Consider the following 57671-nt stretch of genomic DNA (forward strand, 5'->3'; position numbering starts at 1 on the left):
CGCGGTTGAGCATGTCGATCATGCGCTTGTGCGCGGCGTCGCGGCCGGTCAGCAGCTTGCCCGAGAGCAGCAGTACCTCGCCGGGCTTCCACGTCTTCACCTCATCGCGCGTCACCGTGTCGAGGTTCACACGGCGTGCCTTGCTGACGTCGTAGGTCAGCTTCGGCCACGCATCGAGCGCAGGCGGCTCCAGCATCACCGGCCCGCTGCCGTCGAGGTGGAAGTGCGCGTGGCGCGTGGCGGCGCAGTTGGGAATCATCGCCACGGGCAAGTTGGCCGCGTGCGTGGGATAGTCAAGAATCTTGATGTCGAGCACAGTCGTCAGCCCGCCCAGGCCCTGCGCGCCGATACCAAGCTGGTTCACCTTGTCGTACAGCTCGATGCGCAGCTCCTCGATCTTGTTCTGCGGCCCGCGCGCCTTCAGCTCCTGCATGTCGATCGGGTCCATCAGCGACTGCTTGGCCAGCAGCATCGCCTTCTCCGCCGTTCCGCCGATGCCGATGCCGAGCATTCCCGGCGGACACCAGCCCGCGCCCATCGTCGGGACGGTCTTGAGCACCCAGTCGACGATGGAGTCCGACGGATTGAGCATGACGAACTTCGACTTGGCCTCAGAGCCGCCGCCCTTGGCCGCGACCGTCACTTCGACCTCGCCGCCGGGCACCATCTCGACCGAGACAACGGCAGGCGTGTTGTCGCCGGTGTTCTTGCGCGTGAATGCGGGGTCGCGCAGGATGCTGGCGCGGAGCTTGTTATCGGGCAGCAGATACGCGCGGCGCACACCCTCGTCCACCATCTGCTGGACAGTCTTGAGCGGCTGGCCGCCGTTGTCCCACTGCGTCTCCATACCGAGCCGGACGAAGGCCGTGACGATGCCGGTGTCCTGGCAGACGGGGCGATGGCCCTCGGCGCACATGCGCGAGTTGATGAGGATCTGCGCCATGGCGTCTTTGGCCGAGGGCGATTGCTCCAGCTCATACGCGCGCGTAAGGTTGGTGATGAAGTCCTCGGGGTGGTAGTAGCTGATGTACTGGAGGGCGTCGGCGACGGACTGGATGAAATCGGATTGCTGGATGGTGGCCATGTCTTTTGATTAATTCTAGCCGTTCACCCACTATTCGGCATCGGCTGCGACCGCCCCTACTTGTCTTTGTAGAGAGCTTCCAATTCGTCCATGTGTTTGCGTGTGATGTCTTGTAAGCAAGCGGTTTCTATTTGACCCTGTATGCTTCCACCCCAATAAGCATCGCTCATAGCGCTACAGGTTGTGTTCCGATATATGATCCACGCCCGCTCAGCTTTTTCAAATTTTGCTCCGCGGTCTGGAGGCATAGGTTCCAGCGGATCGACAATGGGCTGACGTACTCGAAGCAACGCGGCGAGCGCCTTTGCATATACCTCATAGTTGTTCTGTGTGAGAAGAGCCTCGTGTACTAGGCAATCACGCTTCTCAGCTTCGCTCTGCAGATTTAGACATTCGTCCTTCTGCTCTCGTGCATATTCGTTCCTCAGAACATTTTGTGCCCGGGCATGCAAAGCGCTCATCTTAGCGTCATACTCTTTCCATGTAGGGCTATTCAGATCGGTAGGGTCTACCGTCTTAGCCCCTTTATGGGTTTGTGCCATCGAACACGCACATGCTCCGAGTAATCCAAGCAAAAGGGCCAAAACAATTCGCTTCATCATCCCCGCCACACAGATTCCTACTATTATGGCAGTTGAGCCGCGTGCTTATGCCCAACAATCGCTCAGAAACCGACTCTCTTGGTTTGGTGGAAGTTTCCGCCGAGGCTCTTTATGGTGCGCAGACGGCGCGAGCCATCAAGAACTTTCCCATCAGCGGGCTGCGCGCGAATCCAGCGCTCATCCGAGCGCTGGCGATGATCAAGCTGGCCGCGGCGGAGGCGAACCAGTCGCTCGGTCTGATTACGCCGGAGCAGGGAAGCGCAATCCAGCAGGCTGCGTGCGAGATTGTTGATGGTCAGCACCACGAGCACTTCGTGGTGGATGTATTTCAGGCCGGAGCCGGCGTGAGTCTGCACATGAATGCGAACGAGGTCATCGCCAATCGAGCCGGACAGATTCTCGGCGAGCCGTTAGGGACGTACAAGCGCGTGCATCCGAACGACCACGTCAACTACGGCCAGTCCACGAACGATGTCTTTCCGTCGGCGATGCGGCTAAGCGTGCTGCTGGCACTGCGGGAGTTGTACCCTGTGCTGGATGATCTGGCGGGAAGCTTTCACGCAAAGGCCGAGGAGTTCCGCGACGTTCTCAAGGCCGGGCGCACGCACATGCAGGACGCGACGCCGATTACGCTGGGGCAGGAGTTTGCCGCGTATGCCGTCGCGGTGCGCAAGGCGGCGGAGAATATCCGCGCGCAGGCGCAGGGGCTGATGGAGCTAGGGCTCGGCGGTTCCGCAGTCGGGACCGGCCTGAACACGCATCCGGAGTATCGCGCTCGCGCGATTGCGAACCTCGCGCGCATCTCAGGCTTCGATCTGAAGCCCGCTGCTGACATGCGCTGGGTGATGCAGTCGAATGCGCCGATGGCGGACGTTTCAGCGGCGCTGCGCACGCTGGCGCTTGAGATGATCCGCATCTCGAACGACCTGCGGCTGCTTTCGAGCGGGCCGAATACGGGCATGAACGAGATTCACCTGCCAAGCCTGCAACCCGGTTCGAGCATCATGCCGGGCAAGGTGAACCCTGTGCTGGCCGAGTTGACCGCGATGGTGGCATTCCAGGTCATCGGCAACGACACCGCGACGGCCTACGCGGTGCAGGCAGGCCAGCTTGAGCTGAACGTCATGATGCCCGCGATGACCCACAACACGCTCCAGTCGATCACGATCCTGACGAGCACGCTGCGCGAACTGGACCATCGCTGCATCCGTGGCCTGACGGCCAACCGCGATCGCTGCGCCCACTACGCCGCCAGCACGATCGCGCTGGCGACAGCGTTGAATCCCTACATTGGCTATGCGAAGGCCGCGGCGCTGGTGAAGGAATCAGTGGCAACAGGAAAGAGCATCGTTGCACTTGCACGGGAGAACGGATTGCTCACTGAGGAGCAGATTGCGGAGATCCTTGATCCGAAAAATATGACGGAACCTCACGCCAAGCAGCCCTGACAGGTCACCCTGAACGATAAACCCCATTCGTGGGGCATGAATGGGGTTCTCAGCTTATTCAAACTCAATCAGCCGATTCGATTACTTGATTCTGCCGAAGCGATAGACGATGCCGACGTTAAATCCTGCATTGTTCTGAAATGAGCCGTGCGGCTGCGGTGCAGTATCTGCTGGGTCGAGCTGATACGTCGTCCCCACCCACGTCGGCGTGATGCGCAACGCGAGGTTGGGATAGAAGTTGTAGTCGAAATTGGCCCCAATGCTCATGACTGGCCGCATCGCTGACTGCCAGACATGCAGATACTGAGACGGGATGCCTTTGCTGCCACCGTCGAATTTTCCGATCGCAACGCCGCCTTCGCCGGTGAGCGACAAGGCGAATTTCTCCTTTGTCACGAGCCGGTATGCGACACCGCCCATCAGGGGGTACTCGGAGATCTGGGGATTGAAGTTCAGGGTGATCGGCTGGCCAGGAATGCCTGCGCCATTTTGGATTTTGGCGTTGCCGTAGAGGCCGCGCACGTCGGCGAGGACGCCGAGCTTCTCACTGAAGTAGTAGGTGGTCGTTGTCCAGAACGCGACTTCGTTGTTCTTCTGCAGGTACTGGCCGGAGCGGAAACGGAGGTAGCCGCCGCCGCCTGCGACCTCCCAGCGATGGCTGTAGGTTTCCTGGATGGTGTGCTGAATGCGCGCCTCACGGTTCGCGTTCGTCTCGCGCCGGCGGGTGCTTTGCGCCTGGAGGCAGCTTGTTGCGCCGGCGACTGAGAGTGCCAGCAAAAGTACGGCTGTGTTCTTCACACGAATCCTGAAACCAAACATCAAACGATGACTCCTGCAAGCTTGAGCTTTGCTATGGTTGAAACCTGAGATGACAGCAGATTAAGCGGGAGTTAAGCCGCGGCCATCTACTATTAGAACATCTGGCACCCCTTTCTTGGGGTGTTGAAGCAAGGAAAAGGGAGCGATTCGAGCATGGCTAAGAAGGGTGGCAGCGGGTTTGGCAAGTTTGTCCTTGGATTTTTGATCGGCGTGGCGGCGGTTGCGGCGGGCATATTTCTCTACTTCCGCTTCGGTTCGCTGCCGGTGGCCGTGGCGGACAAGCCGTTCCCGTTTGAAAAGCAGATCGTGCATGTGCCGTTGAACGCACGCATTGCCAGCGAAATGAAGACGCCACCCTTCGGCATTAGTGAGGACGTCTTCGAGGGTGGAGCGCATGTTTACATGGAGGACTGTGCCAGTTGCCATGGCACGCCAGGACACGATTTGCCGTATGCGTCGCACATGTATCCGCGTGCACCACAGCTCTGGAAGAAACACAAGGGCGGCAAGGTGGTCGGCGTTAGCGATGATGAGCCAGGCGAAACCTACTGGAAGGTAGCCAACGGTATCCGTCTTACCGGGATGCCTTCTTACGACCACGTCCTGAGCGAGACGCAGATGTGGCAGGTGACGTTGCTATTGAAGAATGCTGATAAGCAACTGCCCGACCCTGTGACCCAAATCCTCAGCGGGACCTCTCGCTGAGGATTGCGAGAGGCCGAGTTATTTAAAGCGGAAGACCAGGCCGGTGCTGATATTGATCATCTTCGAGGTGAGGATATTGCTGCCGCCATTGCCGGTGAAAACGCCGCTGCCAATGGTTTGGGCTGCGTTATAGCCAATCTCGACCATACGGAAATCAACGTGAGGGCTGAACGAATAGTCTGCGCCACCGAGCACGCCGTATTGAAAGGAACTTAGGCCGCGCGGGTTGGTCGCGGCGCGGGAGCGGGCTACGCCGATCAGGCCCTCCACATAGGGCTTAAGCTTTGCCTGTGGCTTGAAGACAAAGCGCGGGCCGACGAGGAAGCTATTCAGGTGTGCGCCATTGCCACGCAGGAAGCTGCCGCGCACATCAACCCCGATATCGCTCGAATGAGAGTGCAGAAAGTCGTCATAGCTGCCAAGATCCCATCCATAAAACATGCGCGAAGTCGTGCCGGGTCCGAGAAACGCGAAGACTCCGGTATCGGCAGGATTGCTGATGCGCGAGAAGACCGGATTCAGATAGATGGCGACCTTGTGCTGGGTCTCGTACTGCGACTGGGTCTCGGGCTGGGCCAGCGGCTGGTTCTGGGCCTGAACGGCGACGGCGGCAAAAGCCAGACCGGCAACAACTGCGAGCAAAGGCAATTTCATGTGTCTCGTGTGTTCCTGACTGTTGGAAAGCTGTTGTTTCAAATGCTTGAAACAAGTCTACCGGAAGCAGGGCCGCAAATGGCCAGTGCGATGTGGTTTTCGTCTGCGAAGGCTTATTTGCGCAGATATCAAGTGGCCCCGCCGGATCATCGACAGGGCCGCTCAGGTTAGGTCTGCCGATCTGCTTATTTGAGCGTGTAACTGACGCCGGTAACGAACTGGAAGCTGTTTTTGTTGTAGCCGACAGCGGGATTATTGAGGTAGTTGTCCTGCATGTTGAGGTTGACGCTCAGGCGTTTATAGGTGGGCAGCACGAGTCCCGCGCCGAAGATCGCCGAGTACGCATTGGTATTGTTCCAGGCAGGAATGAAGCTGCCGTTCTCGGTAAAGACGATCTTGCGAGGCAGACTACGGTGGTAAGTTTCGCCAAAGATCGAACCGATCAGGTTGTCGTTCGGTGTGGGAGCAACGAAGTTCTGCCGCTCGTAGTGCACGTCCATCTTGACGTCAAGCTGCTGCACCGGAGACTGGAGCACGGTGTAGCCGATACCACCGCCATAGATCTGTTGCAGGTTCAGGCCTTGCGAGAAGTTATGATCGAAGGCCGTATTTGCCAAGGCATAGAGCCGCGAGGTGAAGTACTTGTCGTGTTCAGCGTCGGCGTGGAAGATGCTCGTTTTGGTCATCGCCGCAGGTGTTGGCGGAGTCGTCTGGGGGATGACAGGCGAGGTCAGCTTGCCGTAGGTCTCCAGTACATTGACAGTGCTGCGCGTGCGCGGCGGAAGGAAGGAGACAGTTGGGATGGCGCGAATGAGGCCAAGGCCCAACGTAAAAGTTTCGCCGTAGTCAGTGGCGCGAACAAGAGTCGCCCCGCCGGTGATTGCTCCTGCCCAACCCTGGAGTGGCGTTGGATTAGCGAGGACCTCTTTATTGAAGGTGGCGCTGTCGATGGCGTAGGCAAGATTTTTGATCGGGACGGTTTGGGGCGTTGCTCCACTAATGGTGACGTTGTTATCCGCATACTGTAACTTGCCCGAAGACCGCTTGGTGCGCTTCACCATCTCGCCCTTTTCGAGGAGCACAAACTGGCCGTTGGACCGCAACTCTTTGATCTTCGAAGTCGAGACGGTGATTTCGCCAGCCATGTCACTCTTGAAGACGACTGAATCGCCAACCTCACGCTCGAGCGTGCCGGTAAGCTGGTCGCCGTTGGTGAAGACGATGATGTCTGTTTGAGGTTTGGTCTGGGCGTGAGCGGGTGTGGCCAGCAGCACTTGCGCTCCAGTAAACAGGCAAAGTAAAGCCACGTTACGAACAGTTTGCCAATGATTTTGGGTAAGTTGGTTTGAAATGCTCATCCCATAAAAATAGCCCATTATCAAGAAGATGGGATGAGGACACGCAAAAGAATATTGATGATGTCAAAAAGACACTGCGTCAGCAGGATAGCTCACGCCGCGCGACAGTTTCCTGTTCATAATTCGCGTTTCATTGGAGAACAGGCTGGCCGAATCCCGTACATAAGTCCTCAGAAAGCAGTGGATTGGATTCGCTCTAAATCGCAACAAATCGCACATTCCAAAGAGCATCGACAGCTTTTTGAGAGCCCGTGGAGATGGCCTGAATGCGTGGGGGGTTGCCAAGTGTCTTCCAATAGGCATACTATCCGTTTCGGTTTGAGATAGTTGGCTATTTCAGCTCACACAACCCTTAAACCAAATCACTGCGAATGAATCGTTTCCTGACCACTTCCGTATTCAGTACGAGTTAAACACACGACTGCCTGATGGGCGGTAAGACCCATCAGCGCTCTGGAAGGAAAGAAAAATATGGCATGGTACGCCTATTGCATTGCAGAGAGACAGGCCTTTCCGGAACTTTGCCGGCACCGCCGCCCGATGCCCTTGACCGGGGTAACGGGTTTGTTTGGTAATCAAACGTTTCTGTTCCCAGCCAGCGACCTGGCCGTGATCGTCTCCGAGCATACCGCCGAAGACAGCGCACGGATGGATCAGACGGCTGCACGGGACCACGCCCGTGTCGTAGCAGACTGCTTCAAGCTTTCAACTGTCTTACCCTTTCGTTTTGGAACGACGTTTACGGACGACGACGCGCTGCGCCGCTCGGTCCGCTCCAACCAGCGGCACTTTATGGCCAACATCGACCGGTTACGTGGCAAGGCCGAGATGCACCTGAAGGTCGTGGTGGACGACATCTGCCCGAAGACTGTCGCCCGTGCCGTGACGGTCGGTCAGCAGTATCTGGCTGGTCTGCGCGAGAGTGCAACCCGGCAGCGGGAGCGGCAGTCCAAGGCGCGCGCCTTGTCCGTCCAGATGCATCGCATGTTTCTTCCTCTCGCCGAGGAGATTACGTGCAAGCGGATGGATTCAGGCAAGATGCTCCTCGACATCGCCCACCTGATCGACAACAAGACGATCGAGCGTTACCAGAACAAGTACACCTCGGCGTCCCATGAGCTGAAGGAGTGCCAGATGCAGCTCTCCGGGCCCTGGCCGCCGTACCACTTCGTGCACCGCTCGAACGCGCAGCAGCACAACGCCTGACGTCAGTGCGCTCCCTTTTGCCCAGCCGTAGACGCGGCGGGTGAAAGGGAGCGCGCCGCCGCTTGATTTCTCCTTTGCTTTATCTATCTGGCTTGGTGGTTTACCGGGAGTTCATATTTACCGAAGATGCTGGCTCTTGAGAGCTTGCGCTTCGAGGATACTGCTCCATCTTTTCCCGCCATCGAATGCAAAGCCGCCTCATAATAAAGCTCGAAGCGCCAGCGCCTCAGCCAGGCCTGCGCCCCAAGGAGAACGTGGAATGAATCGCACGACGAAGTCTCTGGCAACTGTGGTTCTGACATGCCTTTGCGGAATCCCGGCGGGCACGCTGCTCGCCGCGCAGGAACCCAATCCTACCTCAACGCCGGACCAGTCCCAATCGCAGCAGCCGACCACCCTTCAGAAGGGTGAGAACGGCATCTATCTGTACCGCGTGAAGGTCGTGCAGCGCGATCTCGACGCTGTCAATTATCTGCATCGCAGCGGCACGACAACGATCGGGTTCAAGGGAACAACGCTTCTTCCACTGGCCAAGGGCTCGGCGAGAGTCACCAGCCTGCGCGGTGGCATTCAGGTGCAGGCTAAATTTGATGGGCTTGAACCGCCCACGACCTTCGGGCCTGAGTACCTTACCTACGTGCTGTGGGCGATTACGCCGGATGGCCGACCGAACAACCTCGGTGAGGTCGTCCTAAGCGGCGGCAAGAGCAGCATCGACGTGACGACAGCGCTGCAATCGTTCGGGCTGGTCGTCACCGCCGAACCATATTTCTCCGTTACGCAGCCCAGCGACGTAGTCGTGCTGCAAAACAGGATTCTGAGCGACAAGACCACCGGCGTGATGGAGAAGGTGAACGCGCACTACTCGCTTTTGCCGCGCGGCACCTACACGCAGACCGGATCGTCGTCGACGGTGCCCGCTCCCGATAAGAAAAAGGACAAGACTCCGCTCGAGGTCTACGAGGCATATAACGCAGTGCGCATCGCTACCGACGCAGGCGCCGAAAAGTATGCGGCTGACATTATGGCCGAGGCGAAACAGGACCTGCGCAACGCAGCCGACATCGCCGGCAACAAGAAGGGCAACCCGAAGATGGCGATCACCTTCGCGCGGCAGGCTGTGCAGCGCGCCGAAGATGCCCGCATCGTCACTCTGCGTAAGCAGGCGCAGGAGCGTGAGATGAATGCCGAGCTGGCCAGGCGCGACGCACAAGCCAAAGCCCAGCAGTCACAGCTTGAGGCCCAGCAGGCGCAACTTGCTGCTGAGCAGGCCAAGGCGGCACAGGCGCAAGCCGATGCCGAGCGTGCTCGCGCCGAAGCTCAAGCCGCGCAGGCACAAGCAGCCGCAGCCGAAGCACAGGCCAAGGCAGCCGCGGCGGCGAAGAGTGCCGATGATGCTAATGCCGTCCGCGAAAAACTGCGCTCCCAGCTCAACAGCGTACTGGCCACCAGCGAGACCGCGCGTGGCCTGATCGTCAACATGTCCGACGTGCTCTTCGACACAGGCCGCTACACGCTCAAGCCGAACACACAGCTTGCACTGGCCAAGGTCGCCGGCATCCTCGCGGCCTATCCTGGCCTGAAGCTTCAGGTCGAGGGTTACACAGACAGCGTAGGCGGCGATGACTACAACCAGAAGCTCTCCGAGAACCGCGCCGATGCGGTCCGCAACTTCCTCATCACGCAGGGAGTCACGCAGGACAACATCAGCTCCACCGGCTACGGCAAAGCGAATCCTGTAGCGGATAACACAACAGCCGCGGGCCGCGCGAAGAACCGCCGCGTTCAGCTCGTCGTCTCTGGTAACGCAATTGGGGTGGCCGCCAGCAGTCCGAGCAGTGCACCAGCACAGCAACCCAGCCCGCAATAAGCGCATAGCCAGGACCATCTTCAAAGCAGCCCCGCGGGCCTTCGGATACCGAAGGCCCGTTGCTTTGATGAGAGCAATGCCATGCTTCAAACCAAAGCCAAGTGCGCAATTCCAGGTGCGCAATTTAAGTCTTACACTGAAGACATGTCCGAACTCCCGCGCAAACCCGGCCCCTCGCTTCTCTCCATCGCGCTTATCCTCGGCATCTTCTTCCTACTGGTTTTCGTTGTATCTGTGCTCATCCTGCCCGATCACGGCAAGAGCCTGCTTAAGCTCACGTGTGTCTCCGTTGAACCCCTGCACGCGCTGACCGCGATTGCATTGCTAAACTAAGCACGTATGGCTTTTTCTCTCTTCGGCAAGCGCGACAAAGCAGACCAGCCAGAACCTCAGGAACCAGTCGAGCAAAAACGCGGCTTCTTCGACCGCATGAAGCAGGCGGTCACTCGCACGCGCGAGTCGCTCTCCGAGTCCATCGGCTCCGTCATCGCCCTCACGCGCGAGGTGGACGAGTCCACCTTCACCGGCCTTGAACCCGTCCTGCTCCGCGCGGACCTCGGCGCCCCCACGACCGCCATCGTGCTTGAAAACCTGCGCCAGCGCGCTCTTCGCACCGGCATTCAGGGCGGCGGCGAACTCAAGCAGCTCTTGAAGGCCGAGCTGAAGCAGATTCTTGACGGTGTGCAACGTCCCATCCAGCATCCTGACGGCCCACCCGAGGTCATCATGATGGTCGGTGTCAACGGAACCGGCAAAACGACCACCACGGGCAAGCTCGCCGCCATGTTCACCGCCGAAGGCCGCAGCGTGCTGCTCTGCGCCGCCGATACCTTCCGCGCCGCCGCCATCGAGCAGCTCGAAGTCTGGGCCAACCGCTCTGGCGTGCCCCTCATTAAGACCAAGCAAGGCGGCGATCCCTCTGCCGCGCTCTACGATGCCTGCACGGCAGCAAAGGCCCGCAACACAGACATCCTCATCGCCGACACTGCAGGCCGCCTTCACACTAAAAGCGACCTGATGAAGGAGCTCGACAAGATGCGCCGCACCGCTGAAAAGCTCGTGCCCGGCGCGCCACACCAAACACTGCTCGTCATGGACGCTACAACGGGTCAGAACGGCCTGCAGCAGGCGAGGCTTTTCACAGAGGCAGCGCGAGTCACCGGCATTGTCCTCACCAAGCTCGACGGCACAGCCAAGGGCGGCATCGTGCTCGCCATTGCGACTGAGCTTAAACTGCCCGTCGTCTACGCTGGCGTGGGCGAGAAGATCGACGATATCATCCCATTCGACAGCGCCGCGTTCATCGACTCGTTCATCGACTAGCTGCGCTGCTATCTAAAAAGAAGTTCTTTCGTCCAAGCAGCGAACCGTATATAGTCGCGGAAAGCGGCAACGCAAGTCATGCTTTCGCTCTATCCGAAAACGACGCAACTCCTCGGTGCAACAATATTGCTGCTGGTTTTCTCGCCGGCGTCCAGGGCACAGACTGCGGATGCTCTACCTGACGCGCCAACACCGCAGGTGCAAGCCATCGATCTTGCACAGAACAGTGGAGCGCCTCAGCAGCCCTCGCAGACACAACCGCAGCAGCCATCCTCTTCCAGCACAGAGCCTTCGCTCTCCGATCTTGGCCTCACTACGGCCCAGACACAGGGCAGCGCACAAGCGCAGGCTCTGCTCGACAAGCGGACCCACATGCTCAAGGTTCACCAGAAGCTTGGCCTGTTGACCCTGATTCCGCTCGCGGCAACTGTCATCAGCTCGGCTGGAGCGACCGCAAGCCATCAGCACAACGGCTCAACCGTCGTGACCACCAACACCGGCAACACTACCGGACGCGACCTCCATGCAGCTCTCGGCTCGGTCTCCGTGGGGATGTACGCGGCCACGGCATGGTATGCCATTCGCGCGCCAAAGGTGCCCGGCGTTGAATCGCGCGGAGCCATCCGCGTACACAAAGCGCTTATATGGATACACGCGCCTGGCATGGTGCTGACGCCGGTACTCGGCGCCATCGCGTTCAAGCAACTCAACTCCGGGGAGCGCATCCACGGCGTCGCCTCGGCCCATGCTGCTGTCGCGTGGGTCACGGTCGCGTCCTATAGCGCCTCTATCGTAGCGGTCTCCTGGCCCATTCACCTGAAGTTCTAGGTCACCCATGAAGAAGCTTCTCGTCGCCTGTCTCTTCTTTGCCCTTCCAGTCTTCGCGCAATCCAACAGCCAATGGACTCTCGACAGCTCCACGCTCACCTACCACATCACGCATCCGCTGCATCAGGTGGCCGGCACCAGCCATGCCGCGCGCGGCAAGGGCATCTGCCACGACGGGCAGTGCGATTTCCTGATTGCTGCGCCGGTCAAGAGCTTCGACTCCGGAGACTCGAACCGTGACCTTCACATGATCCAGGTCACACGCGGAGCAGAGTTCCCCATCGTCACCGTGCGGTTTCATCTGCCTGAGTCGGCAACGAATGCCCCAACCATCAGTTGTGATCTCGATATTCAGTTCGCCGGCCAGACTGCACACTACCGGAACATCACCTTCCAGCAGACGATTCAAGGAGCAGAACACCACATCAAGGGAACCATCCCTGCTATCGTGTCGGACTTCAAAATCACACCACCGTCGTTCTTTACTGTACCCATCAAAAACGAGATGCCCATCGATGTAGACCTCACCTGGCACTCTTCATAAAAGCGAAAGCTCAATAAAAAAGCCGCCCAGATATTCTCTGAGGCGGCTTTAGTCTTTGTAGCGAAGTTAGAAGGTGGCCGACGCAGCAGCTTCCTTCGAGATATCGACCGACCCCTTCAGATCAATCGCCGCCGACGAATCACCCACCCCGATGCGGAAGCTGCCCGGATCGATCTTCCAACCCTTAGCTGCCGTGTCGTAGTAGGCAAACGCGCGGCCGTCGAGCCGGACGCTCACATGCTTTGTCTGCCCCGGATCGAGCGCCACTTTATCGAAGCCCTTCAGCTCCTCTTCAGGCCGCGCAATCTTCGCGTGCGAATCGGAGACGTACACCTGCGCCACCTCCTTGCCCGCGCGCGATCCGGTATTGGTAACGTCGAACGACACCGTCGCCCCCGTGCCATCCGGCTGCACCGACAGGTTCGAGAACTTGAAGGTCGTGTAGCTCAGGCCGAAGCCGAAGGGATAGAGCGGCTCAACATGGTCGTGTTGATAACCGCGATAGCCCACAAAGATGCCCTCTTTATAGACCACGCGATTCGTCCCAGCCTCCGGATAGTAGCTGTTATAGGTCGGATTGTCCTCGGCGCGCCGCTCGAAGGTCGCAGGCAGGTGGCCCGACGGATTCACATCGCCGAAGAGCACCTGTGCCAGCGCCGTTCCACCATCTTGTCCTGCATACCAGTTCTCGATGTAGACCGGCACATGGTCGCGCCATGACTCGCTATCGACGTTGCCGCCCGAGGTCACGGAGACAATGGTCTTCTTGTTCAGCGCAGACATCTCGCGGATAAGCTGGTCCTGGCCAAACGGCAGGTCGAACGTGCGGTCGCTGCCCTCCGACTCAGACTCCGCGTCAAACCCTGCGGCGATCACGACGGCGTCGACCTTCGCGGCAAGCTCCTTCGCGCGAGCAGTCACAATCCTGCTCGCATCCGCAATGCCGAAGCGTGTGCGGCCGCCCCAGCGGTTGGAGTGCGCATCCTCAACGACCACCTTATGCGGGCCGGCAGTCAGGTGCACCGTCAGGTCAGGCTGCAGGGCGCGCGTAAGTTTCCAGTTGTCGAAGATCAGTTTGCCGTCGAGATACGCGCGGCTGCTGTTGCCCTCGCCCGATCCCTGCATGGCGATAACATACTCGCCGTCATGTGCGGCAACGTAGTATCCACTCCAACGATGCGAGACCCCATGGCTCGCTACCGGGTTGTCGCCGTCGTTGCGAGGCGCGTTGTCGATGTGCTGGACAACTGAGTCCGTGCTCGTGCCAGTCAGCTCATTGTCAGCGAAGGTCTCGAGTTTGAGCCCAGCCTTGCTGCCGGCCTGATCGACAACGAAATCAGTATCGCGAGCAAGTTCGTTAAGCGTAGGCAGGCCGCGGTCGTAGTACACCGTAGCCCCCGATCCGAGATACGCCGTCAGCCCTTCCAGCGGGCTCACCGCGTGGAACGGCTTCACTCCTGCGCTTCCTCCGCCGACCGGAACACCCGGATACGCATCCGGCCCGACGACAAGAATCGACTTGATCTGCGATTTGTTCAACGGGAGCAGGCTGCCCTCGTTCTTCAGTAGCACCAAGCCCTCCTGCGCCGTCTCCAGGGCAACCGCGTCGTTCTGTGCGTCATTCAGCGAGATCGAGTTGTCCATCTGCGTCCGGTCCAGCCAGCCAAAGCGCGCAGCCGTATCGAGAATGTGGAAGACCTTCTCGTCAATCGTCGACTCCTTGACCTTGCCGCTTTGCACAGCAGGAAGCAGGTTCTTGGGATTCATAAACGCGCCCGTAGGCATCTCGATATCAAGCCCGCCATTGGCCGCACCGACGCCGTCATAGGTCGATCCCCAGTCCGACATCATCACGCCCTTGAACCCCCAGTCCTTGCGGGCAATGTCCGTGTTCAGGTAGCCGTTCTGCGTCGCGTGCGTGCCGTTGATCAGGTTGTAAGAGTCCATGATCGAGCCCACATCGCCCTTGCGCACCGCGGCCTCAAAGCCCGGCAGGTAGATCTCGCGCATCGTGCGCTCGTCGATGATCGAGTCCGAGTCATGGCGCAGATACTCGTTGTTGTTGCCCATGTAGTGCTTCACCGTCGCACTGACGCCCTCACTCTGCATGCCCTTGATGTAGCCTGTGGCAATCTCGCCCGTCAGGTACGGGTCTTCGCCGAAGTACTCAAAGTTGCGCCCATTGCGCGGTGAGCGATAAATATCAATTCCCGGGCCAAGCATGAAGTGGATTCCGCGTGCTCGCGCGTCCCGCCCGATGCCTTCGCCGGCCTTGTACGCGAGGTCGCGGTTCCATGACGCTGCCAGACCGATGCCGATCCCATACGTGGTCGAAGGCAGGCCCACATTGCTGCGCACACCGAACGGCCCATCAGACATCTCCAGCGCAGGCAATCCCAGGCTGGGCATGGCACGAACAGCGAATCCTGTGCCCCCGATGTACTCGAGCTTCTGCTCCAGTGTCATCTTCTGAATAATGGCGTTGACGCGTGCATGAATTGCATCGGAGTCGGGCTGCGGGGCCTGTGCCAGCGCGGCTGAAGTCGTGAACGCTGCTGCGCACAGCAACGCCGCGAGGCTCGTCTTTGTTCTCAGGGGTCTCGGCAACATGTGTAGCATGGTCCTTTCCTTTTTTGCTGGTGACGGTACTTACTGCCTGTCTGCGTGTTGAAGAAATCTCCCGCAAGGGGGAGATTTGCTTCATGAAAAATGAACGTTTGTCTGGAACAACATCAGCCTTCGCAAAAAATAGACAGCATGGCTGAAGGTGGGAAAACACTCCACGGCATAGTAACGCGAGATCGCAGCCGGGGGCTAGGTTCTTGCTGTATAAAACGATTTTGAGGCAATCTCAAGAGGCTCCGATCATCGGATCGGGCTGGCTTGGTCTTGAATGGAAGACGACGCGGTCCCTCCCACCGTTCTTAGCCTGATACAGAGCTTCGTCAGCCGCGCGCACCATGTCTTCGACGGCCATCATATTGTCTTCAAGTGAAGCGGCCCCAAAGCTCGACGTGATGTGAAATGTCTTGCCATCAAACTCAAACGGCTTCGCCGAAACTGCTCGGTGCAGTTGCATCAGGCGCGTCTCCGGCTCTTCCGCAAAGCCTGGCAGAATGATGAGGAACTCCTCGCCGCCGTATCGTCCCATGAAATCGTAGGGGCGGATATTCTCCATCATGCGGTGTGCAGCATCGCGCAGAATTGCGTCGCCGGCCAGGTGCCCATGCGTGTCATTTACCTGCTTGAAGTGGTCCAGATCAGCGAGCACGACCGTCAATTTGGAGCGCTCGCGGCGCGCGCGTGTCATCTCGCGCTCCAGAATCTCAAGAATTGCTGGGCGGTTCCACATCCCTGTCAGAGCATCATGCGACGCCTGATGCTCCAGCGCCTCACGCGCCGCCATCAATTCCAGCTTCTCGGCCTCCAGTTCACTCGTGCGCTGCGCGATTAGCTCCTTCAAGGCCGCCTGCTCCTGCAGCAGACGCCACTCGCGCCATCGCCAGACGGCAAACGAAAGCAACGTCGCCAGCAGCGCGAGAAACAGGTAGAAGTATCGCGTCTTCCACCAGGGCGGACGAACCGTAAACGCCAGCTTCACGGTCTCCGATGCGTTGCGCCGGTTCGGGTCCAGCGCCTGTACCTCGAAGACGTAATCGCCCGGAGGCACAGCCGCATAGTGCAGGCTGCGCATCGTCGTCTTATTCCACGAGGGCTCAAGCCCCATCAGCCGATAGCGGAACTGAAGTGAGCCTTCGCGGTCGTAGTTGGGCGAAGTGAAGCGCAGGTCGAGCGGCGAATTATGCCAGCGCCAGCGATTTCTTCCTCCTACGCTCAAAGGCTTCTCGCCAAGCGTCGCCGAGGTCAGCACTATGCCGAGATCTTCATCGTTGAACAATTGCCTCGGATGCAGCAGATGGATCAACCCGCCGTTGACTCCAATCCACACCGAGCCATCGCCGTCTGCGTAGAATGCGCCTTCGTCAGTGTCGTTTGATATCAGGCCATCACCCGTGGTGAGCAGACGCCAATGCGTCCCGTCGAAGACCTCGACTCCCAGATCCGTTCCCACCCACATCAGCCCGGAGCGGTCATAGCGGACGAATTGAATATCGGTCGAAACCAGCTCTGGCGTCGTCAGCGATGCCAGCACCTTCGCATGATCTCCCTCGACCTGCAGATGGTATAGCCCGGCAAGCCCACCCCCGATCCACAAACTACCATCACGCGCTATAGCCAGCGAGCGGATGCCTCCACGCGTCAGCCCCGCGTCGACTGAGATTTGTGTCCACTCGCCATCTTCCGTATTCGGGCTTTGGCTTGGTGCAAGCCGATAGAGATGATGGTCGGAGACGAACCAGACATTGCCTTTGGCGTCCTCTGCAGCATCGTCAAAGCTGTCCGCCGCCATCCGCTCGTCGGCGACCTTCTCCACCTTCGGATGCGTGAGTGGATGCCGTATCACCAGCAGACCCGAGCGAGTGCAGAACCAGATGCGGCCCCACGAATCCGTGAACATGCGTACAACCTGCGGAACCCGTGCAAACTGGGCGAAGCGTCCATCTCCGGGAGCTGCGCGCATCAGAAACCCCGGCAGGCTCACCGTCCAGATCGCGCCGTCACGCGACTCCGCAAACCCGTCCGGCTCCTGAAAATAGTCCATCGGAAAATTCGGCGCTTTGCGGATGTGGCCGTCTTCCAGCCTGCCAATCTGCACCTGGTCGCCAACCCAAAGGCGTCCCTTGAGATCGCGAAACATCGTCCACACGATGTCATTGCCTAGGCCTTGCGCGACGGTCCAGTTTTCGATTTGCCCATAACCCAGCCACCGCTCCAGTCCGTGGCCGCGTGTTGCGAACCACAGCGAGCCTTGTCGGTCACGAAGAATTGTACTGATGTCGCTGAACGAGATGCCGTTGGACGCATTGAAGACCTGCCAGCCCGCGCCGTTCCATCGCGCAATCCCCGTCGTCGATTGCGTCAGAATATTGCCATACCGGTCTTCGCCAAACGTCAGCACGCCCGAGCCATAGAAGAGCGCTTCAGAGTGCGGCGTGATATCGCGGTCCACAAAATCTGCGGCATTGGCTGCGCGCGCCAGAACGTAATGCGGGCTTCGTGCCCACAGCGTGCCATGGCTGTCGCGATAAAAAGTGAGCCATGCGGCCGGCTGTGGAACACCTTGCCGTTCGCCGAGCACATCAACGCTCTTGCCCCGGACATGGCAGATCGTCGGTCCGCAGCCAAGCCAAAGCGAGCCATCGTGGTCCACGTAGACAGTGTGAAGCTGCGCCAGCTCTGGATGCGCTGCAGTCTGTGCAGCAGTGAAGTATGGTGTGAGCGTCCAGGTGTTGCCTGATGGCTGCGCCACCATCAGCTCGGCTCCATTCACGACCAGGATGTGGCTTGCATCGAGCGAAGTCAGCCGCTGTCCCACGCCGAACCTGCCCGTGCCATCTTTATTGATCGGATGAAAGCGGCCATCTGCAAAATAGTACAGATGATCATTTGAGGCCGCCCATATCCGGCCCGAAGCATCCATGGCGACGTCGATCACCATGCTCTCTTCCAGTCCATCCGCTAAACCAAAGCGATGAAAGCCGGAACCGTCATAGCGGAAGAGACCATTCTCCGTCGCAGCCCACAGAAACCCCGACTGGTCCTGAATCAGCCGGAAGACATCCATGTTCTGAAGGCCGTCGTCCTGAGCGTAGTGGCGGAAGGTAAACTGCTGTGCACCTGCCACAGGCAAAGCAAACAAAATCCCAAGCAACAACAACACGAGAGCGCCGCGACGCGAAGACGCAGGAGACGCACTTGTCCTATAGCCCCTGTGTAGGTAATTCGTCATACGGCTCACCTGTTGAGACGCTTTAACGCATGGAAGGAACGCTCCATCCAGTCACATTGCAAGAGATAGTTGAGGAGTCTGCAAATTCATACGGCTCGAATCGCCTCACCATTGTTTCACAAAGCGCTTCAGGCCCGCGGCTAAATATAGCAGCGTCATCGCTTACGGATGATTTAACCTCGTGTCTTCAATTCCTTCAGATAGTCAATTGACTGTCGAGGAGATCTCCGCAGCCGAAAATGGAACATCGCTCGCGCGCCGGTGCAGCCGGAACGGCTCACCAGCCGGCGGAGCCAGCAGAACAGGAGCGGGCGGAAAGTAAGCATTGCCCAGGTACTGCGCCAGCATCCGGTGCGTGTTGAAGAACGTGCCGTTCATCCCGATGCAGTGCCGTTGCACCCGCGCCCACGCTCTTGGATTGGCGTAGACCGGAGCGATCCGGTTCTCCAGCTTGTCGTAGAGACTCGCCGCCTCCGCCTGCTCTGTCTCGGCGTCGTCGATGGCCCAGCCGGTCACGCCCTCGGCGCATCCCTCAATCCACCACCCATCCAGAATCGAGAGCGATGGCACGCCATTCAGCGCTGCCTTCATGCCCGATGTGCCCGAAGCCTCATACGGCCTCCGCGGCGTATTCACCCACACATCAACGCCTTGGGTCAGCAACGCACCCAGCTCCCAGTCATAGTTCTCGAGGAAGTGAATCCTCAGCAAGCTCGAATTCAGGCGGTCAGCTACTTCATACACTTCGCGGATCAGGCCCTTACCCGGACCATCCGCCGGATGCGCCTTGCCTGCAAACAAAATCTGCAAGCCGCCGATCTTCTCCGCAATCGCCACTAGGCGAGCCGTGTCCTGCAGAAGCAGGCTCGCGCGTTTATACGTCGCCACTCGGCGCGCAAACCCAAGCGTAAGCACAGTTGGATCGAAGTGGTGTCCCGTGCGCTTTGCCACAACGTCGAAGAGCCTCTGCTTGTTCTTGAGATGACAGGCCGAGATCTGTGCCGGATCAATTCCGTAGACCGATCGCAGGTACTGGTTATCCGTGCGCCAGCCCGGAATCTCTGCATCGAACAGCTCCTGGAAGTGGTGCGATACCCACGTTCCTGCATGGACGCCATTCGTAATCGCATGGACCTTGTAGCCCGGAAACATCTTCTGCGATACCTTGCCATGCTGCATGGCTACGCCATTCACGTAGCGTGAGAAGCGCAGCGCGATATAGGTCATGTTCATCAGGCCGTTGTGCAGGCAGCCAGCGCGGTCAATTGCGGTCGCGCGGTCCTGCCCCAGCACCTGGTACATCTGGTCAACTCCAAACTGGTCGTGGCCTGCTGGCACCGGCGTATGGGTCGTAAACACACAGTGCTCCCGCACCGCTTCTATATCCGCGTCCGTTGCATTTGCCAGCGGAGCGCCATCCAGCTGGTCTTCGAGCAGCCCCAGCGCCAGCAGGGCCGCGTGGCCCTCGTTCATGTGGTGGACCTCGGGTTTACATCCAAGCGCATTGAGCAGGGCAACGCCGCCCAGTCCGAGAACCGCCTCCTGGCACAGCCGGTAGTAGCTGTCGCCACCGTAGAGGTGGTCCGTCAACCTGCGGTCCCACGGATCGTTGCCTTCGACATCGGTATCGAGCAGGAACACCGGAATCACGTGCCCGGTGACGCCGATAACGTCATAGCGCCAGGCCCGCACCATCAGCTTCCGCTCATTGAGCGTTAGCGTAACCACCTCACCCGCGCTGGGCAGGCTCTCCGGCTGCCACGGCACGTCCGACTCCGTCTGCTGTCCAATGTCAGAGAGGTGCTGGCGGAAGTACCCCCGCCGGTGCGCCAGAGAGATAGCCACCATCGGCGCCGCCATGTCGGCTGCCGAGCGGAGCGTGTCCCCTGCGAGCATACCCAGACCGCCCGAGTAGGTCGGAAGCTCTGGCGAAAGTGCAATTTCCATCGAGAAGTAAGCGATTGTTCGGCCGGCAAGACTGGGCGCGTGGGTAGACAAGCTCATGCGGTGGTAATTCCTCTTCTCGTCTCCTGCATTGCTCTCATCGGCAATTGCGGGAAGAAAGATCGTTCGGGGCGGGGGAGATGCGCAACTCCGACAAAAAGATGTCCTGAACTAAGGCTCATTCTAGCAAAGCTACCCTCGATGGCCACAGAATCTCGGTCATCCGGGCTGGTTCTATCGGGCCATTGACGGGGTTAACTGTGGAAAGCCTGTAGATAATTCAATCGGTCAAAATATGAGTGTCTTTATGTCAGATAATATGCAACTAATTTACCCAGATGGCATCTTATCTCTATGTCCGGGCCGGGTCCGTAATCCCTCTCATTCGCAGAAGACTGCGGAGCGGCAGAGGGTCGTCCTGACTTGGGCCTTCCTGTTATTTCTCCGGGAAAAGGAGTATCAGCACAAGGTGCCGATTGCTCCACGTGGAACAATTGCGGGTGCCAGGAAGAAGATCAGTGGGAAGGGGTGAACGATGGCGATGAAGTGGGACAAATTTACAGTGAAGTCGCAGGAGGCTGTGCAGGCGGCCAGCCAGCTCGCGGCTGAAAACGGCAATCCGGAGGTGATGCCGCTGCACCTGATGGCGGCGCTGCTCGAAGACCGCGAGGGCGTGGTCATTCCAGTGCTCGAAAAGATCGGTGTGCCTGTCCAGCAGTTGCTTGCGGGGGTGAACTCCGCGATCCAGAAGTTGCCGAAGGTACAGGGAGGCACGCAGCCCGGCCTGAGCGCTCCGCTCCAGAAGGTGCTCGAGCAGGCATTCAAGGAAGCAGAAAACTTCAAGGACGATTACGTCTCGACCGAGCACCTGCTGCTGGCCCTGTCGAAGGCCCCGGGTGTAGCGAAGGGTGACGCCGTGCAGTCCGCGCTCGCGGCGCTGGGCGCTACGCACGACTCCATCCTCAAGGCGCTGAGCGCGGTGCGCGGCAGCCAGCGCGTGACCGACCAGAACCCTGAGGGCAAATTCCAGGCGCTCGAAAAGTACGCAAAAGACCTGACCGACCTGGCGCGCCGCGGCAAGCTCGACCCGGTGATTGGCCGCGACGAAGAGATTCGCCGCGTCGTGCAGGTGCTCTCGCGCAGAACGAAGAACAATCCAGTCCTGATCGGCGAGCCCGGCGTGGGCAAGACCGCCATCGTAGAAGGTCTCGCACGCAGAATCTTCCTCGGCGATGTGCCTGAGATTCTTAAAAACAAGCGCGTCTGCGCGCTCGACCTCGCATCGATGGTCGCAGGCGCGAAGTTTCGCGGCGAATTCGAAGAGCGCCTCAAAGCCGTCCTGACCGACATCGAAGCATCGAACGGCGAAATTATCTTATTCATCGACGAGCTACACACGCTCGTCGGCGCAGGCGCAGCCGAAGGCGCGATGGACGCGAGCAACATGCTCAAACCAGCGCTCGCGCGCGGCCAGCTCCGTGCCATCGGCGCAACCACGCTCAACGAGTACCGCAAATACATCGAAAAAGACGCTGCGCTCGAGCGCCGCTTCCAGGTCGTCTACGTCGGCGAGCCGAACGTCGAAGACACCATCGCCATCCTGCGCGGGCTCAAAGAGAAGTACGAGGCGCACCACAAGGTGCGGGTCAAGGACTCGGCCATCGTGGCCGCGGCAACGCTGTCGCACCGCTACATCTCCGACCGCTTTCTGCCCGACAAGGCAATCGACCTCGTCGACGAAGCAGCAGCAGCGCTGGCGATTCAGATTGGGTCCGTGCCGGTTGAGATCGACGACCTCGAACGCCGCGCAACTTCACTCGAAATCGAGTGCGCGGCGCTCAAGCGCGAGAGCGATCCCAACTCAAAGGACCGCCTCGAAGCCGTCGAGCGCGAACTGGCCGAGGTCAAGGAGCAGTCCGCGGCCCTGCGCGCGCGTTGGCAAAAAGAGCGCGGCGCGATTGGCCGCATCGCCGAGCTGAAGCAGCAGTTGGAGGGCCTGCGCTTCCAGATGGAAGAGGAGACACGCAAAGGCAATCTTCAGCGTGCAGCCGAGTTGCAGTACGGTGAAATTCCCAGGATGGAAGCGGAGTTGAAGGAGTTGACCTCGCTGCAGGACGAAGCAGTGAAGGAAGATGCAGCCGAGGCCGCCAAGGGCGTCGCGCCCAAGCCGGCCCGCATGTTGAAAGAAGAGGTCGACGAAGAAGATATCGCCCGCATCGTGTCGAAGTGGACAGGAATCCCCGTCGCCAAGATGCTCGAAGGCGAGACGCAGAAGCTGGTGCAGATGGAGGACCGTCTGCGCGACCGCGTCGTGGGCCAGGACGAGGCGCTCTCGGTCGTAGCCAACGCCATCCGGCGTTCCCGCGCGGGCCTGAGCGACCCCAAGCGGCCGATTGGTTCGTTCATCTTCCTTGGTCCCACCGGCGTCGGCAAGACCGAAACCGCGCGTGCGCTCGCAGAGTTTCTCTTCGACGACGAGTCCGCAATGGTGCGGATCGACATGAGCGAGTACATGGAGAAGCACGCCGTCGCGCGCTTGATCGGCGCGCCTCCGGGATACGTCGGTTACGACGAGGGCGGTCAGTTGACCGAAGCCGTCCGTCGCCGTCCGTACTCCGTCGTGCTCTTCGACGAGATCGAAAAAGCACATCCCGACGTCTTCAACGTGCTCCTGCAGGTACTCGACGATGGACGCCTGACCGACTCCAAGGGCCGGACGGTGGACTTCAAAAATACCGTGCTTATCATGACCTCGAACGTCGGCGCAGCGCAGTTGACCTCTGCCTGGGCGCAGGGCGAAGAGGGCTTCAACGAAGCGAAGGAGCGCGTCATCGACGAGTTGAAGAAGCACTTCCGTCCGGAGTTTCTGAACCGCGTGGACGATATCGTCGTCTTCCATCCGCTCGGCGACGAGCAGTTGACCCACATCGTCGATCTACGGCTCAAGGACCTCGAAAAGCTGCTGGCAGACCGCAGAATCACGCTGGAGCTGACCGATGGCGCACGCAAGGCGATCTTCAAAGCCGGCTACGATCGCGCTTATGGCGCGCGTCCGTTGAAGCGGGCCATCCAGCGCATGGTGCAGGACCCGCTGGCGGTAAAGATCCTCGACGGCAGCGTCCTGCACGGCGACCATGTCGAGGTGAAAGACAGCAAAAAGGGGCTGGAGTTTATCGTCAAGCAGCGCCAGCCCGAAGGGAGTCGCGTCTAACGGGCAGGCCCCGGACGAGCACATATAATCAAGCGGGAATACTTCAGAAAGTGGTAGGAATCGCGTGAAGAAAACCGCTGTGATTATCGGTGCTGGACCGGCAGGATTGACGGCTGGCCTTGAATTTTTACGGCGGTCGGATGTCATGCCGGTCATCCTTGAAGCCAGCGACGAGATCGGTGGCATCTCACGGACGATCAAGTACAAAGGGAACCGGATGGATATCGGCGGCCACCGGTTCTTCTCGAAGAGCGACCGCGTGATGCAGTGGTGGATCGATCTGATGCCGCCCGAGACCACCGACGATGCGGCACCGAAGATCAGCTATCAGGGCAAGAAGCGCGTCGTCGTCCCTGCGCATCTGCCCGAAGAGCCTGTGCTGCGCGGCGCCGGGCCGATCATTCATCACGCGCCGGGTGCGGTGTTTGAAGAGGACAAGGAGCCCGCGCCGGAAGAGATTGCCGAAGAGGTGGCGGTGCAGCCAGCGGCTGATCCTGACCTCGTGATGCTGATCCGCCCGCGCAAGAGCAGGATCTACTACCTACGCAAGTTTTTCGACTATCCAATCACCCTGACAGCAACGACTCTCAAAAATCTTGGCGCCACTCGCACAGTCAAGGTCGGTGCCAGTTACATGAAGTCGCGAGTCAGTCAGATCGCTCCAGAAAAAAGCCTCGAAGACTTCCTGATTAATCGCTTCGGGCGCCAGCTCTACCTGACATTCTTCAAGAGCTACACCGAGAAGGTCTGGGGAACGCCATGCAACGAAATTTCTGCAGAGTGGGGCGCGCAACGCATCAAAGGCCTTAGCCTGACGAGCGCAGTGAAGCACTTCCTGAAGAAGACATTTGGCAAGAAACAGCATGGAGATGTCTCGCAGAAAGGCACAGATACCAGCCTGATTGAGCGGTTCATGTATCCCAAGCTCGGCCCCGGCCAGTTGTGGGAGCACGTAGCCGATCAGATTGCCGCCAAAGGCGGCGAGATTCACATGGGTTGGCGTGTGGTGAAGATTCACTGCGAAGGGAATCGCGTCGTGTCGGTAGATGCGGTGAACGATGCGGGTGAGCGGCGGACATTCAGTGGAGATTATTTTTTCTCGACCATGCCAATGCGCGAGCTGATCGCCGCGATGGACGCGCCTGTGCCCGAGAACGTGCGTGAGGTCAGCCAGGGCCTGCAGTACAGAGACTTCATCACGGTCGGCCTTCTTGCCGACAAACTGAAGGTGCGCGAGCCCGACGGCGGTCTGCTCAAAGATACGTGGATTTACGTGCAGGAACCGGATGTGTTACTGGGACGGTTACAAATCTTCAACAACTGGAGTCCACACCTCGTATCCGATCCCGCAAAGGTATGGATCGGCCTCGAATACTTCTGTTACGACACCGACGATCTATGGAAGATGCCGGACGAGGAGTTGAAAAAGTTTGCCATCGCCGAGGTGGCCAAAATCGGGATTCTGGACGCGACAGATGTAGAAGACGGCCACGTTGTGCGCGTACCAAAGACGTACCCAGCCTACTTCGGAACCTACGACCGCTTCGACGAGCTGCGTGAGTTTGTCGACCGTTTCGAAAACCTGTTCCTGGTAGGCCGTAACGGCATGCACAAGTACAACAACCAGGACCATAGCATGTTGACCGCAATGACCGCGGTCGACGGCATCATCGCCGGCAAGGTAGACAAAGCTTCGCTGTGGGAGATCAACACCGAGCAGGAGTATCACGAAGAGAAGGCGGACAAAGAGGCTGCCGCCCAGACCAACTGAGCGCCCGCGAACGAACGATCGAGTCCGCATGCTCCACTTATGTTGAAATAAGAGCGTGACGCATCCATTCCATGTTGGCGAAGGCTCCAGGCAGGTCGAAGTTGGCCGGGGCAGGTTGTTCCTGATTGCAGGTCCTTGCGTGATCGAGTCTGAGGCCCATGCCCGCAAGATGGCCGACGCAATCCAGCGCGTCACCGCGGACCTTGGCGTCCCGTACATCTTCAAGGCCAGCTACGACAAGGCCAACCGCACCTCACTGCGCAGCTTTCGCGGGCCGGGCCTTACAGAAGGCTGCCGCATCCTGCGCGCCATCGGCGAGAGCACCGGCCTGCCCGTCCTTACCGACGTTCACACCGCCGAAGACTGCACGCCGGTCGCTGAAGCCGTCGATGTTCTGCAAATCCCGGCGTTCCTCTGCCGCCAGACTGATCTGCTCGCCGCCGCAGCGAAGACTTGCCGCGCCATCAACGTGAAGAAGGGACAGTTTGTCGCACCCTGGGACATGCGCCACGCCGTCGAGAAGATTCGCGAGAGCGGCAATGAACGTGTCTCGCTTACAGAGCGTGGCGCGAGCTTTGGCTACAACAACCTCGTCGTCGACATGCGCTCCCTGCCCGTCTTGCGGGGCTTTGCTCCGGTAGTCTTCGACGGTACGCACTCGGTGCAGACGCCCTCGGCGGCCAACGGCGTCAGCGGCGGCCAGCCCGAATTCATCCCAGTACTCACACGCGCGGCTGTAGCCGCTGGAGTTGATGGCGTCTTTCTCGAAGTCCACGACAATCCCGCTGAGGCAAAGTCCGACGGAGCCAACGCCCTTCACCTCAACAAGCTCAAGTCCGTGCTCGAGCAGTTGCTTGCAGTTCACGCAGCAGTGAACGAGCAGCGGTGAACTAGACACTGCCGCTGGCGGCAATGTCCTCGTCGATCACATTGACCGCTCCTGTCTTCAGGTTCGCGCCGGTCACCAGAAATACAGCAAGCAGCACCGCTCCCATGCCGACATACTCAACCGGCACAAAGCGCTCGTGTAGTATCACCGCGCCCAGCACAACAGCAATCACCGGATTCACATACGCGTAGGTCGCTACCTTTGATACCGGAACATGGTCTAGCAGGTAGATATAGGCGGTGAAGCCTGTCAGCGAGCCGAAGACAACGAGGTAGGCAACCGAACTCCATGCCTGCACGCCCCATCTGGCATGGTGATATCGGCCAAGCGCAAGCATCACGCAAAGGTTGAACAGACCTCCGAAGAGCAGTTGCCAACCTGCTGCTGCAAAGCCGCCAATGCGGAATCGAGTACGCCGCGAGATGACCGAGGCGCAGGTCCAGCAAAATGCTCCAAAGAGCGCGGCGCCTGCCGCGATGATCTGGCGCGAGTCGCCATGCAGGCTGTCGCGCAGGCCCGGCCACAGCAGAAAGCTCAAGCCAAGGAAGCCGATGAAGATGCCAAGCCATCCCCGCGCAGGCAATCCTCCATCATTTGGAAGCAGCATTTCAATCAGAGCGGCATAAAGAGGAATGGTCGCCGCAAGTAGGGAAGCGAGTCCGCTCGAGATGTACTGTTCGCTCCAGGCGACGCCCGGATTGCCCAAACCCAGCATCAGTATGCCGATAATGACCAGCATCCCCAGCTCGCGCCGACTAGGCAATACCGGTTTTCGGAAGATCACGCACGCGCCAAGCACAATCAGGGCGGCAATCAGAAAGCGCAAGGTGACCAGCACGAAGGGTGGAAGCACCTCCACACCGTAACGCACAGCCAGGAATGTACTGCCCCAGAAGAAATAGATGCAGACAAACGAGATCAGAGTGCGCGTGCGATTTGGCGATGACGGAGAACCAGGCATCCCCTTCATGTTATCCGCAACGGGGTCAAATGAATTTCTCCAATGACGCGCAGTCTTCAGATGGATACGGTGGCGATGCTAGGATTAACGCATGCCTTCACGTTTCGCTGCGCCTTTCGTTCTGCTTGTTCTGTGTCTGGTAAGTCTTCCGCAGGCGCCTGCGCAGTCAGGCGGTGTGCCCCGGATTTATCACGACCAATCCATGGGGATTACCTACTTCTATCCCCAGCGCTTTACGCCGGAGCAGTTCACGCCGGCCAAGCTCGATTCCACGCAGGCCTGCGTAAAGTCCGGTCTGGCGGGTAGCTCGGCGACCCCAGTTGGAACCTCGGCATTCGTCGTCTCGAGCATCGGATCGACATGTCCCAAGGTGCTTCAATCGGCTGCTGCGAACCTCGACAGCTTCACGCGCGAGCAGGTGTTACGCCAGCTCAAGCGCTATGGCAAGCCCGAGGTCACCCGTGATGCCACTCACTACACCATCGACGGCCATCCGGCTTCGATTACCATCGCCGCAGTCAGGCATCCTGCGGCAGTCGATGTGAACAGCGTTGCTCCGCCGAAGATGACGTATGCCGCCAAGGCGTGCATGCTGGGCGAGGTTCCCGACAAGCACAGCAAGGCAAGTATCGCCGAGCAGACCAAACAGATTGTCTGCTTCGACTTCACCACAGCCGAGAAGGATCTACTGCCCGAGATGCTTGCCTTTACCGTGCAGTTTGACGGTGGAAGCCTGGAGCCGCTCGTGCCCGGCGGAATCCTGCACTGAGCCTGCTCTGCGATATACTTTTGGCAGCAGGCTTCAGGTTTGCCCATGAAAGCGCGCTCTTCAGCCACGTTTTATCATTCCCTGACGGCACGGGGCCTCTGGTGCAACTCCAGAAGGCGCCAGATGCCGCGGTGGTATCTGCGCGTGCTGCCATCGTCCTCGCGACCTAGTCTCTTCGCCGGCGACTAAGCGGAAGTGAATCTCCAGACCGGCGAAGTCCACAGCGCAAGCCCCGATCCGCCAGCGCAACGCGCGCGACATGCCGCAAGCCCATTGACTCATTGACTGGCGCGGCGCGGACGGCCATCTACATACCGCTGCCTAAACATTTTTGAGGAGACACCCATGAGCACCCTTGCACAGGAACAGTCCCGCATTGCCACCGAAGCCGACCACGCCAAATTTGGCCCCAGGCTGAAGACCGCCCTGCCGGGCCCACTCGCGAAGAAGGTAGTTGCCGATGACGACCGCGTCATCTCGCCCAGCTACACGCGCAGTTATCCCATGGTTGCGAAGTCCGGCCGCGGCATCCGCGTCACCGACGTCGACGGCAACGAGTTCCTCGACTTCGCCGCCGGCATCGCCGTCAACTCGACCGGCCATTGTCATCCTGAGGTCGTCAAAGCCATCCAGGACCAGGCCGCCGAGCTGATCCACATGTCCGGCACGGACTTCTACTACGACCACATGATCAAGCTGGCCGACCGCCTCAGCGCCATCGCGCCGATGCCTGGCCCGCACCGCTTCTACTACGGCAACTCCGGCGCCGAAGCGGTCGAGTGCGCCATCAAGGTCGCCCGCTACCACACCGGCCGGCAGAACATCATCGCCTTCTTCGGCGCATTCCACGGCCGCACCATGGGTGCGCTCTCGCTGACAGCCTCGAAGCCCCAGCAGAAGCGCCGCTTCGCCCCGCTCGTCCCCGGCGTGCACCACGTCCCGTATCCATATGCGTACCGCAACTGCACCGGCACAGCCGAGGAGCAGGAAGCCTACGCGCTCAACTGCGCACGCTACATCGAAGAGAAGCTCTTCAAGACCATCCTTCCTCCCGAAGAGGTCGCAGCCATCATCCTTGAACCCATCCAGGGCGAAGGCGGTTACGTTGTGGCTCCAGACAACTTCCTCAAGGAGATCCGCCGCATCTGCGACCAGCACGGCATCCTGCTCATCGCCGACGAGGTGCAGTCCGGCGTGGGCCGCACCGGCAAGTGGTGGGCCATCGATCACTCCGGCGTCCAGCCCGACATCGTCTGCATCGCCAAAGGCATCGCCTCCGGCATGCCGCTCGGCGTCTGCATGACAAAGGCCAGCGTCATGAACTGGGTCCCCGGCTCCCACGCCAGCACGTATGGAGGCAATCCGATTGCCATCGCTGCGGCCCTCGCCACGCTCGACATCATCGAGCGGGACGCGCTCAAAAATGCAGCGCAGGTTGGCGCGAAGATGATCGACCGGCTGAAGGGCTGGGTCGCCAAACACCCTCACGTTGGCGACATACGCGGGCGCGGCCTGATGATCGGCATCGAGATCGTCAAGGACCAGAAGACGCGCGAGGCCGCCGGCGACCTGCGCGACAAGATCGTCGAACTGGCCTTCGAGCGCGGGTTACTGATTCTTGGTTGCGGTGCAAACAGCATCCGCCTCTGCCCGCCTCTGGTGGTCAACCAGCAGGAAGCCGACGTGGCACTCGATATCCTGGAAGAGTCGATTGTGCTCGCATCGAAGTAACCGCTTCGAGCGCGGACAGAGAGGTTGCGCTGTCCGCGCGAAGCTGTTACTTAAAAACAGGGAACGCGTGGCTGGAGAAGCAGGCCTCCGTACTCACTTTTTTCGATTTGCTGCATCCTACCCCAGTACACCTTTTGCTTTAGGGAGAAAAACCGCATGGCCGCCGAAAGCCTGAACGCCGAGAGCCTGAACATCAACATCGCACCTCTCTTCGCTACGAACATCGACTCAGCCTGCGGAGAGATGCTTGGCCTGCTTCACGAAGAAACCCTCGTTGTATCCCCGCGCGCGCCCCGTCTCGATGAAGATGAAGAGGACAACGACCGCGACGGCTACGACGAGGAAGAAGATCAGGACGACGACGAATTCGACGAAGAAGATGATGACGGCGATGTCGATGACGAAGACGACGACTTCGAAGATGACGACGACTATGAAGATGACGACGATGATGACGATGACTTTGAAGACGAGGATGACGACGAAGACGATGACGAGGAAGAAGACGCCTAAACCGTCACCGCTGTAAGGTTTCTTCAGCTACCGTCAGTCGCAGCGGGAAAAATAGAAGGCTCGCATCCATCGAGGACGCGGGCCTTTGTCTTTATACCCTTCAATAGCCTGCGTCAGACACCACGTTTTCAAGCGGTTCGCCAGCGATATAGCGCCTTACCTGTTCCGCACCAAAGCGGAAGGCGCGGTGAATAAACTCAGGCGTCGAACCGCCAACGTGCGGAGTGATCAGACAGTTCGGTGCGCTCCACAAAGGATGCCCCTGCGGCAGCGGCTCCGGATCAGTCACATCAAGAGCCGCGCTGATGCGACGCCCCTGAAGCGCCTCGACCAACGCCATAGTATCGACGACCGGGCCGCGCGCGGCGTTCACAAGCAACGCGCCATGCTTCATCAGCCCAATCTGCCGTGCGCCGATCATCCCTTCCGTTTCAGGCGTAAGCGGAACAATAGCGACCACAATATCCGCCTGTGGCAGAAGCTTGTCGAGTTCGCCAACGCTCGCAACCTCCGGCTTGTTCCGCGCACTGCGCGCCACGCGCAGCATGTTGACCCCAAACGGCGCAAGCCGCGCCTCTATCGCCGCACCGATAGACCCATAGCCGACGATCAACACAGTCTTGCCCGCGAGGTCATCGCCCAGAACCTTGTACTGCCCAATCTGCGGCCCGCGCTCGTTGAGAAAGCCTCCCGTCTCAGCGGCCTGCCCGCGCCACTCCTGCGCAGTCTGCATGTCGCGGTACAGCGGAAAGCGCTTCAGCGAAGCGAGGATGGCAGCCAGCACCCACTCCGACGCGGAGATGTCATGAATGCCGCGCCCATCGCACAACACAACGTCCTTCGGCAGCCACGGCGCAATCCAGTCGATACCCGCCATCATCGACTGCACCACCTTCACCCCGCGCAGACGCCGAAAGGTCTCCTGCGCATTCTTGCGTGCAAAGGGAATGATCCAGAAATCGACATCCAGCACATCGGAAGACTGACGCGGAATCCGGACAATCTGCGCCTCAGCCGGAAACCCCGCAACCAGCTCCTCAGCCAGGTTTTCATCAACGCCTACGCGAACCATGCCAACAGTTTGCACGAGGCACAGGTATGTACGCCAGCGGAGCGCCGGAATTTCGGCGAAGGATGCGGCTACAGCTTGCTGCCCTTGCCTTCCGTCAGCGTCGCAATCTGGTCAACCTTGCTGAGCGTAAACAACTCCTTCAGACCATCCGGCCAATGCACTTCAATCTTGTCGATCTTCGTTGCATCGCCCAGCCCGAAGTGCACGCGCGGGTCATTTGTGGAAGCGTAGCTGCCGCCGGAGACCACATCGCCACGCTGCCTCATGCCTCCAGCCGTGAGGTAGACGGTTGAGCCGACAGCATCGCGTGGACTCTTCGGCCCACCAATCAGCTTCAACTCAACCCAGTGGTGCTTGTCGTTCGAGACGTTCCGCAGCAGCGCCGGGTGCCCATCCAGCACATTGATGACCACATCCATCTTGCCATCGTTGAACAGGTCGCCCACAGCCAGACCGCGGCCCACATAGGTCTTCGCCAGTGCCGTGCCCTCCACGGGAGGCACCTCTTCAAACTTCTTGCCTTCAAGATTGCGGAAGAGCAGCGGACGCTGCGCCCACGTCGTGCCCCAGTTCATCTTGTCCACCTGAGGATAGACGTGACCATTAGAGATGACGATGTCCTTCCACCCATCATTGTCATAGTCGATGAAGGCGTCGCCCCAGCCGAGGAAGGGAATCGTCGGCTCGGCCAATCCCATCTGATAACTCACGTCGGTAAAACTGGCGTCGCCGTCATCGCGATAGAGCGGGTTGTAGTCGTCCGAAAAAGTCGTGTTGTAAAAATCGATGAGCCCATTGTTGCGATAGTCGCCATAAGCAATACCCATCGACGCAGTCTCGCGCCCATTCTCATTCAGCGCGTAGCCGGAGGCATAGCTGTCATCCTCAAACGTGCCGTCACCCTTGTTGATATACAGATAGTTCGGCGTGGAATCATCCGCGACGAGCAGGTCGGGCTTCCCATCGCCGTTCACGTCGATAAAGAGCGAAGCGAGGCCGTAGTAAAGATTCTTATCGCTGACGCCAGCCTTCTCGCTCACATCGGTAAACGTGCCGTCGCCATTGTTGTGAAACAGATGATCGCCCTCACCCTTCAGTCCGCGCGGCCCGCACATTGTCTGCACACCACGGAATTGGCAGAGCGCGACTCCATTAACACCCGATGCAGGCTGATGCGCCATGTCGTAGTGAATGTAGCCCGGGACGAAGAGGTCGAGCCGCCCGTCGCCGTCATAGTCTCCCCAGGTCGCGCCAGTGGACCAGTTGCCAAGCGTGACGCCAGCCTTCTCGGCGACGTCCGTAAAAGTGCCATCGTGGTTGTTGTGGTACAGGCGATTCTTGCCGAAGTTCGTGACGTAGATATCGGGCCAGCCATCGTTGTCATAGTCCGCAATGGCAACACCAACGCCCCACCGGTCATTGGTCACGCCCGCCTTCTCCGCAACATTGGTGAAGGTGCCATCGTGGTTGTTGTGAAACAACGCCGCCTTGGGCGGGGCCGCCTTGCCCGCAAGCGCATCCGGAGTCGAGCCGTTGACGATGTAGATGTCCAGCCAACCATCATTGTCGTAGTCGATCAGCCCAACGCCCGAACCATTCGTCTCGATGATGTAGTTCTTCTCCGGCGTGCCCATCGTGTGCTTCCACGTGTCGAGCCCGGCCTTCTCGGAGATGTCCTCGAAGACGACAGGGCCATTCTTGACGAAGCCTCCAGCCGTAATAGGCCGATGTTGGCTATCAAGCACTGCCTCATGCACACCACCAGTGTTAACTCCGCCGCCCATCTGCTGCGCGGAGCTGTCCGGAGCCTGCGCGACCGACACAGTAGGAGCGAGCATCAGCGAGACACACATGCCAAGCACAGCCAGCGGACGAAGCGAAAACAGATGGTCAGACGTGGAGTAACGAAATGGCATGTGCTGGTCCTGTCGGCTGGTGGTTAGGTTGGTGAAGTGGCTGTCACGCTATTCAAAGCTGCACCAACAGGTTTACCACGCGAATGTGCTCGAGCGCACAACCGAAGCACAGCGGCCGCGCGTCTCCGTCACGATCTCCGCTTATTCAGATGAACTGTCGATCCCCGGGGAAACCCAGTGGATTCGCGCACAATCAGCGTAGTCGGAATGTTGTATTCGCGTTTAGCAGAAGCGCCTCCCTCTTCCACATGGGCGCGCAGCGCAGTGAAGGCCGCGCGGGCCAACTCATAACGCGACATCTGGATCGTCGTCAGCGGAGGAATAGTCATTTCGGCAATATGGATATCGTCATAGCCAATCACCGAGAGATCATCAGGAACGCGCAGCCCAGCCTGGTAGACCTTGTGCAGCACACCGATTGCTGTCATATCGTTCGAGCACATCACAGCCGTGGGCATCGTCTTCGTGGCCAACAGCTTTTCCATGGCTGCAGTGCCCCCTTCGAGCGTATGGTCCCCTTCGATAATCCACCGCGGATTCTCTGTGATGCCGCACTCCTTCAGCGACTTTGAAAACGCCAGCTCGCGCGAGTGCGCCGAATGTAGCTTCGGCGGCCCGGTAATGAAGGCGATGTCCTTGTGCCCCAGCGCAGCCAGGTGCTGCACTCCCTGACGAATCCCGCGATGATAATCAACCTTCAGCAGGCTGATGCCCGGCCGCTCCGGCGCCACATCGATAAAGACCAGCGGCACCTTGCGCCTGGCGAGTTGCTCCAGCAGCGGCTCTTCGATTCCGAAGGTCATCATCGCGACGCCTTCCACCTTGCGCTCGATCATGCGCCGCACACAGTGCGCCATGCGTTCCGGATCGTTATTGGTAGAGCTGACTAAAATCTCGAAACCATGCTCGACAGCAATGTCCTCGAATCCCTGAATCAGCTCAGGAAAGAACGGATTCGTGATCTCCGACACAATAAGGCCAAATAATCGGCTGCGGCCAGAGACCAGCGCGCGCGCCTGCGTGTTGGGATAATAATCGAGCTCATCGATCACTTCCCACACGCGCTTGGCCAGTTTGGCATTCACCGTAGGCACGCGATTGATGGTGCGTGAAACGGTAGCAATCGAGACATTAGCCATCCGCGCAATCGTGCGTATGTCCATGCGTTCCGGTTTGTCACTCTTACGCTTGGTGCGCTTGGCTGATTTGGTGGTCATTCAGGTTGGTCTTTAATCTTTGCTTACGAGAATATCCGAAGACATGTTCCTTTCGCTCTGATTAGCGGCTTGCCGCAGCAATTCTTCTTAGCTCTGGTAGTACCATCCCGAGCGGCTCCGCCTTGGCTCCGGGCTGCCCCAGCGCAAAGTACGCCTTGCGATACAGCGGATACAGCTGCTCATAAACCGCAACCGCAGCAGGCTGTGGCGTGTATGTGCGATAGGGGAGGCAGACACTCTTCTGCGCCTCTTCAATCGTCTTGAAGGCGCCCGCCGCCAGCAGCGCAAAGATGCCGGAGCCAAGGCTGGTCGGCGTTCCATCCGGCACCAGCACAGGCTTATTCAGCACATTGGCGTAGATCTGGTTCAGCACCGCATTGTTCTGCGGAATGCCGCCGGCATTGATGACGCGCTCCACCGGAACGCCATGCTCCGCCATCCGCTCCAGAATGATCCGCGTGTGCAGCGCCGTTCCCTCAATCGCTGCGAAGAGCTCATCCTGCGCGGTATGCAGCAGGTTCCAGCCGAAAGTAACTCCACCCAGCTCTGGATTTACCAGCACCGTGCGATCGCCATTGTCCCAGCTCAGTCGCAGCAACCCGGTCTGCCCTGCGCGATAGCCTTCAAGCCCCTTCGCCAGCTCGCTGACCTTCACGCCGGCGCGTCGTGCGATGGCCTCAAAGATATCGCCCGTAGCCGAAAGCCCAGCCTCGATGCCGGTGTAGTCCGGATGCACACTGCCCGGCACCACGCCGCAGACACCAGGCACCAGCTCCGTCTTCTTCGCCATCGCGATGATGCACGTCGAGGTGCCAACAACATTCACCACATCGCCCTCGCGGCAGCCCGCGCCAATCGCGTCCCAGTGCGCATCGAACGCGCCAACCGGAACAGGAATGCCAGGCTTCAAGCCCATCTCCGCGGCCCACTTCTCAGAGAGCCCCCCTGAGACCGCATCCGAAGCAAGATACTCGCCGCCAATCTTCGCGCGCACTCCATCAAACAGCGGATCGACCTTCGAGAGAAACCACTGCGGCGGAAGCCCGTCCCACTTCGGGTTCCACATCCACTTATGCCCCATCGCACAGATGCTGCGCTTCACCTTCGCAGGATCTGTAACGCCGATCAGCGTAGCCGCAACCATGTCGCAGTGTTCCAGCGCCGTAGCGAAGCGCCCCCGTTTCTCAGGGTTATGTCGGAGCCAGTGCAGCAGCTTCGCAAAACCCCACTCGTGCGAGTAGACATCGCCGCACCAGTGAATCGCCTCCAGGTCTTCAGCCAGCGCCAGCTCCGTAATCTGCCGCGCCTCTTTGTGCGCACGATGGTCGCACCACAGATAGTAGTCATCGAGCGGCTGCAGATTCGCATCGACAGGAATCACGCTCGATCCAGTCGTGTCCAGCGCAATGGCGGCAACATCTTCCCCGTTGACCTTGCCTTTGGCAAGCGCATCTCGCGTCGCGCGAACAAGCGCCTGCATCTGATCCGCGTGTGATTGTGTGGCGTAATCAGGATCATCGCGCCGCCGCGCCAGCGGATACTCCGCCGAAGCCGTTGCCAGCCGTCCGTGCTCGCTCGAAAGCAAAGTGACGCGCACACTCAGCGTCCCAAAATCAACTCCTGCAACAACTGCCACGGCTGCTCCTTTGTCATGCATGCGACCCCGCTGTCAGGAAAAGCAGCGGGCCAGGGGAATTGAGAAATCGTTTACTCTTGACTGCCTTTCTATCGATTCCTTACTTTGTTGTCAATGCAATCAGCCTGCGCAACGCTCGCACTCCCCCCAGAAGAATCACGCGTAGCCTGTTTTTAATCATGCCTGATTTAGTATCAAGAGCGTACCAAAGGAGAGCCATACCGCATGCAGAAGATGTCCCCCGCCGAAATGGCAAAGAAGATTGGCGAAGGCCTGCTCTCTTTCCCCGTCACCCACTTCACCCGCGACTTCGCCTTCGACGAAGCCCCATACCGCCAACACATCGCCTGGCTCCTGGAGCACAACCCCGCCGGGCTCTTCGCCGCAGGCGGCACAGGTGAATTCTTCTCCCTCACCCTCGACGAGTTCTCCCGCGTCGTCTCAGCAGCCGTGCGCGAAACCGCCGGGCGCGTCCCCGTACTCGCCGGCTGCGGCTACGGCACAGCCATGGCGAAGCAGTTCGCCGCCGCAGCCGAGAGCGCAGGCGCCGACGGCCTCCTGCTCATGCCGCCCTATCTCGTCAACGCCGACCCTACCGGCCTGCTCGCCCACGCCGAAGCCGTCTGCGCCTCCACCAAGCTCGGCGTCATCTTCTACAACCGCGACAACGCCATCATCGACGACACCATGCTTGCCCGCCTCGCCGAGCGCTGCCCCAACCTCGTCGGCTTCAAAGACGGCCACGGCGACATTGAGCTGATGACGCGCATCTACGCCCGCCTCGGCGACCGCCTCACCTACATCGGCGGCCTGCCCACAGCCGAAACCTTCGCGCTGCCGTACCTCGAAATGGGCGTGACAACGTACTCCTCGGCTATCTTCAACTTCCTGCCCAGCTTCGCGCAGCAGTTCTACGCCGCCGTGCGCAGCCGCGACCGAGAGAAGGTCTACGCAGGCCTCCGCGAATTCGTCCTGCCGTACATCGCCATCCGCAACCGGCGCAAAGGCTACGCGGTCTCCATCGTGAAGGCAGGCCTCACCGCCGTGGGACGCCCCGCGGGCCCAGTGCGCACCCCGCTGGTCGATCTCAACGAGCAGGAGCTTGCCGACCTGAAGAAGCTGATCGGAGACCGCTCCTGAGCAGTCTCCCCATCAACGCCGGCCCGACGAAGCGCACGCGCATACGGTATCTCATCGTCGCCATGCTCTTCGCCGCCAGTGCCTTCAGCTACGGCGACCGCGTCGCGTTGTCCATTGCAGGCGTCTCCATCTCGCGCGACCTTCACCTGAATGCACTCCGCCTCGGCTATCTCTTCTCCGGATTCAGTTGGGCCTACGTCGCAGGGCAACTCCCCGCCGGCGGCCTGCTCGATCGCTACGGCTCCAAGCGCGTCTACGGAACCAGCATCGTCCTCTGGTCGCTGTGCGCGCTGCTGGTGGGCTTCGCAGGATACCTCCCCGCAGCCATCGCCTTCTCGGTCATCTTCGGCCTCCGTCTGCTCTCCGGACTCGCGCAGTCGCCCGTCTTTCCCGGCAACGGCCGCATCGTAGCAAGCTGGTTCCCAACCGCGGAGCGCGGCACCGCCTCTGCAATCTTCAACTCGTCGCAGTACTTCGCCCTCGTTCTCTTTGGACCCATCATGGGCTGGATCGTCCATATCAGCGGCTGGAAGCAGTGCTTCTGGTTCCTGGGCGCGTTAGGCTTCGTGCTGGTCTACTTGTGGTCCAAAGTGATCCACGGCGTCAAAGACCATCCACGCATCAATCAGGCCGAGATCGACTTCATCGAGCAAGGCGGCGGCCTCACCAACATCGACTTCCGCGCAGGCAAAGCGCAGAAGCCCGCAAACCGCCTCACCTGGTCCGCCGTGAAGATGCTCCTGAGCAATCGTATGCTGGTCGGCATCTATCTCGGCCAGTACTGCATCACCACGTTGACGTGGTTCTTCCTCACCTGGTTCCCGGTCTATCTCTATGAGGCGCGCCACATGTCGATCGTCAAAGTCGGCATCATGGCCGCGCTGCCCGCGCTCTGTGGCTCCATCGGTGGTATCCTCGGCGGCGTCGTCTCCGACAAGCTCCTGCGCATGGGCCACTCGCTGACATTCGCCCGCAAGGTCCCCATCGTCTCGGGAATGCTGCTCGCCGTCACCATGCTCGGCTGCAACTACACCAACACGCAGTGGCTCGTCATGGTGCTCCTGTCGTTCGCCTTCTTCGGCAAAGGCTTCGGCGCGCTCGGCTGGACGGTCATCGCCGACACCTCGCCAAAGCCGCTGATCGGCATCAACGGCGGGCTATTTAATTTGATAGGCAACCTTGCAGGCGTCACCACGCCCATCGTCATCGGCTACATCGTCAAACGCACCGGCTCCTTCAACGACGCGCTCATCTTCGTCGCGGCCACCGCCGTCATGGCCATCGTCGCGTACCTGCCCATCGTCGGCGAGATCAAGCGCGTCGACTTCGACCTTCCAGAGCCATCAGGCGGTGCCGCATGATCGACCCCGGCAATCTCACCGACAATCTCAAGGGAACGCCTCAAGTCAAAACCATGCGCGTCATCCCGGTCGCCGGACACGACAGCATGTTGCTCAACCTCAGCGGAGCGCACGCGCCCTTCTTCACTCGCAACCTCGTCATCCTCACCGACAGCGCCGGCCACACCGGAGTAGGAGAAGTCCCCGGCGGAGAAAAAATCCGCAACGTCCTCGAAGACAGCCGCGTGCTCGTCGAAGGCCAGTCCATCGCGGCGTACCAGCAGATTCTCAACACCGTGCAGCAGCGCTTCGGAGACCGCGACGCAGAGGGCCGCGGCCTCCAGACCTTCGATCTGCGCACGACAGTCCACGCCGTCACGGCCATTGAGTGCGCGCTGCTCGACCTGCTCGGCCAGTTCCTCGGCGTGTCCGTTGCCGCCTTGCTAGGCGAAGGCCAGCAGCGCACCCACGTCGACGTTCTCGGCTACCTCTTCTTCATCGGCGACAGAAAGAAGACCGATCTCCCCTATCAAAGCGGCGAACACGCAGACGACGAATGGCTGCGTCTGCGCCACGAAGAAGCGCTCTCCACCGAATCCATCCTGCGCCTCGCCGAAGCCGCACAAGCCCGCTACGGCTTCCACGACTTCAAGCTCAAAGGCGGCGTCTTCCCCGGCGCAAAAGAGATGGAAGCCGCAACCGCACTCGCCGAGCGCTTCCCCCAGGCCCGCATCACGCTCGACCCCAACGGGGCCTGGTCGCTCGACGAAGCCATCTCCCTCTGCACCGGCAAGCGCGAAGTCCTCGCCTACGCCGAAGACCCGTGCGGAGCCGAACAAGGCTTCTCCGGCCGCGAGATCATGGCCGAGTTTCGCCACGCCACCGGCCTCCCCACGGCAACCAACATGATCGCCACCAACTGGCGCGAGCTCAAGCACGCAGCCGAGTTGAGAGCCGTCGACATCCCTCTCGCCGACCCACACTTCTGGACCATGCAGGGCGCCGTGCGCGTAGCGCAGTTCTGCCGCGACTGGGGCATGACGTGGGGCTCGCACTCCAACAACCACTTCGACATCTCGCTTGCAATGTTCACCCACGTCGCCGCCGCCGCACCCGGAAAGATCACCGCCATCGACACGCACTGGATCTGGCAGGACGGCCAGCGCCTCACCCAAAATCCGCTCGTCATAGCCGATGGCAAAATCACAGTTCCGCAAACCCCAGGCCTCGGCGTCGAGTTGGACATGCAGCAGGTCGAAGCCGCACACCGTCTCTACCAACAGGAAGGCCTCGGTGCACGCGACGACGCGAAGGCAATGCAATATCTCCGCCCCGGCTGGAAGTTCAACCCCAAGCGCCCCTGCCTCGCTTGATGCAATCCCTCGCCTGATGCAATCTTTCGAGCATAGGAAGAAGATGGTCTCATGAACCACCCGCAGCCCGACCGTCCCCGTTCGCTTCGCATGGACCCGCGCGACAACGTCGCAATCGTTGTAAACGCCGGCGGCCTGCGCGAAGGCGCACAGCTCGAAGGCGGACTCACCCTGACAGAGCCAGTCCCCGAAGCCCACAAGTTCGCACTCAACGACCTGCCGCAAGGCGCACCCATCATCCGCTATGGAGTCACCATCGGCTACGCAACACGCGCAATCCAGCGCGGCAGTTGGGTGCACGAAGGCCTCATCACCCTCCCCGAAGCCCCCGCTCTCGATTCGCTCCCACTCGCAACCGAGACCCCAAAGCCCCAGCCTCCACTCGAAGGCTATACCTTCCAGGGGTATCGCAACCCCGACGGCACAGCCGGCACAAAAAACATCCTCGCCATCAGCACCACCGTGCAATGCGTCTCTTCGAGCGTCGAGTACGCCATACGCCGCATCAAGGCCGAGCTTCTCCCGCGCTACCCCAACGTAGACGACGTCGTCGCCATCACGCACAACTACGGCTGCGGCGTCGCCATCAACGCACCCGGCGCCGAGATCCCCATCCGCACCCTCGGCAATCTCGCCCTCAACCCAAACCTCGGCGGCGAACCGCTCGTCGTCAGCCTCGGCTGCGAAAAAATGCAGCCCTCGCGCATGTTACCCGCGAGCAAGCTTCCCGTGCTCCGCGAAGAGTCCTACGTCATGCGCTTTCAGGACGAAGAGTATCGCGGCTTCGGCGACATCATCGCCGCCATCATGCAGATGGCCGAGAAGCGCCTCGACCGCCTCAACCAGCGCCGCCGCGTCACCTGTCCCGCATCCGATCTCGTCGTCGGCCTGCAATGCGGAGGCAGCGACGCATTCTCCGGAGCCACAGCAAATCCCGCAGTAGGCTTCGCCAGCGACCTGCTCGTACGCGCCGGAGCAACCGTGATGTTCTCCGAAGTCACCGAAGTCCGCGACGCCATCGATCTACTCACCGCCCGCGCCGCCGACGAATCCGTCGCGCGCGAACTCGTCCGCCAGATGCACTGGTACGACGCCTACCTCGGCCGCGGAGACGCAGACCGCAGCGCCAATCCCACACCCGGCAACAAGGAAGGCGGCCTCGCCAACATCGTCGAAAAATCCCTCGGCTCCATCGCCAAAGCCGGAACCAGCGCAATAACCGGCGTCTTCGGCCCCGGCGAACGCGTCACAAAAAAAGGCCTCATCTTCGCCGCCACACCCGCAAGCGACTTCATCTGCGGCACGTTGCAGCTCGCCGCATCGATGAACATGCACATCTTCACCACAGGGCGCGGAACACCCTACGGCCTGGCGATGGCGCCAGTCATCAAAGTCGCCTCACGCACCGAGCTCGCCCAGCGCTGGCCCGACCTGATCGACCTCGACGCAGGAAGAATTGCGACAGGCCACGCGACCATCGAAGAAATAGGATGGGAGCTCTTCCGCATGGTCCTCGAAGTCGCCAGCGGCAACCAGCAGACCTGGGCCGACCACTGGGGCCTGCACAACGACTTCGCCCTCTTCAATCCAGCCCCAGTGACCTAGACCTGGATTGGATGAGGACGCGCCGCTAATGCGAAGCAGTCCCCGATTGCGAACCCTGCGAGCCAGTCTGCGAATTAGTTGACGACGCCTTCGTAGAAGAAGCAGCAGGTTTTGTCGTCGATTTCGTCGATTTTCTATGAGTCCTGCGTCGGGTGGTCGCCGTGTGGGTCACAGTGGGGCAGGGCACAGCAACAGGCTTCGGAGCCGCCGCAGCCGCGCGCGCATTCGCTTCAAGCACATGCACCCGCTGCTCACGAGCAGCCGCGGCGGTCTGCATCCGCTCGCCCAGTGCGCGTCTCCCGTTTTCAAGCGAGGTCAGCGCCCGGTTAAGAGCCGCTCCCTGGTCTGCCGGGGCCGACATGCGCCCAATCTCCGTCACGCGCAGCAGCACATCGTAAAGCGCTTCGATGTTTCGATAAGCAGGCAGAACCGCGACAACCGAATCAGGTGTACGGTCGGCAGTCGCCAGCAGCGGCGGCAGCGTATTGGTCAGGTCGTGCTGTATGGAGCTAACGTTCGACGCCGTCTCCTGCTTCATTGCGCCTGTCAGCTTCCACTTCTCCGGCCGCAACCCGTCCAGCGCGTTCCCAACATCACTCAGCGGCTGCTGCATGATGGCCGATGCGGTCGTTGTCTGGGGCGCCGCAGGTGCAGGACTAGCCGCCGTCTGGGCAGACTGCGCCGCGCAACTAGCGGCAACGAGCATAAGCGGCAAAACGAAGAAGTGCTTTCCTGTACATTTCATCAAAGATTTCTGTCTCCATTCGTCTCCAATGCCGCCACTGCGACGGAGAAGACGCATCGTTCTAGTTAGTGTTAGCGGTCTCTCGTTTTTGATGCCAGCAGAGCGTCTCCGCGTTATTCCATTCCAACCTAAAGCATCTCGCTGAAAATGTCCGCTCACCGGAACCCGCACGAGAGATTTGTGCCGAATTTCGGTCACCCGTGCGGGCATCGAGTAGTCGCCTTTTCTCAAAGGCCAACGCCGCCCCAAACAATTCCGCACCTCAAACTGCTGTACCGAAATGCGGAATTTCCGGCCTCATAGGTAGAACCAATTGGAAATCAAATAAGCAGAGATGAGAAGGCGGCGGTCGGTCCATCCTGCAAGTAATTGATAAATAGAGGATTAATCGAGAGTGAAAACAAAATTCATTTTCAGCGAAAATTTGAAATTAACTTTCACAAACTGCTTGACACATCCGCATTGCACCGATGTAATTCCGGTTCATCGACAACCTTTTCGCTAAAAACTGCCGAATTTATTGGAGTGCCCCATGAAGCGATATTTACTCGTCTGTTTGCTCTGCATCACCGCGGTCGCCTTCTCGCAGGAGTTCCGCGCCACCATGACCGGTCGCGTCACCGACTCGTCCGGCGCCATCATCCCCAAGGCAGCCGTCACCGTGACCAACATGGACACCAAGGTCGCGGTCAACACCACCACCAACGCAGCCGGTCAATACACCACTCCATTTCTGCTTCCCGGCAAATACAGCATCACGGTCACGGCGCCCGGCTTCCAGAAGTTCGTGCATGACAACATCACTCTGCAAACCGGCGCGCGCGTCAGCGAAGACGCCGCGCTCTCCGTCGGCTCCGTCGCCGAAGAGGTCCACGTCAGTGCCGACAACACGTTGATCGATACCCAGAGCGCCACCGCCGGCCAGGTCCTCACCTCCGAAGAGATCGAAGACCTTCCCGACAACGGCCGCTCCCCGCTCGGCCTCGCCAAGACCGAATACGGCGTCGTGCCCAAAGCCAAGGATTCCGTCACCCAGACGCGCCCGTTCGATAACAGCGCCACCAGCGACTTCTCCATCGGCGGCGGCAACTCGCAGTCCAACGAGCTTCTCCTGAACGGCGTGCCCAACATGCAGGACTCCTCCCGCGTCGCCGGCTTCAGCCCAAGCCTGGACTCCGTGCAGGCCGTCCGCGTCGATGTCTTCGAATCTGACGCCTCCTACGGCGACACCTCCGGTGGCACGGTCAACCTTGTCACCAAAGCGGGCACAAACCAGTTCCACGGCACCGCCTCCGAATTCAACGAGTTCTCCGGCATCAATGCCGTGCAACGCTGGTTCATTCCCAAGGGCTCGACGACTCCACCCACGCGCCAGAACCAATACGGCTTTACCCTCGGTGGCCCGGTCTGGATTCCCAAGGTATTCAACGGTCGCGACAAGCTCTTCTTCTTCTATGCGTATGAGCGCTTCATCGGCAGCACACCTGACCCGGTTCTAAGCACGGTACCAACGCAGGCAGAGCGTGGCGGCGATTTTTCGGCCCTACTCGCACTTGGCAGCTCCTACCAACTTTACGATCCATACTCTGGCGTAGCAGTGGGAACCAGCGTGGCCCGCAGTCCGCTTCAGGGCAACATCGTTCCCAGCACGAAGATCAATCCCGTCTCTCAGGCGCTTATCAAATATTTCCCGGCGCCCAACGTCACCGGCTCTCCCGACGGCGAGAACAACTACTTCTCCAACATTCCAACGACCGACAACTACAACTCGCACTCCGGCCGTCTCGATTGGAGCCTCAACGACAGCAACAAGATCTTCTTCGAGACCCACCGCAGCGAATACAAGCGCTCGCTCGCCAACATCTTCAACAACATCTCCACCGGCACCACATCCTACGATGTCTACCAGGGCGGAGTCGTGGACTACGTTCGCACCTGGAACCCGACCCTGACCTCCGACACACGCGCCAGCCTCACGCGCAGCTATCTGAACTCATCCTTAAACAGCCAGGGATTCAATGCCACTGCCATCGGCTACCCCGGCTATATCGACGACAACGCCACCGAGCGCTTCATGCCGCAGATCAGCTTCTCTGAGCCAAAAGGCACGACAGCATTCGGCGGACTCAGCACCAAGCCAAGCAATCTCGAAGCATTCGACACCTTCCAGTTCTTCTCCGCGACAACCAAGGTTTGGGGACACCATGTCCTCAAGATCGGTCCAGATCTCCGGCTTTACAAATACGCGTTGCTGTCACCCGGCTCCTCATCCGGCAGCTTTACCTTCGGCAACAACTTCATGACGTCCAGCACGGCTGCGGCTGCTCCACCGTTCGGCTCATCGTTCGCCAGCTTCCTCTACGGCATTCCCACAGGCGGCACGCAGAACATATCGCAGGCATATCTCTACAACTCCTGGTACTTCTCCGGCTTCGTGCAAGACGATTGGCGCTTGCTTCCTTCGCTTACCGTCAACCTCGGCATGCGCGTCGAGCATGAGACGCCCATTACCGAATCGCTCAACCGTGCTGTCGTCGGTTGGGACTCCACCACCGCCAACGAGGCCACTGCTCCGGCGACTGCCGCATATGCCAGCATCTACGCGGCCAACGCAAGCCACCTCGCAGAGCTTCCTCCCTCTGCATTCGTTTCGACTGGTGGCGTGATCTATGCCACGCCATCGCACCGCAACGAATACAACACCCCGAAGGCTTACGTCAGCCCACGCATCGGCATCTCGTTTGCTCCTCCCGTCTTCAATAACAAGATGGTCGTTCGCGCCGGCTTTGGCGTCTTCGTCAACCCGTTCACGGACTACAACACCCCACAGAACTACGGCTTCTCGGCGACCACTTCGCTCGTGCCCACAACCGACAACTACGTCACCCCCGCGGCGACGCTGTCTGATCCATTCCCATCCTCGAATCCAATCCAACAGCCCACAGGTTCCGCACTCGGCATCAACACCAACCTCGGCAGCGGCATTCAATTCCGCGGCCCCAATCTCCAGGTGCCATACTCACAGCGTTGGAGCTTGGATATCCAGCAGCAGCTCACCGCGAACTCCATGATCGACATCGGCTACATCGGTGCGCATCAGGTCCATCTCAGCTATACAAATAATCTCAGCGCCGCAGGCTATTACCCCTACATGAGCCAATCGCGTCGTCTCGATCCTGTTGTCCAGGCAAACTTGGGGCAGAGCATCACTAATCCGTTCAAAGGCCTGCCAGGCATGACAGGCAGTCTCGACACATCCAAGACGATCGCTAAATACACGCTTCTCCAGCGCTACCCCGAGTACTCCAGCATCGTGCAGGCGTTGGTCCCGGGAGCATCAGCCACTTACAACGAGCTGCTGGCCCGTTATCACGTTCGTGCAAGCCATGGCCTCGAGCTTAACGTCAACTACGAATACTCTCGCAATCTCATGACCAGCCAGCTCACACCCGGCGGCCCACTCACCTATGGCGAGTCCACTTCGGACTATCCGGTCCATCTCTCCATCACCACCAGCTACGCGCTGCCCATCGGTCGCGGCCGCTCCTGGCTCGCCAACAACCGTCTGGTCGATGCGCTCATTGGCGGCTTCTCCGTCAACGCCATCTACCAGAAGCTCTCCGGAACGCCGATCTCCTGGAGTCAGTTTGATTTCGCCAACGGATCCAACGGCTTCAATTCAAACTTCCACGTCAACATGCGCAACTACAACGAGGCATTCGACCGGACCGTCTTCTACACCGGAACTGGCGCTGGCTATAAGAATGGAACGGATCTGACCGACACCGGCCAGCCCAGCAGCACCTACAACGTCCGTACCGTCCCGCAATACTTCTTCCGTCAGGACGGCACCAACAACCTCGACGCTTCGGTCATCAAGACCTTCCACATTGGCGAGCGCTTCAACCTCGAATATCGCTTCGAAGCCTTCAACGTCCTCAACCACACCGTCTTTGGCGCGCCGAACGTCTCGCCCACCTCTGCGGTCGGCAGCACCAGCGCCGGTCCCACGGGCTTCGCCACCATCGACACCATCTCCAGCGTCAACCGTACGCTGCAACAAGGTCTCAGAATTCAGTTCTGATGGCCTCGGAACTGGCTAGGGGAGACGCACCATGCGTCTCCCCGTTTTTTTCTTAGTGTCTTTCTTGTTGTCATCGTCATCGCCATCACCTGCGTTGTCATTCTGAGCGCAGCGAAGAACCCCCGCATTTCGCCTATAGCCGCACAAATCTTTGCTTGGGTGCGGGTGCCCCATGTCCCAATTCTGAGACACGGGACATTCGCGCAAAGCTCGAACCGCCTTCCTTCCTTAGCCACAAATCTCCCATCTGGACCGCCACCATGTATAGTTTCACCATCGTCTCACCCAAACGTCGTATAGCTTCCATCCCCCATTCGGCACCAAGCTGGTGACTATGAGCTTCTCTCGCTGGACTCTCATCGCAGCCCTCCTTGCGCTTCCCGCCTGCATGCATGGCCAGTCGTCCTGCCTCAACGGCCTGCCCGACACCCTCCACTCTGCCGTCGAGCACGACAACTGGAAGATCGTCCAGAGCGGCGATCTCTCCGAAGCAGACCAGCGTGTCTGGAGCAACAACCACCCCAGCGACTGCGCGGGCGTAGCCGCCGGTAATTTCTCCTCGAAGGCCAAACAATCCTTCATCGTCGCGCTCATCCAGCACGACGGGCAGAACAACCTCCTCGAAAAGGTCGATCTCGTCTACCTCAAAAAAGACAAGCCGATCATCGAAGACGCCGTCACCACCCAGGCCATCGCCACGCCCTACGTTGTGTGGAGACTCCCCAAGGGCCGCTACCTCGGCATCGACGGAACCAAGGCATCCATCTCCCGCGATTCATTCGTCTTCGAAAAGCTCGTAGGCCCGGCCAGCCAGTACTACTACCAGGGCAACAACCTCCGCTCCTTCGTGCTCTCTCGCTAGCCCCAGGTACCCATCCACACCCGTCATCCTGAGCGAAGCGACCGCAGGAGCGGAGTCGAAGGACCCCGACACCGCCAAACCCACCCATACCCTCGAACCTTTTCAACCACAACTCCCGCGGGTGTCCCATAGCCGTGTGCCCCATGTCTCGTTCCTGAGACATGGGCCATTCGAGCGCAGCTCGAACCGCTTTCCTTTCACCCAGACACACACCCCGTCATCCTGAGCGAAGCGACCGCAGGGAGCGGAGTCGAAGGACCCCGACACCGCCAAATTCACCAATACCCTCAAACCCTTTCAGCCACAACCGTCACTTCCCAACAAAATCGCACAGGTGCTCAAGGTCTCACCTCTGAGACAGGGCCTGCGAGCTCGCTTTCAACGGCGCTGCCGCAGAGGGCTGTAAGCCCGACTCATACCAGCCTGGGGTGAAACCCCAGGTTGGCGAACAACAGAACCCGGAGGGCTGAAGGCCCGACTCATAGATCTCGAAGAAAGCCTCAACCACAAAATCTGGCAATTCGGTGGAAGGGCACGGCTTCAGCCGTGCCAAAAACAAGCCGCGCGAAGCGCCTTCCACTCTGCCGAAGGCCGGAGTGAAGCCCGCAGGGCGCAACGACCCAAATCCCCCGCGCCACCGCTTATCACTTCGACGGAGGAAACCCTCTGCAAAAGTTTTCACCTTCTATTTCTCTTGAAAGCTATTGACGGCAAACAACCCGAACCGGCAAAATTCCCCTCTGAATTGCAGCGCCCATGCGCGTGTGCCGCAGGTATCGATCCGAAGGCCACGCCGTCACCTTTCCTCTCACCTGCCAGCCCTTCCGGCAGCGGCCTTTTCGAATCCAGCACTAAGGAGACTTCGGATGTTCAGTATCATCTGGTGGATCATCGTTGGACTTATCGCAGGCTTTATTACCGGAAAGCTCATGAAGGGCGGAGGCTACGGCACCCTCATGGACATCATCATCGGCATCGTCGGTGCCATCATCGGCGGATTCATCATGCGCGCCGTCGGCTTCGCTGGGTCGGGTGGAATGATCTACACCATCCTCGTAGCCATCCTCGGCGCAGTCATCCTCACATGGCTGCTTCGACTCGTCACAGGCAATAAGGCCAACAACCTGTAGCCACGCAAAATCCAGGCCCGAACGCCCATCGCTTCACGGCATCGCATCAGCCGTAACGATGGGCGTCTTCCATCTCAGCGGTCGTAGATCACCTTATGCCGCTCCAGCCACCAGCAGGCTCCGCTACCCGACTGCGGAAACAGCGACCGGCTGCAATCCACCTCAGCCGTGCCGTCAAAGTAGTAATCCTCTTTCCCACCCTTCAGCGAAGCCACCACAAAACGGCTGACCACAACCTTCCCCATGCCGTGGCCCAACTTCGCGCGCACACCCCACACCGCCATATCGCCCAGATAGACGACAGCCAGCGCCACAATCAGCCCAAGCACCACCTTGCCCACAATCCGCTTCATGCATCTCGAATCCTACAGCAATCCCTTACTCATACTGACGGCTTGAGCACCCTCAGGTTTCCGCAAAAAAAGAAGTGCTCCAAACAGGAGCACTTCTTCCAGCCGTGTTGACAGAAACTACCCCAGATACATCACATGCACATACGTTCCCAGCCGCGTGTTGTATGCCAGGTACCATCCGACATGGTCTGGGTCCTCGTAGATCACAATCTCATCCGAGTCCCACAGCCATCCATCGCAATAGCCCACGTCCGTCGGAGCTACGCTGAAGTAGAACCCGCCAAACCAGAACCGGCCCGGTCCACCACCAGCCAAACGCCATACATGGCTTCGACCAAACCCTCCCGTGAAGTGCCCATGTTCCCACGGATGGTCCAGATGAAAATTCGCATCATTTTTACCGGTATCATGGCCTACCCAGTGATTGCCATCGACGTGCGGCGCATTCGGATGCCCGGCCTTATCGCTGAAGTTGTGGTTGTCCGCGGCCCGTGGTGTTCCATGAAACGCCGCGGGGCCGCGTGCCGGCGCAGGATGCGCGGCAGGAGCACCGTGTCCATGGTCTCCACCGCCGCCATGGTCGCCACCTCCACGCTGACCCATGCCGAACGCCGGAAGCGTTAGAACAATCAATACTGCTGGAAACAGGAGTGACTTTTTCATTGGTCTCCTCAACCTCCCATGGGGAAGTGGCAAGAAACATATCACAAACGCCGCTTCACAAGCCCGGCGGCATCCTGACACCAACCATATTGTCGAGTGTTTCCAATCCCGCCCAACTCATAAAATAAACACCCGAAATGGAGGGCACACCCCCGGACCACTCAACAGGCCCTCCATTCCAGGTTCTTCCTAACCCCGAACGCTTCAAATACAGCAGCAAAACCCTACAGACCGGAGAAACACAAGGCAGACGAACAAGTACAGCAGCACAACCGCGCTTTCACCAGCCGCGTCGATCTCGTGAATGCTTCACCGCAACCCGGCAATGCACCCGGCGCTCGGTCACCACCGCAGCCGAAGCCAGCATTCCCAGCCCCACCAGCCAAAAGCTCGCCGGCTCCGGAACCGCAGCCGGGTCCACCATATCCATGTGCAAATCCAACCCTGACACCGCCGGCGAGTCCACCACCGACACCAGCGTATCGTTCGAGCCATCAATAAACACCGCATCGCCGAGCGCATTGATATATCCGCCATCAAACGACTCACCCGGCATAATCTCCGTCAGCGACCCCGCCGACCCATCCCACACGCCCTTCACGCCCCCCAGAAACCCGCCCAGCACCTCATGCGTGCCATTGCACACGCCCGACAACCCATCGGCCGAGCACGCCGTGCCATCATCCCAGTTCAGGCTCGGCAGCGCCGTCGAGTACACCCCGCTCTGCTGCCCCACATAATAAGTCTCAAAGCAAGTCGAAGCCCCCATCACCCCGCCGCACGAGCTTCCCGGATTCATCAGCGAGTTCGACACATTCACCACAAAGTCGCCCGCCGCGTCGATCCCCGCAAAGTTCTCGCTCTGCGTATAAGCCACCACATTCACCTGATAGCTATCCCCAAACGCTGCAAGCACCCCGAACAAAAAGAGGCTGGACGTAAGCAACACTCCTACGATGTATGTCTTCGTCCGTTGTATCGTCGCTACCATGTACGCTCCCGTATGCATTCACTTGCACATACGAGAAGCAACCCAAAGGCCAAATCACCGCCCCTGATTTATCAGCAACTTGCATAAATCTTGCACATTGTAGGCAAAACTTTGCCACTTTGCAGTTGCCATGAAATTACCACTTTCACTCACCCAAAACCCTCGCCTCAACCAACCCCCGCACCGAGTTCCCCATAAAAACCGTCTCCGCCTCCGCCACATCCTCCAGCCGCAGCACCGCTTCCTCAGCCTGCCCGGACTCAATCAGATGCCGCCGCAATACTCCCGGCAAAACCCCAGCGCTCACCGGCGGAGTCAGCAGCCTGCCTCCTCGCCGAACGAACACATTGCTGATCGCCCCCTCCGTCACCTCGCCGCGTTCGTTCAAAAAGAACACCTCATCCAACCCCTCACCCCGAGCCCGCGCAAACTCGCGTTCATATAGCTCCCGCCGCGTTGTCTTGTGTCGCAGAAACACATCGCCCGCACAAGTCCGCTCTGCCGAAAACCGCACCCGCGCCACCCCCGCGCCTCCACCCAGCTCCACAGCCGTAACCGAAACCCCACCGTCCTCACCCAGCAGCAACCTCACCCGATAGCGCTCGCCCTCACGAAACCCTCGCGCCTCATCCGCCAGCCGCGCCGTCACCGCCTCGCGCTCGCACACAAAATCAAAGTACTCCGCCGAACCCGCCAGCCTATCCAGATGCATCTCCAGCAGAAAATACTCACCACGCTCCCACAGCATCGTCTCAATCAACCGAAACTCCCGCAGCTCCCGCGTCAGAAACGCCGCCTTCAGCAGACACTCCCTGTACTCATCGCCCGCCACCGAATCCGCAACAATCCCGCCGCCCACGCCCATCCGAGCCTCGCCATCCTCCAGCACCAGTGTCCGGATCGCCACATTGAACACCGCCTCGCGCCCAGGCGAGATGAACCCGATCGCGCCCGTATACACGCCCCTCGGCCCGCGCTCCATCTCCCGAATAATCTCCATCGTGCGAATCTTCGGCGCGCCCGTAATCGACCCTCCAGGAAACATCGCGCGAAAGATCTCATAAAACGAGAGCCCCGGCCGCAGCCTGCCCGCAACCGTCGAAGTCATCTGCAGCAGCGTCCTGTAACGCTCCACAGAAAAAATATCCTCTACCCGCACGGTGCCCATCTCCGCCACCCGCCCCAGGTCATTGCGCAGCAGGTCCACAATCATCAGGTGCTCGGCGCGATTCTTCTCGTCATGCTCCAGCCGCACCGCCGCCGCGCAGTCCTCCTCGCTATCCAGCCCGCGAGACATCGTACCCTTCATCGGCCGTGTCACAATCCGGTCGCCATCCATCCGAAAAAAAAGCTCCGGCGAAAGCGACAACACCTGCCGCGTACCCATGTTCAGCATCGCCGCGTAGGATACAGGCTGCTGCCGCGCAAGCACGCCAAACGCAACATCCGCGCGCATCGCGCACGGCACACGCACGCGATCGGTAAAGTTCACCTGGTACGTCTCGCCCGCAGCGATGTACTCCTCGATCCGCTCAATCTTCCGCGAGTACTCCGCCTCGGAAGTCTCCAGCCGAACCGCATCCACAAACCGCACAGGCAAACTCACATCCGAATCAGCTCCATCCGGCAGCGCAAACCCACCCTCAAAACACCCGCGCTCATGGTCAAACACCACCGGCGCCCGATACACGCCAAACCACGCCAATGGCTTTGAATAATCTGCACCCTTAAAGTTGTCATCCTTCGCCGAAGGCGGAGGACCTGCTTTTCTACTCAGCTCACCGCCACCGACACGCTCAAAGTGATACCCGCACTCGTACCCCACATACCCCGCGACATAGCACCCATCCGCAAGCGCCGCCTCAATCTCCGCGAAGACCCCCGGCACCTCATCCAGCGTCGATGCCTCAATCACCCGCTCCGCGCGCAAGAACAAAAGACTCCGCCGGTTCTCTTCATCAAACCGCGAAGTCTCAAGCAGCACCGAGTCTCTCTCGCGAGCCACCAGCGCATGCATCCCGCGCGGAAGTTTTGTCCAGCGCATCACACGCCGCCCACTATGGCAGCAGCTCGCGAACGCCGCTTCCATCCGCAATCAGCGCGCGCGTCGCCATATGCAGAAACAGCCCATGCTCCACCACCCCTACAATCGCGCGAATCTCCGCGGCAATCTTCCCCGGGTCGTTCATCTCGCCGCACGCGCAATCCAAAATGAAGTTGCCCTCATCCGTGATGTAGTCCGAGCCATCCTTCGCCTTGCGCCGCGAAGGCTTCAATCCCAGCGTCTCCAGCCGATGTCGCACCAGCGGCTCCGCCAGTTGAATCACCTCCACCGGCAGAGGAAACCTGCCCAGGTGCTTCACCACCTTGCTCCCATCGGCCACGATGACAAACTGCTTTGCCGCGCTGGCCACAATCTTCTCGCGCAGCAGCGCGCCGCCGCCGCCTTTGATCAGCGCCAGCTCCGGCCCCACCTCGTCCGCGCCATCAATCGCCACATCAATCTCAGTCGCAGTCCTGAAGTCGATCACCGGAATCCCCAGCGACACGGCCAGTTCCTCGCTCGCTTGCGACGATGCGATCCCCCGTACCTTCAACCCTGCCTGCACTTGCTCACCCAGCAAACGAATAAAGTGCGTCGCCGTTGAGCCCGATCCCAGTCCCACCACCATGCCTGGCTTCACAAACTCCAGGCTCTTCCGCGCGGCCATCACCTTTGCGTCATCTACACTTGGCATAGCAAGCATCTTAAATCACTCCGCGATCTCACCCAAACCAGCCGTCATCCTGAGCGAAGCGACCGCAGGGAGCGGAGTCGAAGGACCCCGACACCGCCAAATCCACCCATACCCTCGAACCCTTTCAACCACAACTCCCCGGGCGCCTCACCCCAACAGTTGTCATCCTTCCGCGAACGGGGTCCCGGCCAGCTTGCTGGCTGGGGCAGGCAGCGAGAGGACCTGCTTTTTGTTTGTCATTCCCGGATGGAATCTGCGTTTGCCTCCCTTACGAACACAGATGCGGGGTGTGCCCCATAGCCTGCCCTGAGCCTGTCGCGTCTGAGACATGCGCCATTCGAGCGCAGCTCGAACCGCTCTCAACGGCGTAGCCGCAGAGGGCCAAAGGCCCGACTCATACCAGCCTGGGGTGAAACCCCAGGTTGGCGAACCAACAGAATCCAGAGGGCTGAAAGCCCGACTCATAGATGTTCCAGCTCGAACCACTTTCCCCTTCATCCAGATTCACACCACATCATCTTGGCGGAGCGAAAAAACTCTTCACTCCAACCACCAGCAAGTTTCACCAGGTCGAAACAAACCGCCGGACTCTGGCTACACTAGAAGAACGATCCCGCCGAGCCGTCCGTCGAAATGTGAATTGAGGTCCAAAGCTGCATGAAGACATCCCACCTTGCGAAGCTCGCGCTCGTTGTAGCCTTCGCATTGCCCGCCTCCACAACCCTCGCCCAGACCGCACCCACGGCCATCCAACGCCTGCAGGTCTCGGCCTTCGGTGGTCTCACCGGTACCTACACCAACTTTCTCGGTGGCAAAAACGCGGGCATCACCCTCGGCGGCGATCTCACCTTCATGACCGTCCCGCACGTCAAACCCTCCTTCGAGCTGCGCGGCACCGCTCCCATCGACGGCGGCCACGTCGACAGTCAGCTTAATTTCCTGCTCGGGCCCAAAGTCGAGTACCGCTACAACCGCTTCCATCCCTACGCCGACTTCCTCTTCGGCCGCGGCCAGATTACCTACGAGAACGGTGGCGTCCTCTACAACAACACCCTCTATCTCAAAACGACGAGTTTTATCTACTCCCTCGGCGGCGGACTCGACTACCAGCTCACCGATCACTGGGGAGCGAAGTTCGACTACCAGTTCCAGCACTGGGACACACCCTTCGTTGGCACCGTCTACAATCCCATCCACCCCAAAGCGATCACCCTCGGTGTCACCTATCGCTTCAACTTCAACCGGGGCTATCGTCGCCGATAGCAATTGCTGTCAAGCCCCCGCCGCAAGAGAAACCCTCGCAACCACCACATCCGAAAGCAGATATTTCTTCCAGGAAAGTGGCGGTTTAGTTTCTATCACCCAGCTAAAATAGAGACAGATCAAAATAAAGAAGCCCCGGCACACCTCCGGGGCTTTACTCATTTGCAGTCAAGACTTTACAAGGAGCCAGCCCGTGTCTTCTCATAAAATCAATAACTTACAGGAAGGCATGCAGGCGAAGTCCAGGCCTAAACCACCTGTTTCGAAGACTTTGCACGAAAACACAGGGGAGGGGGTCCCGCTAGGCGATGGGCTCGACGACAACCGCCGTCCCGTAAGCCAGCACCTCGGTCACGCCCTTCATCACCTCGTTGGCGTCATACCGAAACCCCACCACCGCGTTCGCCCCCAGCTGCGTCGCGTGCAGCGTCATCATCGCAAACGAGTCCTGCCGTGTCTTCTCGCAGAGCTGCGTAAAGAGGGTGATGTCTCCCCCAACCAGCGTCTGGAGCCCCGCCCCGATGGTCGCGAAGACATTCCTCGAGCGCACGACAATCCCGCGCACAACACCCAGGTTCCGGACAATCCGGTAACCGGGAAGCTCGAACGCCGTGGTGGTAAACGCCGGGTGGATGGTCAGGGGCGGTGGCGGGTAGGTCGACATCGGGCAGCACTCCTTCGGGGCCTAGGCAGGCAACCGGATTCTATCCTCTACGCGCCAACGTCGCCACCAGTTCCGTAACCGCCCCCGAGTCGATCGTCTTGGCCGCAAGCTCCACCCCGGCCCTGAGCGTCGGGGCCAGGTCCGCCGCAACCAGCACCGCCGCCGCATTCAGCAGCACGATGTCCCGCCGTGGCCCGGACTCCCCGGCGAAGACCGCCCGGAGGATCCGCGCGTTCTCCCCGGCATCGCCGCCGATCAGCGCCTCCATCGGCGCGCGCGTCAACCCAACATCCTCCGGCGCGATGGTCGAAAGCGTCACGATCCCGTTGTGAACCTCAGCCAGATGAGTAGGCCCAGAGATCGAAATCTCATCCAACCCGCGCGTCGTACCATCGGCGCTCTCAGCCGTGCCGTGCACGACGAAAGCATGACGTGTGCCGAGCAGGACCATCGCCTCAGCCACAAGCTCAACCGCCTGCGGAGCGTAAACCCCCATCACCTGCGCCGACGCCCCCGCCGGATTGGTCAGAGGCCCGAGCAGGTTGAAGACCGTGCGCACGCCGAGCGCCTTCCGCACAGGCATCACCGCCCGCATCGCCGGATGAAGGCTCGGCGCATGGAGAAAAGCAAACCGATGTCGGCGGAGCGCCTCGGTAGCCTCATCAGGAGCGAGGCCAACCGGAATCCCGAGAGCTTCCAGCACATCCGCTGAGCCGCACTGCGAAGTAATCGCACGATTGCCGTGTTTGGCGACCATGACGCCAGTGCCAGCCTCGGCAGTAGGTGCTGCTGCGGCCACCAGCGCAGCGGCTGTGGAGATGTTGAAGGTGCGGCTGCCATCGCCGCCGGTGCCACATGTATCGACCAGTCGAAGTCGCTCGTCGGCCTCGAGGGGGATTGGAGTGACGGCAGCTCTCATCGTGTCAACGAATCCAGTAAGCTCGGCTGGCGTCTCTCCGCGCGCTGCTAGTGCTCCAACCATGGCAGCGATTTCCACATCATTGAGCTCGCCTGCAAGGATGCTCTGCATGAGAGCGCGGGCCTCTTCGCGTGTGAGCGTAGTGCGGCCTTCAATGATCTGTTTGAGATGAGGCTGTACAGACATGCTTTAAGCAAGGTTAGCAGGTGACTACTGCTGTCGATGTTCGCGGGTGGTGCGCGAACACTATAAACAAAATATAAAAATCGCCGATAACCGCACGGTTGTGCGGTATTTCGTTGCGACTGGCTGAGCGTGTTCGCTACACTTCTTGAGTTGGCAGTTTCCCTGAAAAGAACATCCCTATGAAAATTCACGAGTATCAGGCAAAAGAGATCCTGCGGAAGTATGGTGTGCCGGTCCCGGGCGGCGAGATGGTTTCCACGCTCGAAGAGGCCGACAGGGCCGCGAAAGACCTTTTCGACAATGGCACACCGGTGGTTGTAGTGAAGGCGCAGATTCACGCTGGCGGGCGTGGCAAGGGCGGCGGTGTGAAGGTAACCAAGTCGCTGGCTGATGCGCAGGCCGCCGCGAAGGCGATTCTGGGGATGCAGTTGGTGACGCACCAGACAGGGCCGCAGGGACAGAAGGTGCAGCGACTGCTGATCGAGGAAGGCTCGGCGATTGACCGCGAGCTTTACCTCGGCATTGTGCTCGATCGTGCCGCGGCGAAGTTGGTGTTTATGGCTTCGCAAGCTGGCGGCATGGAGATTGAGGAGGTCGCCCATGCGACTCCGGAGAAGATTTACAAGGAATACATCGACCCGGCGGTTGGCTTGCAGCCGTATCAGGCGCGTAAGCTGGCGTTCAAGCTGGGGCTGAAGCCAACGCAGATCAACGACGCAGTGAAGTTCATGATGGGGCTCTACCGCGCGTTTGTGGAGACGGACTCGACGCTGATGGAGATCAATCCCTTCATCACAACGAAGGACGACAAGCTGCTCGCGCTCGACTGCAAGATTAATTTCGACGACAACGCGATGTTTCGGCACAAGGACTTGAAGGAGCTGCGCGACCTGTCTGAGGAAGACCCGCTTGAGGTCGAAGCGTCGAAGTTTGCGCTGAACTATATCAAGCTCGATGGCTCGATTGCCTGCATGGTGAACGGCGCCGGACTCGCGATGGCGACGATGGACATCATTCAGTATGCCGGCGGCGCTGCGGCGAACTTTCTGGATGTAGGCGGCGGCGCAAACCAGGAGCAGATTGAGAATGCCTTCGGGATTCTGCTGAGCGATCCGCATGTGAAGGCGATCTTCATCAATATCTTCGGCGGCATTCTGCGCGTGGATGTGCTGGCGACTGCAGTCGTCGCGGCGGCGAAGAAGTTGAGTGTGAATCTGCCGATCATTCTGCGCCTGGAAGGCACGAACGTCGAAGAAGGGCGCAGGATTCTCAAGGAGTCAGGACTGAAGTTTGAGGTCGGATCGACGATGAAGGAAGCTGCTGATCTTGCAGTCGCAGCCGCGAAAGGTGGTAAGTAATGGCAGTACTGGTTGATAAGAATACGCGGCTGATTGTGCAAGGAATTACCGGGCGTGAGGGCACGTTCCACGCGAAGGGTTGCGCTGAGTATGGGACGAAGGTGGTCGGCGGTGTGACACCGGGCAAGGGCGGCACGACGCATGAGGGCTGGCCTGTCTTCAATACCGTTGAAGAAGCCGTGAAGGAGACCGGCGCGAATGTGACTGTGATCTTTGTGCCACCGCCGTTTGCTGCCGATGGCATTCAGGAGGCTGTTGCTGCCGAGGTGCCGCTGGTCATCTGCATCACCGAGGGGATTCCTGTGCTGGACATGGTGAAGACCTGGGAGGTGGTG

General features: G+C 59.7%; 45 protein-coding genes (2 of these 45 only partly in view). 24 read left to right on the forward strand and 21 right to left on the reverse strand.

Translation table 11 applies throughout. The annotated features are described in order from the left end of the window. Positions 1–1084, reverse strand: partial view of a fumarate hydratase gene (locus IEX36_RS14305; protein ID WP_188760234.1) — the 5' portion only. 452 nt of this gene lie to the left of the window's left edge; the window shows 1084 of its 1536 coding nt (coding positions 1–1084); its start codon is at positions 1082–1084; the stop codon falls past the left edge of the window. A 56-nt stretch (positions 1085–1140) separates the two neighbouring features. Next, on the reverse strand, positions 1141–1686 hold the full coding sequence (locus IEX36_RS14310; RefSeq protein WP_188760235.1) for a lysozyme inhibitor LprI family protein: 546 nt from the start codon (positions 1684–1686) through the stop codon (positions 1141–1143). Between the two features lie 47 nt (positions 1687–1733). On the opposite strand from IEX36_RS14310, the gene IEX36_RS14315 reads away from it, so the two are divergent. After that, entirely contained in the window at positions 1734–3134 is a 1401-nt protein-coding gene (locus IEX36_RS14315; protein ID WP_188760236.1) for an aspartate ammonia-lyase, read from the forward strand. A gap of 81 nt (positions 3135–3215) precedes the next feature. Here IEX36_RS14315 and IEX36_RS14320 read toward each other — a convergent pair whose 3' ends face one another. After that, positions 3216–3953: a hypothetical protein gene (locus IEX36_RS14320; RefSeq protein WP_188760237.1), complete on the reverse strand. Its 738-nt coding sequence runs from the start codon at positions 3951–3953 to the stop codon at positions 3216–3218. A gap of 153 nt (positions 3954–4106) precedes the next feature. On the opposite strand from IEX36_RS14320, the gene IEX36_RS14325 reads away from it, so the two are divergent. Next, complete coding sequence (locus IEX36_RS14325; protein ID WP_188760238.1) at positions 4107–4658, forward strand: c-type cytochrome; 552 nt, start codon at positions 4107–4109, stop codon at positions 4656–4658. A gap of 18 nt (positions 4659–4676) precedes the next feature. Here IEX36_RS14325 and IEX36_RS14330 read toward each other — a convergent pair whose 3' ends face one another. Next, a complete protein-coding gene (locus IEX36_RS14330; protein ID WP_188760239.1) occupies positions 4677–5312 on the reverse strand; it encodes a hypothetical protein in 636 nt (211 codons plus the stop codon). Between the two features lie 185 nt (positions 5313–5497). Next, the gene (locus IEX36_RS14335; RefSeq protein ID WP_229669030.1) at positions 5498–6586 is read right to left on the reverse strand and encodes a DUF481 domain-containing protein; all 1089 of its coding nucleotides are present in this window, start codon (positions 6584–6586) and stop codon (positions 5498–5500) included. 555 nt (positions 6587–7141) lie between these two features. Here IEX36_RS14335 and IEX36_RS14340 point away from each other — a divergent pair. From IEX36_RS14340 to IEX36_RS14365, 6 genes are all read left to right on the forward strand, one after another. Then, complete coding sequence (locus IEX36_RS14340) at positions 7142–7876, forward strand: GvpL/GvpF family gas vesicle protein (protein WP_188760241.1); 735 nt, start codon at positions 7142–7144, stop codon at positions 7874–7876. A gap of 259 nt (positions 7877–8135) precedes the next feature. Beyond that, complete coding sequence (locus IEX36_RS14345; RefSeq protein ID WP_188760242.1) at positions 8136–9746, forward strand: OmpA family protein; 1611 nt, start codon at positions 8136–8138, stop codon at positions 9744–9746. Positions 9747–9890: 144 nt separating this feature from the next. Next, positions 9891–10079, forward strand: a complete 189-nt coding sequence (locus IEX36_RS14350) for a hypothetical protein (protein ID WP_188760243.1) — start codon at positions 9891–9893, stop codon at positions 10077–10079. 6 nt (positions 10080–10085) lie between these two features. After that, positions 10086–11069 carry a signal recognition particle-docking protein FtsY gene (gene ftsY, locus IEX36_RS14355; protein ID WP_188760244.1) on the forward strand — a complete coding sequence of 328 codons (984 nt, stop codon included), beginning with the start codon at positions 10086–10088 and terminating at the stop codon, positions 11067–11069. A gap of 78 nt (positions 11070–11147) precedes the next feature. Beyond that, positions 11148–11897 carry a hypothetical protein gene (locus IEX36_RS14360; RefSeq protein ID WP_188760245.1) on the forward strand — a complete coding sequence of 250 codons (750 nt, stop codon included), beginning with the start codon at positions 11148–11150 and terminating at the stop codon, positions 11895–11897. A 7-nt stretch (positions 11898–11904) separates the two neighbouring features. Next, complete coding sequence (locus IEX36_RS14365; protein WP_188760246.1) at positions 11905–12441, forward strand: YceI family protein; 537 nt, start codon at positions 11905–11907, stop codon at positions 12439–12441. Positions 12442–12507: 66 nt separating this feature from the next. Here IEX36_RS14365 and IEX36_RS14370 read toward each other — a convergent pair whose 3' ends face one another. The 3 genes from IEX36_RS14370 to glgP all read right to left on the reverse strand — a co-directional run bounded on the left by IEX36_RS14370 (position 12508) and on the right by glgP (position 20296). Beyond that, a complete protein-coding gene (locus IEX36_RS14370; RefSeq protein ID WP_188760247.1) occupies positions 12508–15051 on the reverse strand; it encodes a glycoside hydrolase family 3 C-terminal domain-containing protein in 2544 nt (847 codons plus the stop codon). Positions 15052–15292: 241 nt separating this feature from the next. Next, positions 15293–18292 (reverse strand): ligand-binding sensor domain-containing diguanylate cyclase, encoded by a 3000-nt coding sequence (locus tag IEX36_RS14375; RefSeq protein ID WP_188760248.1) that lies wholly within the window; start codon positions 18290–18292, stop codon positions 15293–15295. 204 nt (positions 18293–18496) lie between these two features. Continuing rightward, positions 18497–20296, reverse strand: coding sequence for an alpha-glucan family phosphorylase (gene glgP / locus IEX36_RS14380; protein ID WP_188760249.1), 1800 nt, complete (start codon positions 20294–20296; stop codon positions 18497–18499). Between the two features lie 475 nt (positions 20297–20771). Between glgP and clpB the strand changes: the two genes are divergently transcribed. The 3 genes from clpB to kdsA all read left to right on the forward strand — a co-directional run bounded on the left by clpB (position 20772) and on the right by kdsA (position 26107). After that, positions 20772–23447, forward strand: a complete 2676-nt coding sequence (clpB, locus tag IEX36_RS14385; RefSeq protein WP_188760250.1) for an ATP-dependent chaperone ClpB — start codon at positions 20772–20774, stop codon at positions 23445–23447. A gap of 64 nt (positions 23448–23511) precedes the next feature. Next, on the forward strand, positions 23512–25218 hold the full coding sequence (locus IEX36_RS14390) for an NAD(P)/FAD-dependent oxidoreductase (RefSeq protein ID WP_188760251.1): 1707 nt from the start codon (positions 23512–23514) through the stop codon (positions 25216–25218). 55 nt (positions 25219–25273) lie between these two features. Beyond that, a complete protein-coding gene (gene kdsA, locus IEX36_RS14395) occupies positions 25274–26107 on the forward strand; it encodes a 3-deoxy-8-phosphooctulonate synthase (RefSeq protein WP_188760252.1) in 834 nt (277 codons plus the stop codon). A gap of 1 nt (position 26108) precedes the next feature. Here the strand turns inward: kdsA and IEX36_RS14400 are convergent, their stop codons facing one another. Further along, positions 26109–27068, reverse strand: coding sequence for an EamA family transporter (locus tag IEX36_RS14400; protein WP_188760253.1), 960 nt, complete (start codon positions 27066–27068; stop codon positions 26109–26111). Positions 27069–27159: 91 nt separating this feature from the next. Between IEX36_RS14400 and IEX36_RS14405 the strand changes: the two genes are divergently transcribed. The 3 genes from IEX36_RS14405 (at position 27160) to IEX36_RS14415 (ending at position 30081) form a co-directional block, all read left to right on the forward strand. Beyond that, entirely contained in the window at positions 27160–27837 is a 678-nt protein-coding gene (locus IEX36_RS14405; RefSeq protein WP_188760254.1) for a hypothetical protein, read from the forward strand. Positions 27838–28182: 345 nt separating this feature from the next. Beyond that, entirely contained in the window at positions 28183–29568 is a 1386-nt protein-coding gene (locus IEX36_RS14410) for an acetyl ornithine aminotransferase family protein (protein WP_188760255.1), read from the forward strand. 156 nt (positions 29569–29724) lie between these two features. Continuing rightward, a complete protein-coding gene (locus tag IEX36_RS14415) occupies positions 29725–30081 on the forward strand; it encodes a hypothetical protein (protein WP_188760256.1) in 357 nt (118 codons plus the stop codon). Between the two features lie 100 nt (positions 30082–30181). Here the strand turns inward: IEX36_RS14415 and IEX36_RS14420 are convergent, their stop codons facing one another. The 4 genes from IEX36_RS14420 to IEX36_RS14435 all read right to left on the reverse strand — a co-directional run bounded on the left by IEX36_RS14420 (position 30182) and on the right by IEX36_RS14435 (position 35922). After that, complete coding sequence (locus IEX36_RS14420) at positions 30182–31153, reverse strand: 2-hydroxyacid dehydrogenase (protein ID WP_188760257.1); 972 nt, start codon at positions 31151–31153, stop codon at positions 30182–30184. Between the two features lie 68 nt (positions 31154–31221). Continuing rightward, the gene (locus tag IEX36_RS14425; protein ID WP_188760258.1) at positions 31222–33069 is read right to left on the reverse strand and encodes a CRTAC1 family protein; all 1848 of its coding nucleotides are present in this window, start codon (positions 33067–33069) and stop codon (positions 31222–31224) included. 128 nt (positions 33070–33197) lie between these two features. Next, a complete protein-coding gene (locus IEX36_RS14430; protein ID WP_229669031.1) occupies positions 33198–34286 on the reverse strand; it encodes a LacI family DNA-binding transcriptional regulator in 1089 nt (362 codons plus the stop codon). A 61-nt stretch (positions 34287–34347) separates the two neighbouring features. Further along, entirely contained in the window at positions 34348–35922 is a 1575-nt protein-coding gene (locus IEX36_RS14435) for a ribulokinase (protein ID WP_188760259.1), read from the reverse strand. A gap of 225 nt (positions 35923–36147) precedes the next feature. Here IEX36_RS14435 and kdgD point away from each other — a divergent pair, with 225 nt between their 5' ends. The 4 genes from kdgD to garD all read left to right on the forward strand — a co-directional run bounded on the left by kdgD (position 36148) and on the right by garD (position 41380). Continuing rightward, the gene (gene kdgD, locus IEX36_RS14440) at positions 36148–37062 is read left to right on the forward strand and encodes a 5-dehydro-4-deoxyglucarate dehydratase (RefSeq protein ID WP_188760260.1); all 915 of its coding nucleotides are present in this window, start codon (positions 36148–36150) and stop codon (positions 37060–37062) included. A gap of 62 nt (positions 37063–37124) precedes the next feature. Further along, on the forward strand, positions 37125–38423 hold the full coding sequence (locus tag IEX36_RS14445) for an MFS transporter (protein ID WP_188760261.1): 1299 nt from the start codon (positions 37125–37127) through the stop codon (positions 38421–38423). Further along, entirely contained in the window at positions 38420–39775 is a 1356-nt protein-coding gene (locus IEX36_RS14450) for an enolase C-terminal domain-like protein (protein ID WP_188760262.1), read from the forward strand. The genes IEX36_RS14445 and IEX36_RS14450 overlap by 4 nt, the downstream gene beginning before the upstream one ends. 51 nt (positions 39776–39826) lie before the next feature. Then, positions 39827–41380: a galactarate dehydratase gene (garD, locus tag IEX36_RS14455; RefSeq protein WP_188760263.1), complete on the forward strand. Its 1554-nt coding sequence runs from the start codon at positions 39827–39829 to the stop codon at positions 41378–41380. A gap of 25 nt (positions 41381–41405) precedes the next feature. On the opposite strand, the gene IEX36_RS14460 is transcribed toward garD, so the two are convergent. Beyond that, the gene (locus IEX36_RS14460) at positions 41406–42125 is read right to left on the reverse strand and encodes a hypothetical protein (RefSeq protein ID WP_188760264.1); all 720 of its coding nucleotides are present in this window, start codon (positions 42123–42125) and stop codon (positions 41406–41408) included. 532 nt (positions 42126–42657) lie between these two features. Here IEX36_RS14460 and IEX36_RS14465 point away from each other — a divergent pair. From IEX36_RS14465 to IEX36_RS14475, 3 genes are all read left to right on the forward strand, one after another. Continuing rightward, positions 42658–46209, forward strand: coding sequence for a TonB-dependent receptor (locus IEX36_RS14465; RefSeq protein WP_188760265.1), 3552 nt, complete (start codon positions 42658–42660; stop codon positions 46207–46209). Positions 46210–46543: 334 nt separating this feature from the next. Beyond that, positions 46544–47071 carry a hypothetical protein gene (locus IEX36_RS14470; protein WP_188760266.1) on the forward strand — a complete coding sequence of 176 codons (528 nt, stop codon included), beginning with the start codon at positions 46544–46546 and terminating at the stop codon, positions 47069–47071. An 866-nt stretch (positions 47072–47937) separates the two neighbouring features. Next, positions 47938–48201 (forward strand): GlsB/YeaQ/YmgE family stress response membrane protein, encoded by a 264-nt coding sequence (locus IEX36_RS14475; protein ID WP_188760267.1) that lies wholly within the window; start codon positions 47938–47940, stop codon positions 48199–48201. Positions 48202–48275: 74 nt separating this feature from the next. Here the strand turns inward: IEX36_RS14475 and IEX36_RS14480 are convergent, their stop codons facing one another. From IEX36_RS14480 to rpiA, 5 genes are all read right to left on the reverse strand, one after another. Continuing rightward, positions 48276–48554, reverse strand: a complete 279-nt coding sequence (locus IEX36_RS14480) for a hypothetical protein (RefSeq protein WP_188760268.1) — start codon at positions 48552–48554, stop codon at positions 48276–48278. Positions 48555–48671: 117 nt separating this feature from the next. After that, a complete protein-coding gene (locus IEX36_RS14485; protein ID WP_188760269.1) occupies positions 48672–49217 on the reverse strand; it encodes a hypothetical protein in 546 nt (181 codons plus the stop codon). Positions 49218–49497: 280 nt separating this feature from the next. After that, positions 49498–50208 (reverse strand): PEP-CTERM sorting domain-containing protein, encoded by a 711-nt coding sequence (locus IEX36_RS14490; protein WP_188760270.1) that lies wholly within the window; start codon positions 50206–50208, stop codon positions 49498–49500. Positions 50209–50353: 145 nt separating this feature from the next. Continuing rightward, a complete protein-coding gene (pabB, locus tag IEX36_RS14495) occupies positions 50354–52252 on the reverse strand; it encodes an aminodeoxychorismate synthase component I (RefSeq protein WP_188760271.1) in 1899 nt (632 codons plus the stop codon). Between the two features lie 13 nt (positions 52253–52265). Continuing rightward, positions 52266–52946 carry a ribose-5-phosphate isomerase RpiA gene (gene rpiA, locus IEX36_RS14500; RefSeq protein WP_188760272.1) on the reverse strand — a complete coding sequence of 227 codons (681 nt, stop codon included), beginning with the start codon at positions 52944–52946 and terminating at the stop codon, positions 52266–52268. Positions 52947–53603: 657 nt separating this feature from the next. Between rpiA and IEX36_RS14505 the strand changes: the two genes are divergently transcribed. After that, positions 53604–54209, forward strand: a complete 606-nt coding sequence (locus tag IEX36_RS14505; RefSeq protein WP_188760273.1) for an outer membrane beta-barrel protein — start codon at positions 53604–53606, stop codon at positions 54207–54209. A gap of 301 nt (positions 54210–54510) precedes the next feature. Here the strand turns inward: IEX36_RS14505 and IEX36_RS14510 are convergent, their stop codons facing one another. Together IEX36_RS14510 and trpD are read right to left on the reverse strand one after the other, a co-directional pair. Continuing rightward, entirely contained in the window at positions 54511–54873 is a 363-nt protein-coding gene (locus IEX36_RS14510) for a YbjQ family protein (RefSeq protein WP_188760274.1), read from the reverse strand. A 40-nt stretch (positions 54874–54913) separates the two neighbouring features. After that, a complete protein-coding gene (trpD, locus tag IEX36_RS14515; protein ID WP_188760275.1) occupies positions 54914–55978 on the reverse strand; it encodes an anthranilate phosphoribosyltransferase in 1065 nt (354 codons plus the stop codon). A gap of 179 nt (positions 55979–56157) precedes the next feature. Here trpD and sucC point away from each other — a divergent pair, with 179 nt between their 5' ends. Next, positions 56158–57336: an ADP-forming succinate--CoA ligase subunit beta gene (gene sucC, locus IEX36_RS14520; RefSeq protein WP_188760276.1), complete on the forward strand. Its 1179-nt coding sequence runs from the start codon at positions 56158–56160 to the stop codon at positions 57334–57336. Then, positions 57336–57671: the 5' end (the start) of a succinate--CoA ligase subunit alpha gene (gene sucD, locus IEX36_RS14525; RefSeq protein WP_188760277.1), read on the forward strand. The gene runs 540 nt beyond the window's last position; the window shows 336 of its 876 coding nt (coding positions 1–336); its start codon is at positions 57336–57338; its stop codon lies off the right edge, out of view. The genes sucC and sucD overlap by 1 nt, the downstream gene beginning before the upstream one ends.

Origin of the sequence: Edaphobacter acidisoli, assembly GCF_014642855.1 — a bacterium.
GTDB classification, from domain to species: Bacteria; Acidobacteriota; Terriglobia; order Terriglobales; family Acidobacteriaceae; genus Edaphobacter; species Edaphobacter acidisoli.

What these genes read in the sequence shown, in the direction of transcription:
- IEX36_RS14315 (WP_188760236.1), top strand. Translation starts at nt 1,734, where the DNA reads ATGCCCAACAATCGCTCAGAAACCGACTCTCTTGGTTTGGTGGAAGTT.
- IEX36_RS14345 (WP_188760242.1), top strand. Translation starts at nt 8,136, where the DNA reads ATGAATCGCACGACGAAGTCTCTGGCAACTGTGGTTCTGACATGCCTT.
- IEX36_RS14415 (WP_188760256.1), top strand. Translation starts at nt 29,725, where the DNA reads ATGGCCGCCGAAAGCCTGAACGCCGAGAGCCTGAACATCAACATCGCA.
- IEX36_RS14320 (WP_188760237.1), bottom strand. Translation starts at nt 3,953, where the DNA reads ATGTTTGGTTTCAGGATTCGTGTGAAGAACACAGCCGTACTTTTGCTG.
- IEX36_RS14470 (WP_188760266.1), top strand. Translation starts at nt 46,544, where the DNA reads ATGAGCTTCTCTCGCTGGACTCTCATCGCAGCCCTCCTTGCGCTTCCC.
- IEX36_RS14505 (WP_188760273.1), top strand. Translation starts at nt 53,604, where the DNA reads ATGAAGACATCCCACCTTGCGAAGCTCGCGCTCGTTGTAGCCTTCGCA.
- IEX36_RS14485 (WP_188760269.1), bottom strand. Translation starts at nt 49,217, where the DNA reads ATGAAAAAGTCACTCCTGTTTCCAGCAGTATTGATTGTTCTAACGCTT.
- IEX36_RS14325 (WP_188760238.1), top strand. Translation starts at nt 4,107, where the DNA reads ATGGCTAAGAAGGGTGGCAGCGGGTTTGGCAAGTTTGTCCTTGGATTT.
- IEX36_RS14445 (WP_188760261.1), top strand. Translation starts at nt 37,125, where the DNA reads ATGCTCTTCGCCGCCAGTGCCTTCAGCTACGGCGACCGCGTCGCGTTG.
- IEX36_RS14410 (WP_188760255.1), top strand. Translation starts at nt 28,183, where the DNA reads ATGAGCACCCTTGCACAGGAACAGTCCCGCATTGCCACCGAAGCCGAC.
- IEX36_RS14490 (WP_188760270.1), bottom strand. Translation starts at nt 50,208, where the DNA reads ATGGTAGCGACGATACAACGGACGAAGACATACATCGTAGGAGTGTTG.
- clpB (WP_188760250.1), top strand. Translation starts at nt 20,772, where the DNA reads ATGGCGATGAAGTGGGACAAATTTACAGTGAAGTCGCAGGAGGCTGTG.
- IEX36_RS14365 (WP_188760246.1), top strand. Translation starts at nt 11,905, where the DNA reads ATGAAGAAGCTTCTCGTCGCCTGTCTCTTCTTTGCCCTTCCAGTCTTC.
- IEX36_RS14370 (WP_188760247.1), bottom strand. Translation starts at nt 15,051, where the DNA reads ATGTTGCCGAGACCCCTGAGAACAAAGACGAGCCTCGCGGCGTTGCTG.
- pabB (WP_188760271.1), bottom strand. Translation starts at nt 52,252, where the DNA reads ATGCGCTGGACAAAACTTCCGCGCGGGATGCATGCGCTGGTGGCTCGC.
- IEX36_RS14405 (WP_188760254.1), top strand. Translation starts at nt 27,160, where the DNA reads ATGCCTTCACGTTTCGCTGCGCCTTTCGTTCTGCTTGTTCTGTGTCTG.
- IEX36_RS14330 (WP_188760239.1), bottom strand. Translation starts at nt 5,312, where the DNA reads ATGAAATTGCCTTTGCTCGCAGTTGTTGCCGGTCTGGCTTTTGCCGCC.
- IEX36_RS14460 (WP_188760264.1), bottom strand. Translation starts at nt 42,125, where the DNA reads ATGAAATGTACAGGAAAGCACTTCTTCGTTTTGCCGCTTATGCTCGTT.
- IEX36_RS14350 (WP_188760243.1), top strand. Translation starts at nt 9,891, where the DNA reads ATGTCCGAACTCCCGCGCAAACCCGGCCCCTCGCTTCTCTCCATCGCG.
- ftsY (WP_188760244.1), top strand. Translation starts at nt 10,086, where the DNA reads ATGGCTTTTTCTCTCTTCGGCAAGCGCGACAAAGCAGACCAGCCAGAA.
- IEX36_RS14400 (WP_188760253.1), bottom strand. Translation starts at nt 27,068, where the DNA reads ATGCCTGGTTCTCCGTCATCGCCAAATCGCACGCGCACTCTGATCTCG.
- IEX36_RS14340 (WP_188760241.1), top strand. Translation starts at nt 7,142, where the DNA reads ATGGCATGGTACGCCTATTGCATTGCAGAGAGACAGGCCTTTCCGGAA.
- rpiA (WP_188760272.1), bottom strand. Translation starts at nt 52,946, where the DNA reads ATGCCAAGTGTAGATGACGCAAAGGTGATGGCCGCGCGGAAGAGCCTG.
- IEX36_RS14420 (WP_188760257.1), bottom strand. Translation starts at nt 31,153, where the DNA reads ATGGTTCGCGTAGGCGTTGATGAAAACCTGGCTGAGGAGCTGGTTGCG.
- glgP (WP_188760249.1), bottom strand. Translation starts at nt 20,296, where the DNA reads ATGAGCTTGTCTACCCACGCGCCCAGTCTTGCCGGCCGAACAATCGCT.
- trpD (WP_188760275.1), bottom strand. Translation starts at nt 55,978, where the DNA reads ATGTCTGTACAGCCTCATCTCAAACAGATCATTGAAGGCCGCACTACG.
- IEX36_RS14475 (WP_188760267.1), top strand. Translation starts at nt 47,938, where the DNA reads ATGTTCAGTATCATCTGGTGGATCATCGTTGGACTTATCGCAGGCTTT.
- kdgD (WP_188760260.1), top strand. Translation starts at nt 36,148, where the DNA reads ATGCAGAAGATGTCCCCCGCCGAAATGGCAAAGAAGATTGGCGAAGGC.
- IEX36_RS14425 (WP_188760258.1), bottom strand. Translation starts at nt 33,069, where the DNA reads ATGCCATTTCGTTACTCCACGTCTGACCATCTGTTTTCGCTTCGTCCG.
- IEX36_RS14510 (WP_188760274.1), bottom strand. Translation starts at nt 54,873, where the DNA reads ATGTCGACCTACCCGCCACCGCCCCTGACCATCCACCCGGCGTTTACC.
- garD (WP_188760263.1), top strand. Translation starts at nt 39,827, where the DNA reads ATGAACCACCCGCAGCCCGACCGTCCCCGTTCGCTTCGCATGGACCCG.
- IEX36_RS14450 (WP_188760262.1), top strand. Translation starts at nt 38,420, where the DNA reads ATGATCGACCCCGGCAATCTCACCGACAATCTCAAGGGAACGCCTCAA.
- IEX36_RS14430 (WP_229669031.1), bottom strand. Translation starts at nt 34,286, where the DNA reads ATGACCACCAAATCAGCCAAGCGCACCAAGCGTAAGAGTGACAAACCG.
- sucC (WP_188760276.1), top strand. Translation starts at nt 56,158, where the DNA reads ATGAAAATTCACGAGTATCAGGCAAAAGAGATCCTGCGGAAGTATGGT.
- IEX36_RS14360 (WP_188760245.1), top strand. Translation starts at nt 11,148, where the DNA reads ATGCTTTCGCTCTATCCGAAAACGACGCAACTCCTCGGTGCAACAATA.
- IEX36_RS14480 (WP_188760268.1), bottom strand. Translation starts at nt 48,554, where the DNA reads ATGAAGCGGATTGTGGGCAAGGTGGTGCTTGGGCTGATTGTGGCGCTG.
- IEX36_RS14465 (WP_188760265.1), top strand. Translation starts at nt 42,658, where the DNA reads ATGAAGCGATATTTACTCGTCTGTTTGCTCTGCATCACCGCGGTCGCC.
- IEX36_RS14310 (WP_188760235.1), bottom strand. Translation starts at nt 1,686, where the DNA reads ATGATGAAGCGAATTGTTTTGGCCCTTTTGCTTGGATTACTCGGAGCA.
- IEX36_RS14375 (WP_188760248.1), bottom strand. Translation starts at nt 18,292, where the DNA reads ATGACGAATTACCTACACAGGGGCTATAGGACAAGTGCGTCTCCTGCG.